The organism is Arthrobacter sp. TE12232, assembly GCF_054062615.1.
This window is the reverse complement of record NZ_JBSSFK010000001.1, coordinates 4,166,500-4,224,170: the sequence shown is the minus strand read 5'-3', so window position 1 is coordinate 4,224,170 and position 57,671 is coordinate 4,166,500. Positions and strand designations below refer to the sequence as shown.

Below are 57,671 nucleotides of genomic sequence, written 5' to 3'. Positions count from 1 at the left end.
AGGTGGTGTAGTGGAGTCCCGCAGTGGGCGCGGCGTCCTGGATGTCGGCGGGCGAAACATAGCCGACCCGCCCGGACTTGGGGGTCAGGACCCACACGACACCGCCCTCAGTGAGGGTGGTCAGCGAATCGACCAGGGTGTCAACGAGGTCGCCGTCACCGGCCCGCCACCACAGGATGGCGGCATCGACCACTTCGTGATCGTCCTCGTCGAGGAGTTCCGAGCCCGTGAGATCTTCGATGTCGTCACGCAAGTCGAAGTCGACGTCGTCGTCATAACCGAATTCCTGAATCAGGTCCCCGTCTTTGAAACCCAGTTTCTCCGCCACATTTACCGAAGTGGCGGCGTCGGCCTCGCTCACGTGTTGCTCCTATGCTTTGTGAATTGCTTCATGTCTTCAATGGCACTAGTGATTTCCATTACTCCAAGCCAACACCCTTTGAGGCTTAGCTTCAAGCTGTTGGCCCCGCGATCCGCCATATTCTGCGTCACACAGGGCGATCCGAAGGCTGACGGGCAGCCCGCGGTCACACAACCAGTATGCCCGTGAAATACGTCGGGGGGTCCATGCGGCGGCTACGCATCCGTCAACGCGCACGGCTAGAGTGGCTGATGACGACTACGCCTGTGCGGGCAACCGCCCCACTGATGACACAGGCAGGCGTACCGTGATTGGACCTTGCCCGGCGCATACGACCGGGCTGTTGTAACCGATATGTCGCACACGTCGCGTTCACGCCAGGCAGTCACCCTGCCCGGAGCTGAGGGTGCCGATGGATGCGCTCAAAGAGAGGTTGGACGTGGCTGCAGGAGAAGATACCTCCCATATCCTCAGCGGGTTGACAAACCAGCTGCCTGATCGTGATCCGGAAGAGACCGCCGAGTGGCTGGAGTCCCTGGATACGCTGATTCAGGAACAGGGCACCGAGCGTGCCCAGTACATCATGCGGAGCCTGCTTCAGCGGGCCGGGGCGCAGAGTGTGGGTGTTCCGATGGTGACCACCACGGACTACGTCAACACGATCCCGGTGGACCAGGAAGCGCCGTTCCCCGGGGACGAGGAGATCGAGCGGAAGTACCGGGCGTGGCTGCGCTGGAATGCCGCGGTCATGGTGCACCGGGCGCAGCGGGCGGACATCGGGGTCGGCGGGCACATCTCGACCTATGCCGGGGCCGCGACCCTGTACGAGGTCGGGTTCAACCACTTCTTCCGCGGCAAGGACCACCCCGGCGGCGGGGACCAGGTCTTCTTCCAGGGCCACGCCTCCCCCGGCATGTACGCCCGGGCCTTCATGGAGGGCCGTTTGTCCGAGGAGGACCTGGACGGGTTCCGGCAGGAGAAGTCCAAGGAGGGCCACGCCCTGTCCTCCTACCCGCACCCGCGGCTGATGCCCGCGTTCTGGGAGTTCCCCACGGTCTCGATGGGCATCGGGCCGATGAACGCGATCTACCAGGCCCAGTCCAACCGGTACCTGCACAACCGCGGCATCAAGGACACCAGTGACCAGCAGGTCTGGGCGTTCCTGGGTGACGGGGAAATGGACGAGCCCGAGTCCCGCGGCCTGCTCCAGCTCGCCGCGAACGACAAGCTGGACAACCTGAACTTCGTGATCAACTGCAACCTCCAGCGCCTGGACGGCCCGGTCCGGGGCAACGGGAAGATCATGCAGGAACTCGAGGCGTTCTTCCGCGGCGCGGGCTGGAACGTGATCAAGGTCGTCTGGGGCCGGGAGTGGGATGACCTGCTGGCCAAGGACGAGGACGGCTCGCTCGTGAAGATCATGAACGAGACCGTCGACGGGGACTACCAGACCTACAAGGCCGAATCCGGCGCGTTCGTCCGCGAACACTTCTTCGGCCAGACCCCGCAGACCAAGGAAATGGTCCAGGACCTCACCGACGACCAGATCTGGAACCTCAAGCGCGGCGGCCACGACTACAACAAGGTCTACGCCGCGTACAAGGCCGCGACCGAGTTCAAGGGCAAGCCCACCGTCATCCTGGCCCACACGGTCAAGGGCTACGGCCTGGGCACCCACTTCGAGGGCCGCAACGCCACGCACCAGATGAAGAAGCTCACCCTCGCGGACCTGAAGGCCTTCCGCGACCACCTGCGCATCCCCATCACCGACGACCAGCTCGAAGCCGACCCCTACCGGCCCCCGTACTACCACCCCGGCCCGGACGCCCCCGAAATCCAGTACCTCATGGAACGCCGCCAAGCCCTCGGCGGCTTCGTCCCCGAACGCCGGTCCAAGCACAGCGAGATCACGCTGCCGGATGAGAAGACGTACGAGGTCGCGAACCGCGGCTCCGGCAAGCAGCTGGCCGCCACCACCATGGCGTTCGTCCGTCTGCTCAAGGACCTCATGCGGGACAAGAACTTCGGCCAGCGGATCGTGCCGATCATCCCGGACGAGGCCCGCACCTTCGGCATGGACGCGTTCTTCCCGACCGCGAAGATCTACAACCCGAACGGCCAGAACTACCTCTCCGTGGACCGGGACCTCGTCCTGGCCTACAAGGAGTCGATTTCCGGCCAGATCGTGCACGCCGGCATCAACGAGGCCGGTTCCGTGGCCGCGTTCACCGCCGCGGGCACCTCGTACGCCACGCACGGCGAACCGCTCGTGCCGATCTACGTGTTCTACTCGATGTTCGGTTTCCAGCGCACCGGCGACTCCTTCTGGGCCGCTGCGGACCAGATGACCCGCGGGTTCATCATCGGCGCCACCGCCGGCCGCACGACCCTGACCGGTGAAGGCCTGCAGCACGCCGACGGCCACTCCCCGATCCTCGCCGCCACCAACCCGGCAGTCGTCACCTACGACCCCGCGTACGGCTACGAGATCGGCGTGATCATGCGCGACGGCCTGGAGCGGATGTACGGACCCGACTCCGAAGACCGGAACCTGATGTACTACATCACGGTCTACAACGAGCCGATCGCCCAGCCGGCGGCGCCGGCCGAGCTCGACGTCGAAGGCATCACCAAGGGCATCTACCTGCTGGCACCGGCCAAGATCGACGGCCCGCGCACGCAGATCCTTGCCTCCGGCGTCTCCGTCCCCTGGGCCCTCGAAGCCCAGCGGATCCTCGCCGAGGACTGGGGCGTCTCCGCCGATGTCTGGTCCGTGACGTCCTGGAGCGAACTGCGCCGCGACGCCATGGCCGCCGAGGAAGAGGCCTTCCTCAACCCCGGCCAGCCGGCCCGCGTCCCGTTCGTCACGCAGCAGCTCGCCGGTGCCACGGGTCCGATCGTTGCGGTCACCGACTACATGAAGGCCGTGCCGGACCAGATCCGGCAGTTCCTCCCGAACGAGTTCGCCTCGCTCGGCGCGGACGGCTTTGGCTTCTCCGACACCCGGGCCGCTGCGCGCCGCTTCTTCAAGAACGACATCCACTCGGTAGTGGTCCGTTCCCTGCAGATGCTGGCCCGCCGCGGCGAAGTCGATGCCCAGGCACCGGCCCAGGCCATCGAGAAGTACCGGCTGCTCAACGTGAACGCCGGCACCACCGGCAACGCGGGCGGCGACTCCTAACCGGACGCCCCGCCGGCCGCAAGGCCAGGCACGGCGCCCGACGGCGGCCCCTCACCAATTGGTGGGGGCCGCCGTCGGCGTTTAACCGGGGTGGTCCCCCCGTCTCTCCGGGGGCGGGCCTCACCGCGATCCCGGCGCGGTCCGGTGTGATGCAGGACAACGGCAGTTGTAGCCTTCTCACAAATGGAGCTTGGGCGGCGCGCCCCGTATGCTCGATGCATGGCAGAGCCGATCACCACTCCCGAAAAACGCAAGCCGACCTCGCGGGCGATGACTCCGGAGAAGGCTGAGACCCTCAAGAAGCTTCGGGCGAGCGTGGGCCAGTTGTCGACGACGACACTGCGCCAGCTGGAAAAGTCCCTGCCGTGGTACAGCCGGCTGAACTCAGACGAACGCTCCGCCTTGGGCATGGTGGCCCAGAACGGCATCGCGGCGTTCGTGACCTGGTACGAACGGCCAAGTTCGCCGTCGTGGATCCTGTCCGACGTCTTCGGCACCGCCCCCACCGAACTGACCCGCTCCATCAGCCTGCAAAAGGCGCTCCAGCTCATCCGGATCGTCGTGGAAGTCGTCGAGGACCAGGTCCCGGTCATCGCCCCGGAAGCGGACCAGGGCGCGCTGCGCGAGGCCGTGCTGCGGTACTCGCGGGAGGTCGCCTTCGCCGCCGCCGACGTCTACGCCCGCGCCGCGGAATCCCGCGGATCCTGGGATACCCGGTTGGAAGCCCTGATTGTCGATGCCATCCTGCGCGGCGAAAACACGGACGCGCTGCGGTCCCGGATCGCGGCCCTGGGCTGGAAGGCGCAGGAACGGTTCACGGTCATGGTGGGGAATTCGCCGTCGGAGCCGAGCGCCAGCTACGTCAGCGAACTGCGCCGCACCGCGGGGCGCTTCGCCGAGGACGCACTCGTGGGGATCCAGGGCGACCGCCTCATCCTCATCCTGGGCGGACTCCAGGACCGGGAGACCGCTTACCTGAAGCTCAGCGAACTCTTCGCCCCCGGCCCGGTGGTGTACGGCCCCGAGGCGGGCTCCCTCCTCGAGGCCAGCGGTTCGGCCCAGTCAGCCTTCGCCGGCCTCACCGCGGCCCGGGCGTGGCCCTCCGCGCCGCGTCCGGTGGCAGCCGACGACCTGCTCCCCGAGCGCGTGATCTCCGGCGACGACGCCGCCCGCCGCTCGCTGGTCAAGAACATCTACCGGCCCTTGCTGGCCGCCTCCAACGGGCTTGTGGAGACCCTGGGAACGTACCTCGAGCTCGGCCATTCGCTGGAGGCCACGGCCCGGGAACTCTTCGTCCATGCCAACACGGTGCGTTACCGGCTCAAGCGCGTGTGTGACGTCACGGGCTGGGACCCCCTCCTGCCGCGCGAGGCGTTCGTGCTCCAGACGGCCCTCGTGGTCGGCCGGCTTTCGACGCCGCCGAAGGCCCCCGCGGAGCGGCAGCCTCCCCGCAACGGGTCCTGAATCGTTGTAGACTTCCTACAAACTGACCCAGTGAGCTTGGTGCATGAAAACACGAATGTTCACGCGGTAATTTGGAAAGCTGGTTACGTGCTTGCAATCGTCTGCCCTGGACAGGGCTCCCAGACCCCTGGTTTTCTGGCCCCCTGGCTGGAACTACCACCCGTCGCAGGCCTCCTGGCCTCCCTCAGCGAAATAGCAGGCATCGACCTCACCGCTCACGGCACCACCTCCGATGAGGAAACCATCAAGGACACTGCCGTCGCGCAGCCCCTGATCGTCGCCGCGGGCCTCGTGGCCGCAAAGTCACTGTTCGACGTCGAACTCAGCACGCTTCCGGTCATCCTGGCCGGCCACTCCGTCGGCGAAATCACCGCGGCCTCGCTGGCCGGTGTCCTGACGGAAACCGAAGCCATGACGTTTGTCCGCGAACGGGCCAACAGCATGGCCGCCGCCGCTGCCGCCACCCCGACCGGCATGAGCGCCGTCGTAGGCGGCGACCCGGCCGACGTCCTGGCGGCCATTGAGGCCTCCGGCGCCACCGCGGCCAACGTCAACGGCGCAGGCCAGACCGTGGCCGCCGGCACGCTGGAGCAGCTCAAGGCCCTGGCCGGGAACCCGCCGGCCAAGGCGCGGGTCATTCCGCTGAAGGTTGCGGGCGCGTTCCACACCTCGCACATGGCCCCGGCCGGCGCCGCCCTGCAGGCGCTGCGCCCGTCGCTGCACCCGCGGAACCCCCAGGTGCCGCTGCTGTCCAACTTCGACGGCGCGGAAGTCACCGACGGCGGCGCCGCCGTCGACAGCCTGATTGCCCAGGTCTCCCGCCCGGTCCGCTGGGACCTCTGCATGGAGACGATGGTGCAGCGCGGCGTGACCGGCCTGATTGAACTGGCTCCCGCCGGAACACTCGCCGGCCTCGCCAAGCGCGGCATGCCGGGCGTCAAGACCCTTACCGTCAAGACCCCGGACGATCTTTCCGCGGCCCTGGCCCTATTTGCAGAACTGGAGGGAGGGGCATGAGCGTTCCCACTCTGAAGCAGGCGCCCGTGCAGGAAAACACCCGCATCATGGGTATCGGCGCCTACCGGCCCAGCGTCATCGTGACCAACGAGGACGTGTGCCAGTGGATCGATTCCTCGGATGAATGGATCCGCCAGCGCACCGGCATCATCACCCGGCACCGCGCGCCCGCCGATGTCAGCGTGATCGACATGGCTGAAGGCGCCGCCCGTGAGGCCTTGCAGAAGGCCGGCATCGAGGCTTCCCAGCTCGGCGCCGTGATCGTCTCCACGGTCACGCACCCCTACGCGACCCCGTCCGCGGCCGCGAGCCTGGCCGACCGCCTCGGCGCGACGCCGGCCCCGGCCTTCGACATCTCCGCGGCCTGCGCCGGCTACTGCTACGGCATCGCCCAGGGCGACGCCCTGGTGCGCTCCGGAGCGGCCACCTACGTCCTGGTGGTCGGTGCCGAGAAGCTTTCCGACGTCATCGACAACACGGAACGGACCATCTCCTTCCTGCTCGGCGACGGCGCGGGCGCCGTCGTGATCGGCCCGTCCGACACGCCGGGCATCGGCCCGTCGGTCTGGGGTTCGGACGGCAGCAAGTGGGACGCCATCGGCATGACCCACTCCATGCTGGATATCCGCGAGCTAGCCCTGACCGGCAAGCGCGGCGCCGCTGTCAGCGCCGAGGAAGCCGCCGTGACGGACGCCTCCCTCTGGCCCACCCTGCGCCAGGACGGCCAGACCGTCTTCCGCTGGGCCGTGTGGGAGATGGCCAAGGTGGCCCAGCAGGCCCTGGACGCTGCCGGCGTCACGGCTGAGGACCTCGCCGCCTTCATCCCGCACCAGGCCAACATGCGGATCATCGACGAGATGGCCAAGAAGCTGAAGCTGCCCGAGACCGTCAAGATCGCCCGCGACATCGCCGACGCCGGCAACACTTCCGCGGCGTCCATCCCCCTTGCCACCCACCGCCTGCTTGAGGAAAACCCCGAGCTCAGCGGCGGGCTGGCGCTGCAGATCGGCTTCGGAGCCGGACTGGTCTTCGGCGCCCAGGTGATCGTGCTTCCGTAGGTAGCCGCCGCCTTCCCGAACTGAATACGTTTCACCTGTTTCACCATTGCAGAGCATGAGGTTCACTATCTGCCCCCAAGCTCTGCACAGCACGCATTTCCCGCACCAAGCCGAATCCCTCGGTTTGAATCATTTCCGCCCCCGACGGCCGGCATTTCACCGGCAGCCTGGGGCAACAACTAGAAAAGGAGCCATCAATGGCTAACAACGAAGAGATCCTGGCCGGCCTGGCTGAAATCGTCAACGAAGAGACCGGCCTGGCCCCGGAGGCTGTCGAACTGGACAAGTCCTTCACCGAAGACCTGGACATCGACTCCATCTCCATGATGACCATCGTGGTCAACGCCGAGGAGAAGTTCGGCGTCCGCATCCCCGACGAAGAGGTCAAGAACCTCAAGACCGTCGGCGACGCCGTGAGCTTCATCGCCAACGCCCAGGCCTAAGTCTGGCTTTCCGCCGGCAACGGCGGACCCGGTGGCCGGTCCGGGCGTTCCAGCAGCGCCCGGACCGGCCACCAGCACCACCATCAAGTGCACGACCCCAGTGATTTCCCCACGCAGGCCCCGGCCATCCCCTTCACGGTTCCGGACACGGCAGGCGCACCGACAGAGAGTGATCCCATGGCACGCAAAGTAGTCATTACCGGGCTGGGTGCCACCACACCCATCGGCGGCGATGTCCCCACGATGTGGAAGAACGCGCTCAAGGGCGTCTCCGGCGCGCACACGCTTGAGGACGACTGGGTGGCAAAGTACGAACTGCCCGTTCACTTCGCCGCACGCGCCTCCACCCCGGCCCTCGAGGTCCTGAGCCGTGTCGAAGCCAAGCGCATGGACCCCTCGACGCAGTTCGCCGTGGTTGCCTCCCGCGAGGCCTGGGCCGACTCCGGGATCACCGAGATCGACCACGACCGCCTCGCCGTGGCCTTCGCCACCGGCATCGGCGGCGTCTGGACCCTCCTCGATGCCTGGGACACCCTGCGCGAAAAGGGCCCCCGTCGCGTCCTGCCCATGACCGTTCCGATGCTCATGCCCAACGGCCCTGCCGCCGCGGTCAGCCTCGACCTGGGCGCCCGTGCCGGCGCCCACACCCCCGTCTCCGCCTGCGCATCCGGCACCGAGGCCGTCCACATGGGCCTGGACCTGATCCGCTCCGGCAAGGCCGACGTCGTCGTCTGTGGCGGCGCCGAGGCCGCGATCCACCCGATGCCGATCGCGGCGTTCGCCTCCATGCAGGCCCTCTCGCGCCGCAACGACGATCCCGAGCACGCCTCGCGCCCCTACGACCGCGACCGTGACGGGTTCGTCATGGGCGAAGGCGCCGGTGCCCTCGTGCTCGAAGCCGAGGAACACGCCCTGGCCCGCGGCGCCCGGATCTACGCCGAACTCGCCGGTACCTCGGTCACCGCCGACGCCTACCACATCACCGCCCCGGACCCCGAGGGCCTCGGCGCGACCCGCGCGCTGAAGGCTGCCATGTTCGACGGCCGCATCCAGCCCGAAGACGTGGTGCACGTCAACGCGCACGCCACCTCCACCCCGGTCGGCGACAAGCCCGAGTACACGGCGCTCAAGGCCGCCCTGGGCAAGCACGTGGACAGCGTGGCGGTCTCGGCCACCAAGTCGCAGATGGGGCACCTGCTAGGCGCCTCCGGTGCGGTGGAGGCCGTGCTGACCGTCATGGCCGTGTACGACCGCAAGGCGCCGGTGACCATCAACCTCGAGAACCAGGATCCGGAAATCCCGCTCGACGTCGTCACGACGGCCCGCGACCTGCCCGCCGGCAGCATTGCGGCGCTGAGCAACTCGTTCGGCTTCGGCGGACACAACGCCGTGATCGCGGTACGCAGCGTGTAGTTGCTGCACGGCCCCGGCTGAATGACGGCTGGCCCGAATGACAGATGGCGGCAATGTTCCTCGTGGACATTGCCGCCATCTGTGTTTGGCGCCTAGCTATGGAAGTGCTGCGGTGGTGCGCCTGGTGTTGTGCTGGGCGGGCCCTAACCGACCTGGTGGAGCCAGCGCACGGGGGCGCCTTCGGCGGCGTGGCGGAACGGCTCGAGTTCCTCGTCCCAGGCCTCACCCAGGGCGAGCGAGAGCTCGTGGTAGACGGCCGAAGGGTCGCCGGCACCGGATTCGTAGGCGTACCGGATGCGGTCCTCGGAGACCATGATGTTGCCGTGGACGTCGGTGGTGGCGTGGAAGATCCCCAGTTCCGGGGTGTGTGACCAGCGTCCGCCGTCGACGCCCTGGCTCGGCTCTTCGGTCACTTCATAGCGCAGGTGGGCCCAGCCGCGAAGAGCGGACGCCAATTGAGCCCCCGTGCCCGGCGTACCGGTCCACGACAGCTCGGCCCGGAACATTCCGGGCGCGGCAGGCTGCGGGGTCCACTCCAGATCCGTCCGCTTGTCCACGACAGACCCTATGGCCCACTCGACGTGGGGGCACAAGGCAGTCGGGGCCGAGTGAACGAACAACACACCGCGGGTCAGTGCAACAGACATTCCATCCTCCATAGCTGTAGGTACGTCTTCCCCAACGACCTCTGCCTGGATGTCTGTCTGTTGCGCGGATCCGAAATTGTGCCAGCGGTCCCTGCCAGACTACTAATATACAACCGGGTTCGAAGCTGGGACGTGGTGCATTCCAGCTTCAAGTTCAACTTGAAACTTCCCGGGCGTGAGTTTTATTCTGCCCTACCCCTCCTAATTACGCCAGTGCGATTCGGCGCGTCCTTTTCGGCGCGCCGAATTCGTCTCCGGAGACCGCGAGGGGAGCGCCCGGCGGGGCGGATCACGGGCTGACGGGGCGGCCGACGGGGCTGACGGCGAAGGGCTGCGGGGCGGATGACGGGACCCGTGAGGAGGCTGGCGCCGTGGCTGCTGTCGCTCCACGCGGCGGCCCCTGTACCGGAGGGCACGGACGTCGCGCTGGAAGCCGGGGATCAGGCCCGGGGGTGCGCCTGCTGGTAGCTTTGCCGGAGCCTCTCCACGGACACGTGGGTGTAGATCTGCGTGGTGGCAAGGCTGCTGTGGCCGAGGATTTCCTGCACGGCCCGCAGGTCCGCCCCGCCGTCGAGCAGGTGCGTCGCAGCGGAGTGCCGCAGCGCGTGCGGGCCGGTGGCTGCGGTGTCCCCCAGCCTCTCCAGCATGTCCTTGACCACGCTGCGGACCTGGCGCTGATCCACCCGGCCGCCGCGCGCGCCCAGGAAGAGCGCCGGGCCGCTGGACCCGGTGGCGAGGGCCGGCCGGCCCCGACGGAGCCAGTCGTCGACGGCGAGCGCCGCCGGAAGCCCGTAGGGCACCGTGCGTTCCTTGTTGCCTTTGCCGAGTACCCGCAGGGTCCTGCGGTCCGGGTCGAGGTCATCCACATCCATCCCGGCCAGCTCCCCGACCCGGACGCCCGTGGCGTAGAGCAGTTCGAGCATGGCGCGGTTGCGCAGGGCCAGCGGTTCCCCCTCCGCGGAGGCGGCTTCGGCATCGTCCACGAGCCGCTGGACCTGTTGCTGGTGCAGGACGCCGGGCAGGGACTTCTCCCGTTTCGGGGCCTTGAGCCGCAGCGCGGGATCGGCGTCGATCAGCTCCTCGCGGACGGCCCATGCGGTGAACGCCCGGGCGGTGGCGGCGCGGCGAGCCAGCGTGGCGCGGGATTTGCCGGACTCACTCTGGGCACCAAGCCAGCGCCGCAGGGCTCCGAGTTCCAGCCCGGCCAGGTCCTGGATCCCTTCAGTCGCGGCATGGGTCAGCAGGCTTTCGACGTCGGAGAGATACGCCCGCACCGTATGGGCCGACCTCCCCCGCTCAGCTTCCAGGTAGCGGCCGAAGCGTGCGGCGGCGCCGTCGAGTGCGGCGGGGAGATCCTGTGTAGACACCTTCCTACTGTGGCAGTATTCCGGGGGCATTCTCAGGAGCCGGGCGGCGAGCCGCGGCATACCGGCCGCTGCATGCGGGCGTCGGCGGCCATGTCAGGTCGCTTTCCCGGAGCGTTTCCAGCCGCCGTGCCGGGATTCGGCCAGCCCCAGCAGCCCGAGCCGGCCAAGTCCGGCACGGACCGATTCCACGCTCAAGCCACCCACCACGGCCAGCTTCTCGACCGAGCTCGTGGTCCGCAGCGGCAACGCATCGAGCAGGATCAGGTCCTCGAGGGTGAGGCCGTCATGGACTTCTGTCCGGCCGGCCTTGTCCGGGGGCAGGGCCTCACCACTCGGGGAGGCGAGCTCGGCGATTTCCCCCGCGTCCGTGACGCACACGGCCCCGCCTTCCCGAAGCAGCCGGTGGCAGCCGGCGGAGTTGGCGCTGTGGATGGATCCGGGCACGGCGCCCACGGCTCTGCCCAGGCTTTCGGCGTGGTGGGCCGTGTTGAGGGCGCCGGAGCGCCACCTGGCCTCGACCACTACCGTGACGGAGGCCAAGGCCGCAATGAGCCGGTTCCGCTGGAGGAACCGGTAGCGGGTGGGTGCGGATCCGGGCGGGACTTCGGCCAGGACTGCGCCATGGTCCGCCACGGCCCGGAGCAGGTCCTCGTTCCCGGCGGGATAGAAGCGGTCAACTCCCCCGGCCATGACCGCGATGGTGGGCAGGGCGCCCGTGCCTCCGGCCAGCGCGGCCCTGTGGGCGTGGGCATCAATCCCATAGGCGCCGCCGGAGACGACGGTGAAGCCGCGCTGGGCCAGGGAGTACGCGAGGTCACCCGTCACCGAGGCGCCGTAGCTGGTGCTGTCCCGGGAGCCCACCAGGGCGATGGCTTTGGCCGCGGGCGGCAGCTCCTGCTCGACGCCGCGCCACCACAGGCACACGGGCTCCTGGAGTCCGAGGTCGGCCAGCTGCCGGGGCCACAGCTCATCTGAGGGGATGATGATCCGTCCGCCGAGCCGGCGCATGGTGGCCAGGTCCCGTTCCGGCGCGAGGTCGGGGATGCGCGGCGCCCAGCGCTGCAGCGCCCCGGCCAACCCTGACCAGCTGATGCCGGAGCCGCTCTCTGCCAGGATCGCGGTGATCTCCCGTTCCAGCTCCGGACCGGCGGCGAGCCGGCCGCACGCGATCCTCAGGGCGTCCTGCGCTCCTGCGGCCTGCACCAGGGCCAGGGCCGCCGCGTCCTGAGGCTCGAAGAGGCGGGACAGTGCGGCCCGGGCGGTTCGTTCGTCGTCGCTCATGGTGCTTCCTTTCGCGTGGCGTTTGGGGGGTGCGGGGTCGTGCCCGGGCTCAGGGAGCCGCCGTCGCGGCCTGGCGGAGGCCCAGCGCCTGGCCGACGTCGTCCGTGTCCGGGACGTCGTGCCGGGACAGGTCCGCCAGCGTCCACGCGAGGCGCAGCACGCGGTCGTAGCCGCGAGCTGTCAGGACGCCGCGTTCCAGGGCGTAGTCCAGGACACGCGTGGTGGATGCACTAAGCCGCAGGGTTCCGCGGAGTAGCCGTCCCGGCACCTGCGCGTTCGTTTCCAGTCCGAAGGGCAGCAGCCGCTCCAGCTGACGGGCCCGGGCCGCGCGGACGCGCTCTGCGATGCTCGCAGTGCCTTCCTCGGCCGCGGGCTGGCCGAAGCCGGCGAGCGAGACGCGCTCCACTTCGAGCTGGATGTCGACCCTGTCCAGCAACGGGCCGGAGAGCCGGGCCTGGTAGCGGCGGCGCATGGTGGGTGTGCAGACGCAGTCCACTCCCTTCCCGGTGGCCTTGCCGCAGGGACAGGGGTTGGCCGCGAGGACCAGCTGGAACCGGGCGGGATAGGCCGCGGCCCCGGCCGAGCGGTGGATGACCAGCTCGCCGCTTTCCAGCGGCTGCCGCAGGGCGTCCAGGACGCCGCGGTCGTACTCGGGGGCCTCGTCGAGGAAGAGCACTCCGCGGTGCGCGCGGGACGCTGCCCCGGGGCGCGGCAGCCCTGACCCGCCGCCGATGATGGCCACCGCCGTCGCGGTGTGGTGTGGGTTCTCGTAGGGCGGCCGGCGCAGCAGCTGCACGGAGCCCGAGGGCAGCGAGCACAAGGAGTGGATGGCGGTCACCTCCATGGCCTCGGTGTCGCCCAGGTCCGGCAGGAGGCCGGGCAACCGCTCGGCCAGCATGGTCTTCCCGGCACCGGGCGGCCCCGTCAGCAGAAGGTGGTGGGCACCCGCGGCGGCCACTTCCAGGGCACGGCGCGCCGCGGCCTGCCCGGAGACATCGCACATGTCCGGCGCCAGTGCGGGACCGGTGCCGGGATCGGGGCTGTCGGCGTCCTCGGGCTCGGGCTCGAAGTCCAGGGCGAGGTCCTGCGGATCCGCGCCGCAGTCGAACGCGAGTCTGGCCAGCGTGGCGTAGCCGCGGACCCGTGCGCCCGGGACGAGTTCGGCCTCGGCCACGTTGGCCCTGGCCACCACGACCTCCGGGTAGCCGGCCCGCACCGCGGCCATCACCGCCGGAAGGATGCCCCGCACGGGCCGCAGACGGCCGTCCAGGCCGAGCTCGGCGATGAAGACGGTGCGGCCGGTGGACCGGATGTCATTCGCCGCCAGCAGGACGGCCATGGCAATGGCGAGGTCGAAGCCCGAGCCGCGCTTGGGCAGGGACGCCGGGATCAGGTTGGCCGTAATTTTCCGGCGGCTCAGCGGGATTCCCGAGTTCTGGGCGGCGGAGCGGATCCGTTCCTTGGCCTCGTTGAGCGAGGCGTCCGGCAGTCCCAGGATCACGAACGCCGGCAGGGTCTGGCCGATGTCGGCCTCGACCTCCACGATGTAGCCGTTGAGGCCCACCAGGGCGACCGAATAGCTCCGGCCCAGCCCCACCTACCCCACCCCCTCGAGGTGCTCGACGGCGGGCTCGCCGGTGCCGTCGTCGATCACGGCGATCACGTCCACGCGGCAGGGCGGCGCGCCCAGCCCCTGGACACGGCACCACGCAGACGCCAGGCGGCGGAGCCGGGCCAGCTTGTCCGCGCCGACTGCCTCGAAGGGATGGCCGTACGCGAGGGATTTACGGGTTTTCACCTCGGCGATGACCAGGGCGTCGCCGTCGAGCGCGACAATGTCGATCTCGCCCTCAGGGCAGCGCCAGTTCCGCTCCAGCACTCGCATACCAAGCGATTCAAGGTACCCGGCGGCGAGGTCCTCCCCGCGCCGGCCCAGCACATCCTTAGCTCTCATGCCTCCAGCGTGCAGCGCCGCCGGGAACGGCCATAGAGCACACTTGGGCTATGTGGAAACCCTCATGGAAAGTCCCTACGCGGGCCCTGTGGAGGAAGAGTCGCGCAAATACAGCGGCAGCCGGCTGCCGCGAAAGTTCCCGCGGGGATCAGTTGCCGAGGTCCTCGACCTTGGGCAGGGCCAGTTCCTCACTGCGGGGCAGTTCCTCGACGTTGACGTCCTTGAACGTGATGACGCGGACGCTCTTGACGAACCGGGCGGAGCGGTAAACGTCCCACACCCAGGCGTCCTGCAGTGTGAGGTCGAAGTAGACCTCGCCGTCGGCGCTGCGGGCCTGCAGGTCTACGTGGTTGGCAAGGTAGAAACGCCGCTCGGTCTCGACCACATAGCTGAACAGCCCGACGACGTCGCGGTATTCGCGGTAGAGCTGTAGCTCCATGTCGGTTTCATAGTTTTCAAGGTCCTCGGCACTCATGGTTCCATCTTGCACCATCCGGCGCCGGCCGCGCGCCACAAGTCCGGTCCGCGCCGGCCATCGCGATGGGGACGGGAGTGCGGCCGCGCCACGCTAGAGCAGCTGCCAGCTGACCCTGTGGTACGGCGTGGGACCGGCGGCACGGAGCGCTTCTTTGTGCGCGGCGGTACCGTAGCCCTTGTTCTCGTCCCAGCCGTAGCCCGGGTATTCGATGTGCAGCTCGCTCATCATCCGGTCCCGTTCCACCTTGGCAAGGATGCTGGCCGCGGCGACGCTGAGGCACTGCATGTCGGCTTTCACGAGCGTGTGCACCGGGGCGTCGCAGCCGGGGTCGGCGGGAGCCTCGTCAAACAGTGAGGGCTGGAGATCGGGCGAGAGCCAGTTGTGGCTGCCGTCGAGCAGGACGACCTCGGGCCGGACGCCGGCGGCGAGGACGGCGCACCAGGCGCGGTTGCCGGCCAGCCGCAGGGCGCCGATGATACCGAGCTCGTCGATCTCGTTCGCGGACGCGTGCCCGACGGCGGACGCGACGCTCCAGTCCCGGACCACCGGCACCAGCCGCTCACGGTCGGCGACCTTGAGCAGCTTGCTGTCCCGGACATCGGCCAGGAGCTTCTGCCGTTGCAGGTCGACGACGGCGATCCCCACACTGACGGGGCCGGCGAGGGCACCGCGGCCGACCTCATCGATGCCCGCGAGCAGCCGCGCGCCGGAGCGGCGGAAGCGGCGTTCGTAGTCGAGGGTGGGGGCGTCGGACATGGCGGGCGGCTTACTTTCCGGCCGGGGCGGGCACACTGCGGAACACGCCCGGATAGTTGTCCAGTGCCGAGATCCTGTTCAGCGGCCAGGCGATGACGGCGGCCTGGCCTTCGATGTCCGACTCGTTGACGAATCCGCCGTTGGTGTCCATGTGGGCGCGTGAGTCCGCGGAGTGGTTGCGATTGTCGCCCATGACCCAGACCTTGCCGGCCGGCACGACGACGTCGAAGTCACGGACCTGGGGAATCTCGGCGGGATTGATGTACTTCTCGTCCAGCGGCGCGCCGTTGATGGTGAGCTGTCCGCCGGCGTCGCAGCAGACCACGTGGTCGCCGGGGAGCCCGATGACGCGCTTGACCAGGTGCTGTTCGGAGTTGTCCGGGAGCAGGCCGACGAACGTCAGCCCGTCCTGCACCCAGGTGAAGGGGCCTTTCGTCTTCTGGGCTGCGGGGGCGAGCCAGCCCTGGCTGTCCCGGAACACCACGACGTCGCCGCGCTGGAGGGCGATGGGCTGCGGCACGAGGAGGTTGACGAAGATGCGGTCGTTCACGTCGAGGGTGTTGACCATGGATTCGGAGGGAATGTAGAAAGCCCGGAACAGGAAGGTCTTGATCAGGAAGGACAGCACGACCGCCACGACGACCACGGTGGCCACCTCCTTCAGCCACAGGAAGAGCGGGCTGCGCCCTTCACGGGCCTTGGCCCGCTTGGCCCGCCGGGAGGACTTCCCGGCGTGGGCAGGTCCGGCAGGCCGCTCCTCGTGGGCAGCCACGGCAGCCCCGCCAGCGACGGCACTGTCAGAACCAGGCCGGTCAGAACCAGGCCGGTCGGAATCAGGCCGGTCCGCGCGCGGCGCTCCGCCGCTGGTGTCCTGCTCGTCGGGGATCGCCGAGGAGGTCACCCGGGGTAGGTCCTGGCCCTGCGGATCAGGAGTGCGCGGTTCGGTCTCGGGCATCTACTGTCCGTTCGTCGTCGTCGTTGTCGCAGCCGGTTGGGGCCGCGCTACTGCTGCAAATCTATCAAGCGGCCAGATGATCTGTACCGGCCGGCCGATGACGCGTTCCAACGGCACCATGCCGCCGCCGGGGGCGCCGAGGAGGCTCCGGGAATCGGCCGAGAGGGAGCGGTGGTCCCCCATGAGCCACAGCCGCCCGGCCGGCACCTCAACACTGAACTTCATTTCACTCGGGGTGTCCCCCGGGTACACATAGGGTTCCGCAACTTGCTGGCCGTTGACTGTGAGCCGGCCGCTGGCGTCGCAGCACACCACGCGGTCTCCGGGCAGGCCGATCACACGCTTGACGTACGTGGTGTCGCTGCCGGCGAGGCCCAGCCAGCGTCCGGCTTCGGCGAGGGCGTCCACCACGGGTCCGTTGCCGCTGTTCAGCGGGGCGAAGGAGCCTCGCCCGTCGAAGACCACGACGTCGCCCCGGTTCAGGGACTCAGGGCCGGTCCGCTCCACAAGGATCCGGTCCCCGGTGAGCAGGAGCGGTTCCATGGACGCGGACGGGATGTAGTAGACATCCACCCACAGCGAGCGGACCACGGCGCTGATGGCCACCGCGAGCACCAGGGCCAGCAACGCAAAACGCCAGCCCGGTTTCCTGGGCTGGCGTTTTGGCTGTTCCATGTTCCGTATCCCTTGGCGCTGTCGTGAACTAAAGTGCGCTGTTGCGGATAGCTCCGGCGGCACGCCGGGCACGGTCCGTGGAACCGCGGCGGAAGACTGCGTGGAAGTCCGGGAGGACTTACTTGGCGGTCTGGAAGTCGCGCTTTTCCTTGATCTTCGCGGCCTTACCACGCAGGTTACGCATGTAGTAAAGCTTGGCGCGGCGCACGTCACCCTTGGAGACGAGCTCGATCTTGTCGATGATCGGGGAGTGCACCGGGAAGGTACGCTCCACGCCGACGCCGAAGGAGACCTTGCGGACGGTGAAGGTTTCGCGGACGCCGTCGCCCTGGCGGCCCAGGACGAAGCCCTGGAAGACCTGGACGCGGGAGTTCTTGCCTTCGATGATGTTCACGTGAACCTTGATGGTGTCACCCGCGCGGAACTCGGGAACATCGGTGCGCAGCGAGGCTGCGTCTACGGAATCGAGGATATGCATTGATCCACTCCTGGTGAACGCCACAGGTCACTCACGTTGGGTTACGGCGGCCAAGCCAGGGGGCATTGCCGCCCGGAATTGTCCGCCGAAAGTTTGTCAATCCGGCCCTGTCAGGAATAGACGGGACCGGGGTGCCGGGCTGTTGGTAGCGCTCCCCCTGTGGCAGGTTCGCAACCCAGCAGGCACAAGGACTAATTTTGCCACATTTGGTGCGGGTTAGCCCAATCCCGACAGTTCAGGCGCCGGGGCGCGGCACGAGGCGCCCGTCGACGACGTCGTACCCCAGGTCGGCGAATGCGGTGCGGTCCGCGCGGGGCAGCGTACCGGCGTCGAACCCGGCCAGGAGATCCGGGCGCCGTTCGGCAGTGCGCCGGTACTGTTCGTGCCGCCGCCACTGGGCGATCTTGCCGTGGTTGCCGCTCAGCAGCACCGCCGGGACGTCACGGTCCCGCCAGCTGGAGGGCTTCGTGTAGACGGGGTATTCGAGCAGCCCGTCCGAGTGGGATTCTTCGACGAGCGATTCGGGGTTGCCGACGACGCCGGGCAGCAGCCGCCCGATGGCTTCAACCATGGCCAGGACGGCGACCTCGCCGCCGTTGAGGACGTAGTCCCCCAGGCTCATGGGACGCACCGTGAAGTGGTCGGCCGCCCATTCCAGGACGCGTTCGTCGATGCCCTCGTACCGGCCGCAGGCGAAGACCAGCTGGTCCTCCTCGGCGAGCTGATGCGCGGTGGCCTGCGTGAACCTCTCGCCCGCCGGCGAGGGGACGATCAGCACCGGCTTGCAGGCATCCCCGGAATCCCCTGCACCCGCAGCGTCCCCGGACCCCTCGGCCGCGACGGCGGTGAGGGCCTGCGCCCAAGGCTCGGGCTTCATGACCATCCCGGCGCCGCCGCCATAGGGCGTGTCGTCGACCGTGCGGTGCCGGTCGGTCGTGAAGTCCCGCAGGTCATGGACCCGCAGGTCCAGCAGGCCGTCCTGACGGGCCTTGCCGATCAGGGAAAGCTCCAGCGGGGCCAGATACTCCGGGAAGATGCTGACGACGTCGATTCTCATCTAGGCGTTGCTCCCGGCCTCGGTGCCGCGTTCTCCAGCCGACTGGCTCCCGGCGGCCGGCTCGTCAGCGGACTCGTCCGCGTTGACCTCGAAGAGTCCGGGCGGCGGGGTGACCACCAGGTACTTGTCCCCCACGTTGACCTCCGGCACGATCTGCTCGACAAACGGGACCAGGACTTCCTGACCCTCGGCCGTGGTGACCACCAGCAGGTCCTGGACGGGCATCGTGTGCAGTCCGGAGACCTTGCCCACCACGCTGCCGCCCACCCGGACGTCCAGGCCCACGAGCTCGTGCTCGTACCAGCCTTCATCGTCGTCGTCGGCGCCGATGTCCTCGGTTTCGATGAACAGCTTGGCCCCGCGCAGGGTCTCGGCCTGGTTGCGGGTCTCGATCTCGTCGAAGGCCAGCAGCAGGATGTCTTTGTTCCAGCGGGCGCTGAACACCGTCAGCGGCCCGGAGGACGCGGGTTCCACGATGAACTGCGTACCGGGGACAAAGCGGTCGCCGGGCGCATCGGTGAGCACCTGGACGGTCACTTCGCCGCGGATGCCGTGGGGTTTGCCGATTCGTGCGACCTGGAGCTGCATCTGTTCCTCTGTTCGGGGTGGGTCGGGGTTGGTTGGCGCGGAAAACAGTCCGGCCCCTCCACCATTATCTGGTGAAGGGGCCGGGCTAAAGACAAGTAATGCTGAACGCGTTAGCGGCGGCGGTCCGTGTCGACGACGTCGACCCTGACCGGCTCGCCGTCCGCCAGCGCCGCAACCACAGTGCGCAGTGCGCGTGCGGTCCGGCCCTGCCGGCCGATCACCCGTCCGAGGTCGTCCTGATGAACGCGCACCTCGAGGGTTTCCCCGCGGCGGTTGTTCTTCGCACTGACCTTGACGTCCTCGGGGCTGTCAACAATCCCGCGGACCAGGTGTTCGAGCGCTTCTGCCAGCAATTTACTCAGCCTCGGTGGTCTCTGCTTCGGCGGCGTCGGCGGGAGCCTCGGCAGCTTCGTCCTTCTTGGCCTTCTTGGTGATGGCTTCCGGGATGATCACGGAACCCTTTTCCGGCGTAACGAAGGCAGCCTTGGGAGCCTTCGTCTTCAAGGTTCCCTCCTGGCCCGGGAGACCCTTGAACTTCTGCCAATCACCGGTGATCTTGAGGATCGCGGCAACCTGCTCGGACGGCTGTGCGCCGACGCCGAGCCAGTACTGGGCACGGTCCGTGTCGACCTCGATGTACGAGGGCTCTTCGGTCGGGTGGTACTTGCCGATCTCTTCGATGGCACGGCCATCACGCTTGGAGCGTGCGTCCATGACGACGATGCGGTAGTACGGTGCGCGCATCTTACCGAAGCGCTTAAGGCGAATCTTTACGGCCACTTTTGTGGTCACTCCTGTTTCTGAAACGGGGTCGAGCCCGGCGTTCTGCACCCGTGGGGCGGGCCGTACTAGGGGGTTCTAAAGGACAAGATCCGGACGCGGAGAGAGGGGCCACGCAGATCGAGTACCTGTTCATTGTGCCAGATGACCGGCAGGATTTCGACTTGACACGGCCTGGCCGTCCGGTCAGGACGTCCAGACATAGAGTCCGGACTTGGTGGCGGGGTCGATTCCGGCGGCCAGTTCGGCGATCCGGCGCACATATGCCCGGGCCTGGTCCGCGCCGAAGGGCATGTCCTCCTCGGCGGCCCAGGTGGCCGCAACGTCCTCGAGGATGTCGCCCTCCCCCTCGGTTTCGTAGCTGAGCAGTTCCGCGAGCGTCCGGACCATGGCGGAGGGGACGCCGAGCAGGGAGTCGCTGGCCACGTCCACCATCGCCAGTTCGTAGTCCGCGCCCGGGGCGTGCACGGCCACTCCGGCGAGGTCGCCGAGCCGTTCGACCTCGAAGTCGCTGATGTCCGGGATGCGCACGGCGTCCGGGGCGGCCGCGCCGCCCGCTTCGAGCGCGCCGGCGCGTTTGAGGGCGGCGTCGTGGGTGGACACAAAGATTTCAGTAAATCCCATGCAGCTGGTCCTTAGATGTCTGGCGGCGCTTGGCCGCTGTTTTTGGCGTCGCTTCAGCCTAATCGCTTCAGCGCAGCCGCGCCCCGGCCGCTGGACATGCCCTCGGTGACCGTGCCCTCGTTGACCGTGCCGGACCGTGCGTCATCTGGCCTCGCCCGCGGACATGCCCTCCCCTGACCGCGGGCAATGGACATATGGCCGCTATGTCCATTCCCGGCCGCGACCGATGGACATGTCCAGCGGTCCTGTCAGTGAACAGCGTGCATGTCCGGCGGGGAGCTGTGAACGCTGGACATGTTCACCGAAAAGCACTCCCTTAGCGCACGGCGACGCGGATGCGGTTGCGCCATGGGTCCTCGAAGCGCAGTTCGGCGCCGGTGTGGTGCGAGTCGACGCCGGCCACCTTGAGGCGGTCAGCCAGGGAACCGACGTCGTCACCGGAGGGCACTTCGATGAGCACCTCGCCCAGGCCCAGGGTGTCGCGTCGGGGGCCGGCGCCGCGGCTGTTCCAGACGTTCATGGCCATGTGGTGGTGGTAGTCTCCGGCCGAGACGAACAGGGCCTGGCCATGCCAGCCCGCGGTCTTTTCGAAGCCCAGGGTGCCGACATAGAACTCATGCGCAGTGTGGACGTCGCCCACCTGCAGGTGCACGTGCCCGACGCCGGCGGCCGCCTCGCGCTGGCCGCTCAGGGACTCTTCGGTCAGGTGCTGCTGCAAGTAGCGCTGCGGCGGCAGGGCCAGGCTGTCCATGACGACGTTCTTGCCTTCCCAGGACCAGTCCTGCCGCGGCCGGTCCCAGTACAGCTCGATGCCGTTGCCTTCGGGGTCGTTGAAGTAGAAGGCCTCGCTGACGAGGTGGTCCGCGCTGCCGGTGAAGGACTGGGGCTCGTACTGGGCCGCGCTGGCAACGGTGGCCGCCAGGGAGTGTTGGTCCTCGAAGAGGAGGGCGGTGTGGAAGAGCCCGGCTTCGCCGCGGGAGGGCAGATTCAAGCCCGGGGCGGGCGCCAGGTGGACCAGGGGCTTCTGCCGGCGGCCAAGGTAGAGTCCGCCGTCCTGTTCGGCCACGATGTCCAGGCCGAGGGCGCGCTGGTAGTAGTCGGTCATGAGCTTCATGTCGCCAACCTTGAGCATCACGGTGCCCATGGTGAGTGCGGCAGGAAGGAGATCCTGGGTGCTGGCTTCTGCGGTCATTGAAACTCTCCGGGGGTCAGTGGCCACCGGGCTTTCGGTGACCTTGCATAGTATTAAATTACTTGAAGCTTCAATTTATTCCTAACGGGTTGGCCGGCCCCGCAGGACAATGTGCTGCAGTCCGGCCAGGGTCCCGAGGTCCTGCCGGGGGTCCTTCGCGCACACCAGTACGTCGGCGCTGGCCCCTTCGGTGATGCCGTCCGCGCCGAGCCAGGTCCGCGCGGACCAGCTGGCAGCGTCGAGGGCAGCCGCGGCGGGCAGCCCGGCGGCGTGCAGGGCCCGGATCTCGTCCACGATCCGGCCGTGCCTGATCACGCTGCCGGCATCGGTGCCGGCATAGATGGCCACCCCGGCCTCGTGGGCTTCCAGGATCCGCTCCGCCCGCCGCTCCCACAGCGAGCGCATGTGCGCGGCGTAGCGGGGGAACTTGGCCTCCGCCTGGGCGGCGATGTCCGGGAAGGTGGCGATGTTGATCAGGGTGGGGACGATCGGCACGCCCTGCTCCACGAAGCGCGGCAGGTGCCGCGGCAGCAGCCCGGTGCCGTGCTCGATGCAGTCGATCCCGGCGTCGAGCATGTCATCCAGGGTGTCCTCGGCGAAGCAGTGGGCGGTGACGCGGGCCCCTTCATCGTGCGCGGCCTGGACGGCGTCCTTGAGGCTTCCGGCGGGAAAACTGGCGGCGAGGTCGCCGGCGTCGCGGTCGATCCAGTCCCCCACGAGCTTGACCCAGCCGTCGCCGGCACGGGCCTGCTTCCGCACGGCCTCGACCAGGCCGTCCGGTTCCACCTCGACGGCGAAGCCGCGCAGGTAGCGCCGGGTGCGGGCGATGTGCCGGCCGGCGCGGATGATCCGCGGAAGGTCCGTGCGCTGCTGGAGCCAACGGGTGTCGTGGACGGCGCCGGCATCGCGGACCAGGAGCGTCCCGGCGTCGCGGTCCGTGAAGGCCTGGGTCTCCGCGGTGTCCTCGGCAACGTCTCCGCCCGGGCCGAGGCCGATGTGGCAGTGTGCGTCCACCAGCCCGGGAATGACCCACCCATCCAGCACGCGCTCCGGCGCGGCGGCGGGCCGGTGGAACGTGAGCCGGCCGTCGACGGACCAGAGGCCGTGGCGTACCGTGTCCGGCCCGGTGAGGACGGGGCCGCTGAATTCGATGATGCCGGTCATGGGATCAAGGGTAGTCCCCATGTCGCCGCGCCGGCCGCGTCACACTGGACAGCCGTCCGGCGGCGCGTGGTAGCTTCATCTACGACCACACGGGTGCCCCTGCAGGGGCTGAGATCGGGCTGACGCGGCCTGCGACCGTTGAACCTGTCCGGGTAATGCCGGCGAAGGAAGTGAGTATTTTCCGTGAATACGCAAATTGCACAGCACAGCCCTATCCAAAACCAGTCCGGCCAAAACCTGCCTGCCGACTCTGAGGCTGCCGCGACGCAGTCATTGAAGTCCCACTCGCTGGCCTTCACGACGGACCCGGAGCACGGCATCCGCGTCCCGGTGACCGAGATCGCGCTGGAACCCTCGCCGGGCGGCGTCGAGAACCCTCCATTCCGGGTCTACCGCACGGCCGGGCCGGGCAGCGATCCGGTGGTGGGGCTGGCCCCGTTCCGCAGCGGCTGGATCGTCGGGCGGGGTGACACGGAGCCGTACCGCGGCCGGGAACGCAACCTGCTCGACGACGGCAGGTCCGCGGTGCGCCGCGGTGCCGCCTCCGCGGAATGGCGGGGCGCCCCGCCAGAGCCCCGCCGCGCCGTCGAGGGCCGGACGGTCACCCAGATGCATTACGCGCGGCAGGGCATCGTGACACCGGAGATGCGGTTCGTTGCGCTGCGCGAGAACTGCGATGTGGAGCTGGTCCGCAGCGAGGTGGCAGCGGGCCGGGCCATTATTCCCAGCAACATCAACCACCCGGAGTCCGAGCCGATGATCATCGGCAAGGCGTTCCTGGTGAAAATCAACGCCAACATCGGCAATTCCGCGGTGACCAGCTCCATCGCCGAGGAGGTGGACAAACTTCAGTGGGCCACCCAGTGGGGTGCGGATACGGTGATGGACCTCTCCACCGGAGACGATATCCATACCACGCGCGAATGGATCATCCGCAACTCCCCCGTCCCGATCGGAACGGTCCCGATCTACCAGGCGCTGGAGAAGGTCAACGGCGAGGCCAACGCCCTGACCTGGGAGATCTTCCGGGACACCGTGATCGAACAGTGCGAGCAGGGTGTGGACTACATGACCATCCATGCCGGGGTGCTGCTGCGCTACGTCCCCCTGACGGCCAACCGGGTCACCGGGATCGTGTCCCGCGGCGGTTCCATCATGGCCGGCTGGTGCCTGGCGCACCATCAGGAGAACTTCCTCTACACCCACTTCGACGAGCTCTGCGAAATCTTCGCCAAGTACGACGTCGCGTTCTCCCTCGGCGACGGGTTGCGGCCCGGCGCGACGGCGGACGCCAACGACGCCGCGCAGTTCGCCGAACTCGACACGCTGGCCGAACTCACCCAGCGGGCCTGGGAGTTCGATGTGCAGGTCATGGTGGAGGGCCCGGGACACGTGCCGTTCCACCTCGTCCGGGAAAATGTGGAGCGCCAGCAGGAGCTCTGCAAGGGTGCCCCGTTCTACACGCTGGGACCCCTGGTTACGGACATCGCACCGGGCTATGACCACATCACCTCGGCGATCGGCGCCACGGAGATTGCCCGTTATGGCACCGCGATGCTCTGCTACGTGACGCCCAAGGAACACCTGGGGCTGCCGAACAAGGACGATGTGAAGACCGGAGTGATCACGTACAAGATCGCCGCCCACGCCGCCGACCTCGCCAAGGGCCACCCCGGAGCGCACGAACGCGACGATGCCCTGTCCAAGGCGCGGTTTGAGTTCCGCTGGCGGGACCAGTTCGCGCTGTCCCTGGATCCGGTGACCGCCGAGGCCTTCCACGATGAGACGCTCCCCGCGGAGCCGGCCAAGACGGCGCACTTCTGCTCGATGTGCGGGCCCAAGTTCTGCTCCATGCGGATCAGCCAGGACATCCGGGACGAATATGGTTCCGCCGATTCGCAGGCGGCACTGGCGCAGATGGCCGCCGGGATGCGGGAGAAGAGCAACGAATTCCTGGCAGCGGGCGGCAAGGTCTACCTGCCCAAGCCGACCGTGGGAGCACAGGCCTCGGCCTAGCCAGCGGTCCAGGACGCCTGCCCTGCTGGGCGGGCGCCCCGGACAGCCATGGGGATTGCCCCCTGATGAGGCACTAGCGGGATGCGACAGTAGGCGTTCCGACCGCGCGACGCGTCGCTCTCAGGACGTCGCCGTCGGTGCCGGCGTCCGTGCCGGATTCGGCGTCGGCTCCCGTGCCGGATTGGCGGCGATGTTCCTGTAGAGCTCGGAGTTGAGCGTCGTGTGGCCGTGGTCGTCGGTGACGTAGACCTCGAAGGTGAAGATGCTTGCGTCGTGGTCGAGCGCGAACTCGATCGTGGGGTTCGTTACGGAAATCGTCCCTTCCGAGATGATTCGGCCATACTTCTGCTCCGGGGGACTGAGGTCTGTGCCGCGCTGCGCGGGGTCGCGGATGAAGTATCGGACCGTGTACGGCGCGGACGGCAGTGACCGCAGGGTCGGGAAGAAGCTGAAGTCTCTTGTGCCGGGCTTGAACTGCTCCGCACGCCACTGGTAGGCGGTTACGGCGGGCGTGAGGGCGTCGTCGAGGTCGCGGATGCCGGTGCGGTTCGTTTGGGCGTCGAAGCTGCGGTCATGCCCGCCGAAGGCTTTGGCGACCGGTCCGAGCCCGAAGCCGAGGGCCAGGCCGAGCCCAATCGAGACCATCGGGATGAGGATTGCCGCCACGCGTGCCCGGCGCAGCAGACCCGTCCTCACCGACTGTCGGTGCATCGAGAGCGTGTGCGGCACAGCGCCTGTGATCACAGTTCTCGAGTACGGGCTGCCGGCCGCGCGAGCCCATGCCTCGATGTGCGCGGCACGCGGCGGCAAGGGGGCTTCCGCGCCCCCAACGTTGTTCCAGTAGGCCAGAAACGGCAGCGGCAAGTCCCGGAGCCGGCCATACGGGTCCCTAAAGGTGAAGGTTGGGACCATCCGGTACTGGACGCCCCCGCGGCCGGCGTACCGGTGGGGATAGGGGTGGAAGTCTTCAAGCTGCGTGCGATCGACCCTGGCCCGGGCGAGGAACGCCTTCGTCACGATCGCCGCGTCCGGCGTGAGCGTGACCCACTCGCCGGCGGACCACAGCAGGACGGCGCCGAAGACCGCGGAAATGATTGCCCCCGCCATGATGAGCGCCTCCGCCCAGGCCGCGATGATCGTGCTGTCGCGCTCGTTGACCAGGATCGAGCCGGCGACCGCCGCGACTGCGACCGCCAGCAGGCCCGTACCGAGGGCCGCGCCAGCCCAGCCCGGCATCCGCAGCGCACGAATGCGGGTCGGCAAATCATCCTCCCGGAAGTGATCCCCTGAACTTGGAACGAACATCGCTACCCCCATCCCGGCTCCCCCGTCGCCGAGTGTAGTGCCCCGACACCGTTGGCGACAATGAATGCGCAGGTCAGGGTGGGGATGAGGGCGTACCCGTTCACGGCTTGGTGTTGCTCAACCGGGCTTTGAGTCGTCTTGCCTCACCCGCGTTCCGAGGCACAGGTCAGGACGCTGCAGGCCACGCAGCCACGCCCGGAGGAGGGCCGATGCTTGCCAGGGATGTTTAGGGCAGACTGGTGGCGTGAGCGGAATCCGGTGGGTGCTACACGTCGATCTCGACCAGTTCATCGCGGCGGTCGAAGTGCTTCGGCGGCCGGAGCTTGCGGGCAAGCCGATCATTGTCGGCGGTCGGGGCGACCCCACGGAACGAGCTGTGGTATCGACCGCATCCTACGAAGCCAGGGCGTTCGGCGTGGGTTCCGGAATGCCCTTACGCATTGCGGCCCGGAAAGTGCCCGACGCTGTGATCCTGCCCGTCGATCAGGAGGCTTACCTCGCGGCGTCTGAAACGGTGATGGCTACCCTGCGCGCGCAGCCCGGCGCCACCGTGCAGGTGCTGGGTTGGGATGAAGCCTTTATAGGCACGGAGACAGAGAATCCGGAGGCCTACGCCCGGCAGGTGCAGGCCGCTGTCCTGGAGCAAACGCGGCTGCATTGCAGCGTGGGCATCGGCGACACGCTGGTCCGGGCAAAGGTCGCTACCGGGTTCGGCAAGCCGGCCGGCGTCTTCCGCCTCACTGCCGGGAACTGGCTCGATGTCATGGGCAGTCGGCCCACCAAGGACCTGTGGGGCGTCGGAACCAAAGTGTCGGGCCGCCTGGCCAAACTCGGCATCAACACAGTGGCCGAGCTCGCCGCGTCCGACCCCCAGGTCCTGGTCCCGGAGTTCGGCCCCAGGATGGGTCCTTGGTACGCGGAGCTCGGACGCGGGGAGGGCACCAGCGTTGTGGACGACACCCCGTGGGTTGCCCGCGGGCATAGCCGGGAGACCACCTTCCAGCGCGACCTGACCGAGCCCGCCCAGGTGGACGACGCCGTGAGGGAGCTGACGGCGCGTGTCCTTGAGGATGTTGTGGCCGAAGGACGGCCCGTGATTGGGCTGACCCTCAAGGTTCGGTACGCGCCGTTCCTCACCACGACCCACGCGAGGAAGATTCCCGAGACATTCGACCGGAACGAAATCCTCGCGCGGGCCTTGGACCTCGCAGCCGGAATCGAAGCCGGCCGTCCGATCCGGCTCCTCGGCCTGCGGGCCGAAATGGCAATGCCCGACGATGCCCGAAAGGGACATACGCCAACACGCGGCGGTTGGTGACGGCGTCGCTGCAGGCAATTCGCGAAAGGCGGCTCCCATGAACACAACACCTTCTTCGAGTCTGCAACTCACCTCGGCGACGGCCTCCGACCGGCCGAGGTCGGACCAGGATCTGCCGCAGGTCGACGCCATACGGCGGGTGCGTGCCGCGGGTGAGCGAGCATTGGTCCTCGGCGGTGGCGGATCGGCAGTCAATGCGTGGTTGATCGGTATCATCGCCGGCCTGTCTGAAGCCGGTCTGAATGTGACCGAGGCTGATCTGATCATCGGGACGTCGGCCGGATCAACGGCCGCGGCCCAAATAACTGGCGCGGCGCCGACCCAACTGCTTGCCCAAATCCTTGCTTCTGCGCCCCAACAACGGACTGGTCCGGTCGGATCCGACGGCGGACGCGTTCCAGTTGGGCCGGCCGACCATCTGGAGAGAACGAGCCGAATCATCGGGGCCGCTGAGGATGCGGCCGATATACGCCGCAGAATGGGCGCGGCGGCGCTCGACATGGATGCGGCGTCGGATGGCTCCGGGCAAACGCGGTGGCGCGCTACCGTTGCCGCGCGGCTCCCCGGTCAGCTCTGGCCGCAACGAACGGTGCTCATCACGGCGGTCGATGCACATACCGGTGAACCGGTCTTATTCGACCGCGACAGCGGAGTCGACCTGGCGGACGCCGTCGCCGCCAGCTGCGCCAGTGGCTTCGCCTACACCATCGGCGACAACCGATACATCGACGGCGGCTACCGACGCAACGAGAATGCCGATCTGGCGGCCGGATACGGGCGGGTGCTGGTGCTGTCACCACTTGGCGGCAGAACACGGACACCGTTGGACTGGGCGCCCACGAAATCAATCGGCTCGGTGGGCATGACGTCATCTGCTCATGCCTCGGATGCCTGCCCCGACGACGTTCACGCGCCTGGACGGCCCCGGATGTGACGCCATCGGGCAACGACTCAGTGACCTCCAGGCGGCCCGTTCCCGCGAATCATTGTGGGCCGGCGCCGGGCAAGCTACTATTTCACCCGTGCTGAGGCAGGTTGCGGATGGTGTGCTGGTCCACGAGAGCGAGTTCTGCCAGAGCAACGCCGTGGTCGTGCAGGGGCGGGCTGGCGTGTTGCTCATCGACGCCGGTGTGCACGACGCCGAGATGGCCTGCCTCGCGAAGGATCTGTCCGATTCGGGTCAGGCCGTTGCGGTGGGATTCTCGACGCATCCGCATTGGGATCACTTGCTCTGGCACTCCGGTCTTGGAGCTCCTGTCCGTTGGGGCACCGCGCTCTGCGCGGATACGGCCCGCGAGCGGCTGTCGCACGGCATCGATTCACGTCGGCTCGGCATCCCCGCTCAGGTGCCGATGGACCTGCTCGGCCTCATCACCGGCCTGCCAGTCGGGGCTGTGCAGATTCCCTGGGATGGCCCTCCTGTGCGGATCCTCGAGCATCAGGCGCACGCCCCTGGCCATGCGGCGCTGTTGATTGAGGAACGAGGGGTTCTTGTCGCCGGGGACATGCTTTCCGATGTCCTGATTCCAATGCTCGACCTGAGCGACACCGCTGACCCGATCGAGGATTACCTCGCCGCGCTGCATCTGCTGGCGAGCGTGGCCGGTGACGTCGATGTCGTCATCCCCGGGCACGGGTCCGTCGGAGGAACCGACCAGGTCCACGCACGGATCGATCAGGATTTGGCATATGTGCACGCCTTGCGTGACGCACGTGATCCGAGCGACCCGCGCGTCGGCCCCTCGGCTCAAGAGGGCTGGGACTGGGTGAGCGACGTTCACGCACGGCAACTCGAGCGTCTCGCCGAAAGAAGCGCCCGCGGCGGGATCCCCGGCTAGCGGTTGCTCAAACCAGTATCGCGGCCAGCATGGCCGGCCTTTTGGGGGAGGTCTCATGAGGATGAAGCGTCCGCTGGGCACGGCACTGGGGGTCATGGGAGTTGCGGCCCTTCTCGTCAAACTTGTCCTCAAGTTCCACGAAGCCATCAGCTATCCGGACGGTCTCAAGGTCTTTGGGGTGGCCCTGCTCATCATGGCGGTTGCCATACCGCCCTGGTTGGCGTGGCTGTTCCACAGTGCGAGAACATTCAAGACGCGGCTGCAGAAAGACCATCCTGGAGCCCTTGTTGTCGACACCTTTTGGACCGGGCAAGAACTCGGGAGATTCCTCAAGAAAGGGCCGTTGATATCAAAGACGAAAGGGAGGGGATTCATCTTGGACCTGGTCGCAGACGCCCGCGGTCTCCAGCTGGTCAGACAACGACGGCGACCAGTCTATTTCGGAATCGTGCCTTGGGAGCGGGTTGTCTCAGTGAGAATGGATACCCTGCGGAGGCCACTTAGTCGCCGTGCCCTGTTGGTCATTGAGATTGAATCGCGGGACACCCAGTATGTCGCAATCATCCGTTTGGTGCCTTCCGGAAGGCAGAACAGGGAAACTGGAATGACGCTTGCCGACCTGATCCTAGCGAGGCGGCCTCGCATTCCCTTCCTGGAGGATCGTGCATAGCCTGGGCTGCCCGTCCGAGGCGAAACGACAACCCGCTTGGGGGACACTAGTTCTCAGGAAGCCCGGGCATGCTGGAGCCGGCTGACCTCGCCGATGAACGAGCGGATGACCCGGTCCCCTTCGGTGGAATCCTGGGGCCGGTGTCCCCCCGGGGCGGTGCGGTGCAGGGCGCCGGTCTCGCGCAAGTAGCCCGCGATTTCCTCGTAGAGGGGTTCCCAGCCGCCGGTCAGGACCAGCGTCGGCACGCCGGGCACGATCTGCAGCGGCGCGTCCCACGGCGGAGCCTGCAGGCGGAGCCGGCGCGCGGCCCGGAGGGCCTCCGGCGTCGTGGCCCCCGGGGCGTCGGCGGCGAAGACGCGGCGGATAAATTCGCGCTGGAAGTCGTCGTCGCTGAGGTTGTGCCGGACGTCGAAAAGCGGCTGCATGAGCGCCCGGTGCGCGGCGGTGGCCGGGAGCTCCGCAGTCAAGGACAAGCAGGCCGGTTCCACCAGGGTCAGGGACTGGACGAGGTCGGGGCGCTCGACGGCGGCCATCATGGCGGCGATGGCGCCCTGCGAGTGGGCCACCACGTGGCCGCCGGCCTCGCCGCGGCCGTCGTCCGCCAGTGATGCGAGCACGATGGCGGCGTCGGCGGCGAAGTCGGATTCAAGCGGTTCCGCAACGGGGTCAAACCCGTGCCGGCGCAGGAACAGGGCGTCGTAGTCCAGCGCCATCCCGTGTTGCTTTGGCCACGCGGCGGCCCCAAAGCTGCCAGCCCCGTGGACGAAGACTACGCGCTGCTTGAACATGGTCTAACCCTATGGCACTTCAGTGCTGATGCCGCCGGCGACACAGCCCCGGCGGCATCAGCGTGCGGTGGCTATTTGCTGCCGCCGAGGAACTTGTCGAAGCCCTTGGGCAGGTTCAGCTGGGACGGATCGAAGTCGCCGCCCTGCTGCCCGAACGATGCTCCGGTGGGCAGGGCCTTGGCGCCGGCCGCACGCCGGGCCTCGGCGTCGCGCAGTTCCTGCGCGGCCTTGGCCGGGTTGCCGGAGCGGGCCTTCTTCTTGGGCGCGGACTTGGCACCCTTGCGGGCGCCTCCCCCGCCGCCCATGCCGGGCATCCCCGGCATTCCGGGCATGCCGCCGCCGGCGGCCATCTTCTTCATCATCTTCTGGGCCTGGGCGAAGCGCTCCAGCAGGCCGTTGACCTCGGAGACGTGCACACCGGAGCCGCGGGCGATGCGGGCCCGGCGGGAGCCGTTGATGATCTTGGGTGCCACGCGCTCGTGCGGGGTCATCGAGCGGACAATGGCCTCGACCCGGTCGATCTCGCGCTCGTCGAACTGCTCCAGCTGCTGCCGGATGTTCTGTGCACCCGGCATCATCATGAGCATCTTTTTCATGGAGCCCATGTTGCGGATCTGCTGCATCTGGGCGAGGAAGTCGTCCAGCGTGAAGTCTTCCTGGTCGGCGAACTTCTTCGCCATCCGGGCGGCCTCGTCCTTGTCCCAGGATTTCTCGGCCTGCTCGATCAGGGTGAGGACGTCACCCATGTCGAGGATGCGCGAGGCCATGCGGTCCGGGTGGAAGAGTTCGAAGTCATCCAGGCCTTCGCCGGTGGACGCGAACATGACCGGCTTGCCGGTGACCGACGCGACGGAGAGCGCGGCACCGCCGCGGGCGTCGCCGTCGAGCTTGGACAGCACGATGCCGGTGAAGTTGACGCCCTCGTCGAAGGCCATTGCCGTGTTGACGGCGTCCTGGCCGATCATGGAGTCGATGACGAACAGGACTTCGTTGGGGACGATGGCGCGGCGGATCTGCCGCGCCTGTTCCATCATGTCGGCGTCGACGCCGAGACGGCCGGCGGTGTCCACGATCACGACGTCGTGGAGGGTGCGCTTGGCTTCCTCGACGCCGGCGCGGGCGACGGCGACCGGGTCACCGGCGGGGTGGTCAAGTTCGGTGGACGTGGCGCCCGGGTGCGGGGCGAAGACGGGCACCCCGGCACGCTGGCCGACCACCTGCAGCTGGGTGACGGCGTTGGGGCGCTGAAGGTCGCAGGCAACGAGCATCGGGCTATGGCCCTGGGCTTTGAGCCACTTGGACAGCTTGCCGGCCAGGGTGGTCTTACCGGCGCCCTGGAGACCGGCCAGCATGATGATGGTGGGCCCGGTCTTGGCCAGGCGGATCCGGCGGGTCTCGCCGCCGAGGATCTCCACGAGTTCCTCGTTGACGATCTTCACGATCTGCTGGCTCGGGTTCAGCGCGCCGGATACCTCGGCGCCGAGGGCACGCTCACGCACGCGGCCGGTGAACTCGCGGACCACGGGCACGGCGACGTCGGCGTCCAGGAGGGCACGCCGGATCTCCCGGACGGTGGCGTCAACGTCCGCCTCGGTCAGGCGGCCCTTGCCACGCAGATTCTTGAAGGTTGCTGTCAACCGGTCAGAGAGTGAATTGAACACGCGCCGTGCACTTCTTTCAGTGGATCTACAGGTGGCGGCCGGTCCGGCACGCCAGCGTCGTGACTGGTGTTCGCCTGAACGAACCGCCTCGACAACGGGACTCGACTATCTAGGGTACCAAGATGAGCCTTCAGGATGGCATGCTGGCTTAGGTGACCAGCCAATTAACTGTAAAGACCCTCCTCATCCTGGGCGCCTCGGGCGATCTCACCGGCAGGCTCCTGCTCCCCGGACTCGCCCGCCTGGTGGCCCGGGGCCGCGCCGACGGCCTCACGTTAGTCGGTGCCGGATCCGACCCGTGGACGGCCGAGCAGTGGCTGGAGCGGATCGAGGAATCTTTCGCGGACGAGAACTCTCAGGCCGATACCGAGGGCAAGCATGAGCTGAAGCGGATCCGCCAAGAGAGCACGTACCACCAGCTCGACGTCACGGCCGGCGGGCAGCTCGCCGGGCTGCTGAAGGAGCTGGAGGGCCCCGTGGCCGTCTACTTCGCCCTGCCGCCGCACGTCAGCCAGCTCGCGTGCGAGGCGCTGGCCCCGGAAGACGTGCCCGCCGGGACCCGGCTGGTGATGGAGAAGCCGTTCGGCTCGGATGAGCAGTCCGCCCGGCACCTGAACAAGACGCTGGTCGCGCTGGTCCCGGAGGACCACATCCACCGGGTGGACCATTTCCTGGGCAAGGCAACCGTCCTGAACATCCTGGGCCTGCGCTTCGCGAACACGTTCCTGGAGCCGGTGTGGAACCGTCGGTACATCGAAAAGGTCGAGATCGTTTTCGACGAAGACCTCGCCCTGGAGGGCCGGGCCCGCTACTACGACGGCGCCGGCGCCCTGCGGGACATGATCCAAAGCCATCTGCTGGAGATCATGGCGCTCATGGCGATCGAGCCGCCGGCGTCCGTGGACGAACGCGACCTGCGCGATGCCATTGCCACGGTGCTGCGCGCCAGCAGCATCAAGGCCCCGTACCGCCAAAGTACCCGCCGGGCACGCTACACGGCCGGTTCCATCGACGGCCGGAAGGTCCCGGACTACGCCAAGGAAACCGGGGTGGACCCGGCCAGGGACACCGAAACCCTCGCCGAGGTGCAGCTCGGGATCGACAACTGGCGCTGGCAGGGCGTGCCGTTCATCCTGCGTTCGGGCAAAGCGCTGGGCACCAAGCGCAAAGAAGCCGTGGTGACGTTCCGGCCGGTGCCGCATCTGCCGAAGGGTTTCAGCGGCGTGGACGCCCCCAACCAGCTGCGGATCGGTTTTGGCCCGGACACGCTGAAGTTCGACGTCGATGTGAACGGCCCCGGCGATGTCCTGAGCCTGGACCGGGCCACCCTGCAGGCCGAGCTGAGCGCTTCCGAGCTCCTGCCGTACGGTGAAGTGCTGGAGGGCGTCCTCACCGGCGATCCGCTGCTCTCAGTGCGGGCGGACACCGCCGAGGACTGCTGGCGCATCCTGGACCCGGTACTGAAGTCCTGGGCGGCCGGACATGTGCCGTTGGAGGACTATCCCGCCGGGACCTCCGGCCCGGAGGACTGGCCGGCCTAGACGGACGCAACACGGCCGCTTAGTAGCGCGCAACCCGCTGTAGGCGACCGCAGAAACGACGAAGCGGGCCGGATGCCTTTTCAGGCATCCGGCCCGCTGTGTCAGGACCGCTGTGGCAGTGCCGCTGTGTCAGTGCCGCGTTCCGCGGCGGAGCGGGTGCAGCTAGATAGCTGCCGCGCCGCGCTCTCCGGTGCGGACCCTGACGGCCTCGAACACATCCATCGTCCAGACCTTGCCGTCGCCGGCCCGGCCGGTGTTCGAACTGGCGATGATGACGTCGAGGATGTCGTCCGCCTGTTCGTCGGTGGCCAGGACTTCTACCCGGATCTTGGGCAGGAGGTCCACGTTGTACTCAGCCCCGCGGTACACCTCGGTGTAGCCGCGCTGCCGGCCGTAGCCGCTGGCTGCACTGACCGTCAGGCCCTGCACACCGTAGGCTTCGAGACCTTCGCGAATAGCCTCCAGCTTTTCCGGACGGACGATTGCCGTGATCAGTTTCATGCCCCCACACTTTCCTTACCCGTTGCGTTCTTCTTGCCGTTGGACGTGACGTCCATCGGGGCTGCGGAGACTGCGTCTTCGCCCGGCTTGCCGGTGATGAGTTCGTGCAGCGGCTGGAAGCTGCCGCCGTGGCCGCCGACGCCGAACTCGTAAGCGGTCTCTGCGTGCAAGCTCAGGTCCACACCGACGACTTCCTGTTCCTGGGAGACCCGGAAGCCCATGAGTTTGTGGATCGGGAAGGCGATGATGAACGTCATCACGGCGGTGAAGACGATCGAGAACACTGCGGCGAGGGTCTGGGCGACCAACTGCGTGGTGCCGCCGCCGTAGAACAGGCCCGCGGTGCCCTGGGTCGGGGTGGCCAGGAAGCCGATCGCCACGGTGCCGACAACACCGGAGACGAGGTGGACACCGACGACGTCGAGCGAGTCGTCGTAGCCGAACTTGAACTTCAGGCCGACGGCGAGCGCGGAGGCCACACCGGCGACGACGCCGAGGGCGATCGCACCGAGCGGGGAGACGTTGGCACAAGCCGGGGTGATGGCGACCAGGCCGGCGACCACACCGGAGGCGGCACCGAGGGACGTCGGGTGGCCGTCGCGGAAGCGTTCCACGGCGAGCCAGCCGAGCATGGCGGCGGCCGGGGCGGCCAGGGTGTTGATCCAGATCAGGCCGGCCTGCTCAACGGTCGCGGCGGCACCGGCGTTGAAGCCGAACCAGCCGAACCACAGGATGGCGGCACCGAGCATGACGAACGGAATATTGTGCGGGCGGTGGTTCGGGTCCTTGCCGAAGCCCTTGCGGTTGCCGATGATCAGGACCAGGATGAGGCCCGCGACGCCGGCGTTGATGTGGACCACGGTGCCACCGGCGAAGTCGATGACCGGCGCGAACGTCTGACCGAACCAGCCGCTGGCAGAGAAGAGACCGCCGCCCCAGACCATGAAGGCCATCGGGGCGTAAACGAGCGTTGCCCAGATCGGGGTGAAGACCACCCAGGCGGAGAACTTGGCACGGTCGGCGACCGCACCGGAGATCAGGGCCACAGTGATGATGGCGAACGTGGCCGCGTAGCCGACCTTAAGCAGGTCAGCCGGTTCGGTGAAACCGTGGAGGCCGAAGTGGCTGAACGGATTGGCGAAGATCTGGAAGAAGTTGTCCTCGTTGGCCGTGGCCATCGAAGCGCCCCACAGGACCCACATGATCCCGACGGTTCCAATGGCGACGAAGCTCATCATCATCATGTTCAAAGCCGACTTGGCACGAGTCATGCCGCCGTAGAAGAATGCTAGACCCGGGGTCATGAACAGCACGAGTGCCGCGGCGACCAGGAGCCAAACGAGACCTGCGGTGAGTTCCATGGTCTACGTCCTCTCTTGCTATTAGGTGCGGAGTAGTCCGCCGGTCCCAACGCATTATTTGCGTTCTACATCGAGTTTCGCGGGGCCGTGTTTCGCTGGCGGAGGATTTAGATTGCCAGGTTGTTACAAGAACCTCCCGGACGTAAATGGTGCATCTCACACTTGTTACGGTTATGTTTCATCCGCATAATTCAGCGCTTTAGGACCAGCAGCCCGCCGGCCCCTCTTCTCCCCAAGGACTAACGCACTATGAGCAAGACCTCCCGCCCCGCCGGCGAAGCCGCCCCCAAGCTGCCCGCCGTGGCGCACGGGCGTTCCCGGCTTCCCCGGGACATCAAGGTGATGCTGGTGGCGGCCTTCCTGATCGCGATCGGCTTTGGCCTTGTCGCGCCGGTACTCCCCCAGTTCGCGACCACTTTCAACGTCGGCGCGACGGCGGCGGCGGTGATCGTGAGCATCTTCGCCTTCATGCGGCTGGTCTTCGCCCCGGCCGGCGGCGCGCTGATCGTAAAGTTCGGCGAACGGCCCGTCTACGTTGCCGGTCTGCTGATTGTGGCGGCGTCGACGGCGGCCTGCGCCTTCGCCCAGGACTACTGGCAGCTCCTGATCTTCCGCGGGCTCGGTGGGGCGGGGTCGGTGATGTTTACCGTGGCATCCATGGCGCTCGTGGTCCGGCTCGCGCCGCCGAAAAGCCGCGGCCGCGTCTCCGGGGCCTACGCCTCGGCATTCCTGATCGGCAACGTCTGCGGACCTATCGTCGGCGGCCTGCTCGCCAACTTCGGCCTGCGCGTGCCGTTCCTTGCTTACGCGGCCGCCCTCGTGCTGGCGGCCATCGTGGTGCAGACCCAGCTCAGCCACGTCCCGGCCGCCTCGCGGGAGCCCGGCGCCACGGCCCCGGCGATGGAACTGAAAGACGCGCTGCGGGACAGCGCGTACCGGGCCGGCCTGTTTTCGAGCTTCGCCAATGGCTGGGCCACCTTCGGGGTGCGGATGGCGACGGTGCCGCTGTTCGCCGTCGTGGCCCTCGGCGCCGGTCCGGAATCGGCTGGCTGGGCACTGGCCGTGTTTGCGGGCGGCAACGCGGTGGCGCTGACGTTCTCCGGCCGGCTCGCGGACAGCCTCGGCCGCAAGCCGCTCCTGCTCGCCGGACTGGTGGTCACCGGCACGGCCACGGCGGCTATCGGGTTCACTCACCAGCTGCCTTGGTTCCTGCTCGCGTCCGCCTGTGCGGGGATCGGCTCCGGGCTGTTGGGACCGGCCCAGCAGGCTGCCATCGCCGACGTGATCGGCAACGAGCGTTCCGGCGGCCGCGTCCTGGCCGTCTTCCAGATGGCCTCGGACAGCGGCGCGATCGTCGGACCCGTCGTGGCCGGGCTGCTGGCGGACCGTCTGGGCTACGGCTGGGCCTTCGGCGTCACGGGCGGCATGCTGCTGGCCGCCGCCGCTGTGTGGCTCCCGGCCCGGGAAACGTTTGTCCGGCACACCGCGAACCGCGCCTAGCCCGGCGCGCCGGGGAACGCCGCAAACTGTATCCGGCCCGGGCCCCCGGGGCCAATGACCGCAGACGGTGCCCTGACACGAACCCGCTGGTCAGCGACTGCCTCCGCCCTTGGCTAAGCTGGGGTCACTTGCCACAACCCTCCGGAGGTAATCCCCCATGGCCAGATTCGACTCTTCCCCCGGGAAAGCCGATAGCCCTGACCCAACCAACCCCGTGAATGCGGCTAATCCGGCGAACGCAGTGAATGCCGGAAAGAAGAAGAAGCGCGCACGGATTATCGCCGGCACCGGAATCGTCGCCGTTCTCGCGGCCACGGCGGTGCTGGTTCCCCTGGCTCTCGGCGGACCCACCCAGGCACCGCCGGCACCACAGGCCACGTCCGAATCCGCCCCCGCGTCCGGCCCTGCCGAGGTGGGGCCGTCGGTGACGTACTACCAGCAGGCGGGTCCGCCGGCCGGGTCGCCGCTGGAAAAGGTTGAGCCTCTTAAGGTGGACGTCTCCAGCGACCTCGTGGGCACATCCCTGAACAAGGGCCTGACGGGAATCTCCCTGGAGGCAACGGACTTGGCAGACCCTGACCTCAGCGCCGACAACGCGTCGATGGTCAAGCTCCTGAAGGAGATCGACCAGCCTGTCCTGCGCTTTGGCGGCAACGCCGTGGACCGGCGCTTCTTCTGGACCTCCACCGGCGAGGCCGTCCCCGCCGGCTACAAGGGAGACAAGACCCACCCGGTCAAGGCCGTGGGCCCGGCTGACCTGGCACGGGTAAAGACTCTTCTTGAGGCCGGGAATGCCACGATCAGCCTGACGGTGGACCTGGGCCATTACGACCCGGCCCGGGCGGCAGATATGGTCAAGAACGCCTCGGAGATCTTCGGCGACCGTTTGCTCAGCGTCACGGTGGGCAACGAACCCAACGGCTTCGTCTTCAACGATGTGAAGACCGGCACCGGCTACAGCCTGGACCAGTACCTCCGGGAACTGAAGGACTACGCCAACGCCATCTACGCGGTGGCCCCCAAGGTGCCCATCTCCGGCCCGGGTGCCTATGACCAGAAGTGGTGGCAGCCGTTCGTCGATGCTGACCTCCCGCAGAAGAAGATCCTCACGTTCCATAACTACCCGCTGTACAGCTGTGACGGCAGCGACCCCAAGGGCTCGCCCACCATGGCCAACCTGATGAGCCAGCTGATGCACGACCGCGCCGCCGATTACCAGAAATCGGCCCTCAAGGTCGGCCAGGACGCAGGCCTGGAGACATGGCTCCCGGAGACCGGGATCGCCGCCTGCCCCGGCTCGAACGAGACCTCCCGCACCCACGCCTCGGCCCTGTGGGCGGCGGACTATGCCCTCAACGCCGCCCAGCTGGGCATCACCCGGATCGGTTTCCACAGCTCCCTGCAGACCTGCAAGGGCGGGCCGCCCCTGTCCGCGATCTGCAGCGCCGGTGCCTACCCGTTCGGCAACGGCCAGATGTCCGGCCGGGCCAACTTCTTCGGCATCTCCATGGTGGCCGAGCTTGAGGCCGGCAAGTTCATGAAGCTGAACAGCTCTGGCGGCGGGCTGGCGTTCAGCTACGCGCTGCAGAACGCGGACGGCAGCACCAGCGTGGTGATCGTCAATGAAAACGACCCCGAGAAGGCCGCGCAGACCGACGTCACCCTGAACCTGCCGGGCAAGCCGGTAACCGGGACCATGACCCAGCTCAGCGGCCCCAGCTACAAAGCCGAGGACCAGACCGTGATCGACGGCGCCAAGTCCGAGCCGAAGCCCCTTGCCGAGCGTGCCACGGTGCCCGGCTTCGCCTATAAGTCAGGGACGCAGCAGTTCAAGCTGACGGCCGGAACCGTGACGGTGCTGCACTTCACGTACTAGCCACACCCCGCTGACTTCGCGCAGCACAGCCAGCAGCAAAAAGTGCCCCGGTCCTCTGCGGACCGGGGCACTTTTTTGCCGTGCGTGGTTAGTTCAGCAACGCGTCGACGAACGCTTCGGCGTCGAACGGCGCGAGGTCATCGGCGCCTTCTCCCAGGCCGATCAGCTTGACCGGTACTCCCAGGGACTTCTGGATGGCGACGACGATCCCGCCCTTGGCGGTGCCGTCCAGCTTGGTCAGGACGATTCCGGTGATGTTGACCACCTCGGAGAACACCCGGGCCTGGTTGAGCCCGTTCTGGCCGGTGGTGGCATCCAGGACCAGCAGGACCTCGTCCACCTCGGCAAGCTTTTCGATGACCCGCTTGACCTTGCTGAGCTCGTCCATGAGCCCCACCTTGTTCTGCAGCCGCCCTGCGGTGTCGATCATGACGACGTCGACTTCCTGGTCGATGCCGGCCTTGACGGCCTCGTAGGCCACCGAGGCGGGGTCAGCGCCGTCGATGTCCGACTTCACGGTGGGGACGCCCACGCGCTGGCCCCACGTGGCCAGCTGCTCGGCGGCGGCCGCACGGAAGGTGTCGGCCGCGCCCAGCAGCACGTCCTTGTCCTCGGCGACGAGCACGCGGGCCAGCTTGCCCACGGTGGTGGTCTTGCCGACGCCGTTGACGCCGACCACCATCATGACGGCAGGTTTGTCGGCGTGGCGCTCAACGTGCAGGGTGCGGTCCATGGTGGGGTCCACGAGTTTGATGAGTTCCTCGCGGAGCAGGGCCTTGACGTGCTCGGGGTCCCGCGTGCCGATCACCTTGACGCGTTCGCGGAGCGCATCCACGAGCTGCATGGTCGGTTCGGTGCCGAGGTCGGCCAGCAGGAGGGTCTCCTCGACCTCGTCCCAGACGTTTTCATCGATCTTGTCCGCCGAGAGCAGGGCCAGGAGCCCCTTGCCCAGGATGTTGTTGGATTTGACCAGCCGCTCGCGCAGCCGGATAAGGCGCCCGGCCACCGGCAGCGGCGTTTCCACCGGTACGGTTTCCAGGCCGGCCGCGTTGTCCGGCACCTCGACCGTTTCGAGTCCTTCGACCTCGACGCCGCCCGGCGCCTTCCGTTCAGGCGCCGGCGCTGGCGCCGGACGGTCCTCCACAAGGGTCCCGGCTCCCGGGGCCTGCACGGGGTCGTTTGCGTCGCGCGTGCCGGGATAGTTCTTGACGTTCTTCCGGGTCTTCATGAGCACCGGGATCAGCGCGCCGAGGACCACCAGCACAGCGAGAATGGGCAGAATAATGGGGAGGATGTCGTTCACTCCCCTAGCTTCTCACAAACCCCAAATGGGCCGTGGCCAGCGATTTCGTTCTGCTTGGACCTCTGAGCTGCTCAGAAGTTGACGCCGCCCAGAGACATGAGGTTGCCGATCATAGAAATGGAAGCACGAGGTCTTCCGGGATGAGGTCGCCGAACGGTGCCGGCCAGCCGGGGTCGTCGGTGTCTGCGGCGGGGAATGGGTGCCCGGCCGTGAAGTGATGCCAGTCGGGGAAGGGGTCCGGGGGCAGTTCCGGCTCGGGATCCTGGATGGGGTCCTGGCCGGGGTGCCCGGTGGGGCCCGGGCCCGGAGGATGGTCCGGATCCGCGGGCACGCCTCGCTCCGGCCAAGGGTCTGTGGCTGTAGCCGTGATCGGGAGGTGGGCCGGCCAGCGGGGCGGTTCCCAGTCCTGATGCTCACTCGGATAATAGCGTTTTGAGGGTGAAATCCAGCCCGGCGGGCTCGTTGCGCTGGCCCCGCTCGGTGTCCAGGCCGAGGCGTGTTTGAGGCGGTGGTGTTTCGGGCAGGGCTGGCCCAGGTTGGAGATACCGGTGGTGCCGCCGTCGGCCCAGGCCAGGAGGTGGTCCGCCTCGTTGTCCAGGGAATGGTTGTTACAGCCGGGAAACGGGCACCTGCCGTCGCGGAGCCGGAGCCAGTGCCGCTGCGCCGCCGTCAGACGGTAGCTGCTCCGCCCGATCTCCAGCGGCGCCCCGTCCCGGGGATCGGTCAGGACCCGGTAGAAGGAACCCGCGCCGCCACTGACGAGGCGGCGGGCCATCGACGGCGGGATCGGACCGTACCCGTCCAGGACGGCCGGTTCGTCCGTGAGGCCCAGCAGCGACAGGACCGGCACGGTGACCAGGACCTGCGCCCGCGGCACCGGAACACCCCCAACCCCATCGGGTCCGCAGTGAACCATTCCGCCGTCGGGCGTCCCGCCGGCGGCAAGTCCGTTGGTGGTGCCGTCGCCGGCTGTTCCGGCTGTGGTGCCTGGGGTGGGGCCGGTGCCGTGGGTGAGGAGCCAGGTCGCGGCGATGTCGGCGCGGAGCTGGGCCAGGGTCCGGGTCTCGGTCGGGCCCTGCAGGGCCCGGGCGGCGGCGGTGGTCCGTTCCCAGATCCCGGCCGCGGTCTCGGCCGGGAGCCGGGCCGAAAGCCAGGCCATGCCGTCCCGGTCCGGGACGAACTCCACCCGCCGGTCCGCGACGCTCACGGTGTGGCGTGCCTCGATGCTCTCCGGATGGTGGCGTTCGCGCCAACCACGGGCCTTGGCCCGGAACCGGGACGGCACGAGCTCCCCGGCCGCACAGCCCCGGCCCGCCCCGGGCGCGGCCGGGTCCAGGAAATGCCCCTCCAGCGAGGCCGCCCCGGCAGAATCCAGGCCGCTGGTTTCCTCGACAAGGATCCGGGCGTGCTGCCAGGAAATCGTCCCGGCCCGCAACGCCGCCCAGGTCAGCGGCAGCCCGGTCGTCAAGGTCCGGGCCTCGGACAACAGCGCCCCGGCGGTGCGTTCGCTCACGGTCAGGACACACGCGACCTCGGCGACCAGGGCCATCTCCTGCACGGCGCGGTCCCGCACGGATCCCGCCGGCGGGGCCAGGAACCTCGCCGCCCGGGCGTAGTCGGCGGCCAGCTGAACCTTCAGCGCCGCCGTCCGGGCCTCCAACCGGGCCACCTCAGCCAACCCGTCCAACAACCCATCCGCCAAATCCCGCAACGGATCAGCACCGGCGCCGGGACCAGTACCCCGCACGGCATCAGAGCCCCGGAGGGCATCAGCATCCCCCAGGTCATTGGCGGCGGCGGCCGGATCAGGGCGGTCCGGGCCGTCGGCGCCGGACCCGAGCAAAGCAGCCAGCACAGCCACAGACGCGGCAACGGCCTCCACCGCCACCCCGCTGTCCCCGCTCCAAGCCACCCTGCTTTTCATACCCCAAGTCTATGAAGAGGCACCGACAATCTTGATGCTGCTGCGACGGGACGCCGGCACTGACGCCCGGTCTGCGAGGGGTTACCGCCAAGAGAGGGATGACCGGGTCGCTGAACTCATCGGGCGATCGAGCCGGTGGTGCCAAGCCAAGGCGGCAAGCGGCGCTTGTGGGATTGGAAGTCGGGTAGGCGGTGAATGACTTCATGTAGCGCGGCTTCTGCGGCAACGGTCCGGCGTCACGGGGAACGCCTTGCGGACACCGCGAACGTCCAGTGACCTCACCCGGACCGTGGATGCGTCCTCGACGGCCGCAGTAGCACCGGTTCTCCCGGCGAGGTCGCTGAGCTGTTTGCCCTGCTGCGCCCGCGGCGCCGGCCCGCAACAAGAGCGGTGACTACCGGATCCGGACTTGTGCCGGGAAACGGTCGCACCAGCCGGCCAAAGGCGTCACATCCAGCTGGGAGGCACGTCCTAGATCTTGGCCCTGGCTATACCTCCGCTGTTAGCCGCTGGCTGATGACCGTGGAGACACCGTCGCCGCGCATCGTGACGCCGTACAGGGCATCGGCCACCTCCATGGTGCGTTTCTGGTGCGTGATGACGATCAGCTGGCTGGATTCGCGCAACTCTTCGAAGATGGTGATGAGCCGGCCCAAGTTGGTGTCATCGAGCGCTGCTTCCACCTCGTCCATGACGTAGAAGGGCGAGGGCCGGGCCTTGAAGATGGCCACAAGCAGCGCCACCGCCGTCAGGGAACGCTCCCCGCCGGACAGCAGCGAGAGCCGCTTGATTTTCTTTCCCGCCGGGCGCGCTTCCACCTCGATGCCGGTGGTGAGCATGTCCGAGGGGTCCGTCAGGACCAGCCGGCCCTCGCCGCCTGGGAACAGCCGGGCGAAGACCCGCACGAACTGCCGCGAGGTGTCCTCGAACGCTTCGGCAAAGACCTTCTGGACGCGGTCGTCGACTTCCTTGATGATGTCCAGGAGGTCCTTGCGGCTGGATTTCAGGTCTTCGAGCTGGGTGCTGAGGAACTGGTGGCGTTCCTCAAGTGCGGCGAATTCCTCAAGCGCCAGCGGATTGACCTTGCCCAGGGCCGAGAGGTCGCGTTCGGCGCGTTTGAGCCGCTTTTCCTGTTCCTCGCGGACGAAGGGCTTGCCTTCGCTAATTTCCCGGCCGTCTTCGTCCACCGGGGCGCGCAGCGCGGCCCACTTGTCGCCCGATTCGGCGGCCGGCACCGGGACGGGCTGGTCCGGGCCGTAGTCGGCCACGAGTTGGTCGGCCGTCAGCCCGAGCTCTTCGATGCTCCTGAGTTCCAGCGCCTCGATGCGCAGCCGCTGCTGGGCTCGGGCGAGCTCGTCGCGATGCACGGAGTCGGTGAGTTCGGCCAGTTCGCGGGCCAGGGCGTCGTTGCCGGTGCGGACCGCGGCGAGTTCGCGCTCCATTTCGTCCCGGCGTTCCTCGGCGCTGTCCCGCTCCCGGCGCGCCAGCTCCACGGAGACGTCGATGAACCCGATTACCTGCTCCACGGCGTCAGCGACGGCGGCGGCGCGCCGGGCCTGGAGCCGCCGGCGGCGGGCCCGTTCCGCAGCCTCTTCACGGGCGCGGCGTTCAGTGGCGGCGGCGCGTTCCAGCGAGGTGGCCCGGTTGCGGGTGGCCGTGAGTTGTTCCTCGGCGCTGCGCAGGGCGAGCCGGGCCTCCATCTCGGCCGTACGCGCCAGCGAGGCGGCCAGGGCCAGGGCGTCGCGGTTTTCCGGAGAGGGTTCCTGCTCCGCGGGGGCTTCCTGGGCCGCGGCGAGCCGCGCCGCCACCGCCTCGAGTGCCTCCTGCTCGCCGGCGATGTTGGCCTCTGCCCTGGCCAGGGACGCCGTGAGCCGCTCACTTTCGCCGACGGCGCTACGCAGCACCGAGTTGAGGTGGCCCAGGCGTTCGGCGACGGCGGCGAGCTTCGCGTCGGAGTCGTGGAGCTTCGCGAGGGCCCCGTCCGCGCGGTCCTGGGCTTCGGCTCGTCGGGACCGGGCGGTAGAGAGGGCGAAGCGGTTGCGTTCGAGACCGGCGGTAACGGTGGCCAGCTTGGCGGCGGCGTCGTCGACGGCGGCCTGGACTTCCAGCAGCGACGGCGCCGTCGCGGAGCCACCGGTGACGGTCAATGCCGTGACGACGTCCCCGGCCCGGGTCACGGCGGTGAGCCCGGGATATGCGGCAATCAGGTCCGCCGCAACGTCGAGGTCGTCCACGACGGCGACGCCCGCCAGCAGGGCGGCCAGCGGCAGCCCGGCGGTATCGGGTGCCGTCACGGACACCAGTTCCGCGGCCCAGCGCGCTCCGGCTGGAAGCGATGTGTCGGCGGGAAGCGTGGTCTCGGCACCCAGGGTCGTGCCGATGCGGTGTGCGGCAGCAGTCGTAGCCGGACCGGCGGAAGGATCGGCGAGCAGCAGCGCGGCGCGGCCGGCGTCGTCCTCGCGCAGAAGCCGCACGGCGGCGGCGGCCGTCTCCCGGTCCCGGACCACCACGGCGTCAGAGGCGGTGCCGAGGGCCGCGGCGACGGCGGGCTCGAAGCCAGGCTCGACCGTGATCATGGACGCCAGAGAACCGAGCACGCCGGCGGCCAAAACTCCCGAGTCGCCTGCACCGAGCACGTGCTCGGAGCCGTCCTTCCGGTTCAGGCCCAGCTGGAGGGCATCGCGTCGGGCCGCGAGGGCGCCGCGTTCCCGTTCGCCCTCGCGCTCGGCCGCTTCCAGTTCCTCGATGCCGGCGAGGATGTCGTCCAGCTCCGCACTGGCGGCCTCGTACTCGGCGTCGAGCGATTCCTCGCCGTCCTCAACGCCTGCCACCTGTGATTCCAGTGCCGTGAATTCGCTGTGTGCCTGCCGGCGGCGCTCCTCGCCCGCTTTTTGCGAGTCGCGGAGGCGTCCAAGCTCGGCCTGGGCCGATTCCACGCGGGACCGTGCCGCGCCGACCTGCCCGGCGAGCCGGGCCAGGCCTTCGCGCCGGTCCGCGGCAGCGCGAAGCAGGGCCGCCAGCCGCTTGTCCTCGGCCGCGGCGGCCTGTTCGGCGGCCTGCTTCGCGGCCGTCGCGGCATCCAGCGCCCCGGTGCAGTCCAGGATCTGGCGTTCCAGCCCGGCCTGCTCTTCGCGGACGCGGGCGGCCTGTTTCTCCAGCTGGTCCGGATCCCGGCCGGTGTCCGGAACCACGTCCGCGGCGCCCAGCAGGCGGCGGCGTTCCTCGGCGAGCGAGCCCAGGGACCGGAGCCGTTCTCGTCCCGTGGAAAGGGTGTACCAGTTGTCCCGGGCGGCGTTCAGCGCGGGCGTGGCCTCGGCGGCAAGCTGCTCAAGGACCGCCTGGCGCTGCCGGCCGGCCTCGAGGTCGCGTTCGACGACGCCGCGGCGCGCCTTGAGCGCCGACTCATCCGCCACGTCCCGGGCCAGCGCGGACTGCAGCTGCACGAGGTCGTCGGCCAGCAGGCGTGAGCGGGCGTCGCGGACCTCGAACTGGACGGTCTGGGCACGCCGGGCCACTTCGGCCTGCTTGCCCAGCGGTGTGAGCTGCCGCCGGATTTCGCCGGTGAGGTCGCTGAGCCGGGACAGGTTGGCCTGCATGGCTTCGAGTTTGCGGACCGTCTTTTCCTTGCGGCGTCGGTGTTTGAGGATGCCGGCGGCCTCCTCGATGAACCCGCGCCGGTCCTCGGGGGTGGCGTGCAGGACCTTGTCCAGCTGCCCCTGGCCGACAATGACGTGCATTTCGCGGCCGAGGCCCGAATCGGAGAGCAGCTCCTGGATGTCCAGCAGCCGGCAGGCCGCGCCGTTGATGGCATACTCCGAGCCCCCGGTCCGGAACAGGGTGCGCGAGATCGTCACTTCGCTGTACTCGATCGGGAGGGCGCCGTCGCTGTTGTCGATGGTCAGGGAGACGTGGGCCCGGCCCAGGGGCGGACGGCCGGAGGTGCCCGCGAAGATCACATCCTCCATCTTGCCGCCGCGCAGGGTTTTGGCGCCCTGTTCGCCCATGACCCAAGCCAGGGCGTCCACCACATTGGACTTGCCCGATCCGTTGGGGCCCACCACGGCGGTGACGCCGGGTTCGAATTCAAACGTTGTCGCTGAGGCAAACGATTTGAATCCCCGGACGGTCAGACTCTTCAGGTGCAAGGTACTTCGGATCTCCTGGCTGGCGGACTGGGCACGCAGTTGGGCGAAAGCATGATTCGGACGGACATGGATGGTCGGGGACGGCCCCGGGTACCTACAATCTACTGCGGAGCTGCGGCAATTCCGCGCACAACCCATGCGAGGCCGCCGCAGATGCCGCAGGCGGCATGTGCAGAAACCTGCCGGCACCGGGCATAGTTAAGCTCTTGAGCTTGTGTTTGAAGGGGCAGTCAACCGCTGGAGCGCAGGACGGACATGAACAGGGGCTTGAATTGGTAGGGAATGCGACATTCCGGCACTACAACACCGCGTTGCTTTCGGTGAGCAGCGTCGAAGCTCCGACGATCGTCAGTTCCAAGGATTTCGACCACAGGCTGGCTTTGACCCTGCGGCGGCTGAAGTTCCCGCCGAAGCTGCTCGAACGGGTCGCCGGCATCACACACCGGCGCTGGTGGGCCCCCGGGACATCGTTCGACGACGCGGCCATCGAGGCCGGCGCCAAGGCCCTGGCCGAGTCCGGCATCGAAGCGGCCGACGTTGGCCTGCTGATCAACACCTCGGTCACGCGGCGCAACCTCGAGCCCTCTGTCGCGGTGAAGATCCACCATGCACTCGGCCTGCCGTCGTCGGCCATAAACTTCGACCTCGCCAACGCCTGCCTCGGATTCGTCAACGGTATGACCCTGGCGGCCAGCATGATCGACTCCGGCCAGATCAAGTACGCGGTGATCGTCAACGGTGAGGATGCCCAGGCCACGCAGGAGGCCACCCTGACGCGGCTGCAGCGGCCCGAGACGACCCGCGAGGACTTCAACCGCGAATTCGCCACACTCACCCTGGGCTCCGGAGCCGCTGCTGCCGTCCTGGGCCCGGCAGACCAGCACCCCGGGGCGCACCGGATCGTCGGGGGCGTGATGCGCGCCGGCACCGAGCACCATGAACTGTGCGTGGGGGGCATCGACGGCATGGCCACCGACACCAAGGGCCTGCTCGATGGCGGCCTGCAGCTCGTGGTCGATGCCTGGAAAGAGGCCCAGCCGGAGTGGGACTGGGCCTCGATGGACCGCTACGTGACGCACCAAGTCAGCAATGCATACACCCAGGCCATCATCGACGCCATCGACCTGGACCCGGACAAGGTGCCGATCACGTTCCCGCACTGGGGCAATGTGGGCCCGGCCTCCCTACCCATGACCCTCGCGGCGGAGGCGCAGACCCTCGTGACCGGGGACCGCGTGCTGTGCATGGGCGTCGGCTCCGGCCTGAACACCGCCATGGTGGAAATCGTTTGGTAACCGCCGACTGGACCGGCGTCGACCCCGAATGGTCGCGCGACATCGATGTGGCGTCCACCTCCGCCGCGGATGAGCCTGGAACCCTGCGCCGCTGGCACCTGCTCGACAACGGCGCCCAGCTCGCCCGCCGCGGCCTGACTCCCGCCGGCACGCTGCTGTGCGTGCACGGCAACCCGACGTGGTCATACCTGTGGCGGACCCTGCTGGCGGCCGGTTCCGACCCCGCGCATCCGTGGCGTGTGGTGGCCGTGGACCAACTGGATATGGGCTTCTCCGAGCGCACCGGCACGTTCCGGCGCCTGGCGGACCGGATCAACGACCTCGGCGACCTCACCGCCGCCCTCGGGCTGGACGGGCCGGTTGTCACCGTCGGCCACGACTGGGGCGGCGTGATCAGCCTCGGCTGGGCCCTGGCGCATCCGCAGCAGCTCGCCGGTGTCGTGCTGACCAACACTGCCGTCCACCAGCCCCCCGGCTCACCCATCCCACCGGCCCTGCGGCTGGCCCTGCACCCTGCCGTGCACCGCTGGGGAACGACGACGTCGGACACCTTCCTGCGGGTGACGCATTCCCTGGCCCGCCCGCCGCTCGCAGAGGACGTCCGCAGCGCCTTCATGGCCCCCTACCGGGGCGCCGGCCGCCGCGCCGGCGTGGGAAACTTTGTCGCGGACATTCCCGCGGACGCGTCCCATCCGAGTTTCCCGGCGCTCACCCGCGTCGCCGAAGGCCTGCGCAGGCTGAGCGTACCGGCCTTGATGCTCTGGGGACCGCGGGACCCGATCTTCTCCGACCGGTACCTCAAGGACCTCATCAGCCGGCTCCCGCACGCGAAAGTCCACCGCTTCGAGGGCGCCGGCCACCTGGTCGCGGAGGACCGGGATATTGCCGCCCCCGTCTTCGATTGGCTTGCCGAGCGCGGCCGGGACAGCAACCCCGCGGACGCTCCGGCACCGGTAAACCCGGCGCCCGAACCACCAATGCCTGAACCCTCGACGCCGGCCCCCGGCACCGGGCTCGCGCCCCTGTGGGCGCCACTTACCGGGCTGGCGGCAGGACCCCATGCCGGGGACACCGCCGTCGCCGAGATGGCCGCGGACGGCAGCGTCGCCCGCTCGCTCAGCTGGCAGGAGCTGGAACGGAATATCACCGCCCTCGCAGCCGGCCTGCAGGAATCCGGTGTCCGGCAGGGCAGCCGGGTGAGCCTGATGGTCCCGCCGGGCGTGGACCTGACCGTGGTCCTCTACGCTTGCCTGCGGCTCGGCGCCGTGGTGGTGGTGGCCGACGCCGGCCTCGGCACCCGCGGCCTGAACCGCGCCGTGAAGGGTGCGACCCCGGATTACCTCATCGGGATCGATAAGGCCCTCGCCGCCGCGTCGGTGCTTGGCTGGCCCGGCCGGCGCATCAGTGTGCGGGACCTGCCCGCCGCCCGCCGCCGCGTCCTCGCCGTCGAGACTTCCCTCGCCGCCCTCGGCCGCCGCGGAGCCACACTCAGCCCGGACCCGGGCGAGGCTCCGGGCCCGGGCCCGGACTCCCCCGCCGCCGTGCTCTTCACCTCCGGCTCCACCGGTCCGGCCAAGGGCGTGGTGTATACGCACCGGCAACTGGCCGCAATGCGGGACACCGTGGCTGCGACGCTGGCGATCCGCCCCGGCGCACGCCTCGTGGCAGGCTTCGCACCGTTTGCCCTGCTGGGACCTGCGCTGGGGGCAGTGTCGGTGACGCCCGCCATGGACGTGACAGCGCCCCGCACCCTCACGGCCCGCGCGCTGGCGGACGCCGCCGCGGCGATCGACGCCACGGTGGTCTTCGCCTCGCCCGCTGCCCTGCGCAACGTCCTTGCGACCCAGGGCCGCTTGGACGGTGCCGGCCACGAGGCCCTGGGTCGTGTGGAGCTGCTGCTCTCCGCCGGCGCGCCCGTCCCCGTCTCCCTCCTCGCAGAGGTCCAGCGGCTGCTGCCCCGTGCCTCGCTGCACACCCCGTACGGGATGACCGAGGCGCTGCCCGTCACGGACATCAGCCTCGAACAGATCTGCGCCGCCGAGGCCGATGCCGCCGCCGGCACCGTCGCAGGGGCCGGCAACGGCGTGTGCGTGGGCCGGCCGGTGCACGGCGCCCGCGTGGCCGTCATCCCGCTCGACGCGGACGGCTCAGCCCCCGGGAACCGACCCGTCACCGAGGCGGGATTAACCGGCGAGATCCTCGTCAGCGCCCCGCATGTGAAGGAAAGCTACGACAGGCTCTGGCTGACCCAGCGCGAGAGCGTCCGCACGGCCGGATGGCACCGCACCGGCGACGTCGGGCACTTCGACGCCGCCGGGCGGCTCTGGGTGGAAGGCCGCCTCGCGCACGTCGTGACCGCGCCCGGTGCTGTGGTGACGCCTGTCGGCGCCGAGCAGGCCATCGAGCGCCTGGACGCCGTCGGGCTGGCCGCCGTCGTCGGGGTCGGCCCCGCCGGGACGCAGGCCGTCGTCGCCGTCGTCGAAACCGTTCCGCCGGTGCGCCGGGCCGGCCCCGCGGCGCCGTACCTCGCCGGGCGCGTGCGCGACGCGGCCCGTCAGGCAGGCGTCAGCGTCTCCGCCGTGCTCACCGTCCCCTCCCAGCCGACCGACATCCGCCACAACGCCAAGATCGACAGGGTCCGCCTGTCCCGGTGGGCTTCCGCGGTGCTGGCCGGCGGCCGGCCGGGCACGCCGTGAGGGTCCTCGTCACCGGCGCGAGCGGCCTGCTCGGGCGGGAAGTCACCGGGCTTCTGGTGCGTCAAGGCCACGCCGTCACCACCTTCCAGCGCCGTCCTGCAGGCGTCGATGGCGCCGCGGACCTCTCCGGATCCGTCACGGACGACACCGCTGTCCGCCGCGCCGTCGCCGGGGCCGAGGCTGTCATCCATCTGGCGGCGAAGGTCTCCTTCACGGGCCGTGCCGCCGATTTCGACGAGGTGAATGTCGACGGCACGCGCCGCCTGCTCCGTGCGGCCCGCGACGCCGGCGTGCGGGATCTGGTGTTCGTGTCCTCCCCGTCCGTGGCCAATTCCGGGGCTGCTATCGCCGGACTGGGCGCCGAGCCGGCGGACCCTGCCCGCGCGCACGGCGACTACTCGCGCACCAAGGCCGAGGCCGAGCTGCTGGCGCTGGCCGCGGACTCGCCGGACTTCCGGGTCGCGGCCGTGCGCCCCCACATCGTCTGGGGTCCGGGCGATACGCAGCTGGTGGAACGGGTGCTGGAACGTGCCGGCCGCGGACGCCTGCCGCTGCTCGACGCCGGGGCGGCCCTGATCGACACCACTTACGTGGACAACGCCGCCTCGGCCATCGTCGCCGCCCTGCACCGCATAGAGCACATTCACGGCCGGGCGCTGGTCATCACCAACGGCGAGCCCCGCCCGGTCGGGGAGCTGCTGACGGGCATCTGTGCCGCGGGGGGCGTCCCCGCGCCGTCGTGGCGGGTGCCGGGCAGGCTCGCGCGGGCGGCCGGATCAGTGGTTGAGAAGCTCTGGGCCCGATCCGGCCGGTCCGACGAGCCGCCGATGACCCGGTTCCTCGCCGAACAGCTCTCCACCGCCCACTGGTTCGACCAGCGCGAGACCCGCGAACTCCTCGACTGGACCCCCGCCGTGTCCCTTGATGACGGCCTGGCGAGGCTGGCCGAGCACTACGGTTCACTTCGCGGCGGCGCTTGAGGGTGCCGGACGGATCCTAAGGACCTGGGCGACGTCCGCCGCGCTACCGGACCACCGAGGGGGAAAACCCGTGCTCGATGAAGAGGACGGGCTGCGCGGCCGGGTCCGTTGTGATGGACCAGATGTCGCTGTCCACTTCGGAGCCGTCCCGGGGAAGGGCGTACAACAGGGTTGAGTTGTCCAGCCACTCAATCTGATCGTCAATGCTCTGTTTCTCCGCCAGGACGGTTTCCGTGCCGCTGGCGAGGTCCACGACGGCGACACTGCGGTGGCCGGTCAGGGTGCCGTTGTCGCTCTTCTTGTAGGCGATGCGGGTGCCGTCCGGGGAAACGGACGGGCATTCTATGCCGCTGCGGACCACGGTGAGCGTCCGGCCGGCAATGCTGCCCTGGATCAGCCAGATGTGCCCCTGCGAGGACGCCGTGGCGTAAAAGACGTCGGGCTTTCCGGGAGCAAAGGTGACGCCCCAGATGTTCCGGTCCGTGGCCTTGATCCGGGTGCCGTCCAGTATCAGGGCGAAGCCCTCGAGGCTTCCGCTGCTCTGGCCTGTCCTATCCCGGATGACTGTTTCGGTGGAGAACCCGGCGGCGGAGTAGGAATGGCCTGACACGAAGACGGTGGTGGCCATCAGGGATCCGTCGGCGCTGGTCCTGGCCCTGTTGGGGATGCCGGGCAGCGGCCAGCTGCGCGTCTCCTGCCAGGTGCTGTTGTACACGGTGGCCTGGAAGGTGGTGGCCAGTCCCTGCTTGGTCTGCAGGCACAAGGTCTGATCGTGCTTGCCGTAGACGCGGTCGCAGCTTGCTCCGCTCAAGGCGCGCTGACCGCCGGGCCCGGACAGCGGCACGGTGGCGGCCGAGCCGAACCCCTGGCCCGGCGCGGTGTTGCGGAACAGGACGAAGGGTGCCGCCGGCAGGGCCGTGGACGTGGTGACGTCGACCGGCGGCGGTGCACTCTGGCTGGCCTGGGCGTCCCGGAAGGCCAGCCCGGCGTAGAGTCCCGCCGCCGCAATGGCTCCCACGGTGATGAGCACCAGGGCCAGGAGTCGCTTCCTGCTGATCGCGACCCGCTGGGTTGAGGTTTCGGTTCCGGTCGTGGCTTCTTTCCCGGGCTCGGATGCCTTTCCTGTCGAGGGACCCTTTCCGGGCGGCCGCCCGGTGCGGGTGGCCGTCATGCGCCGGCCTCCTGTGCACGGGACGTGCGCATCAGCACGGCCGCGGCCACCAGTGCCGCGGCCAGGCCGACGGCGGCCGTCGTCATTGCGGCGGGGGCCCCGACGGTGAACCAGAGGATGCCGAAGCCGGCCGACGCCGCCATCCGGCACAGCGCCACCACGGTCTGGGCGGCCCCGATGCCGGTGGCCACTTTGTCCGGGCTGACCAGCCGGCTCGCCAGCGCGGCCAGCACGCCGTCGGTTGCGGCGTAGAAGACTCCCAGGAGCACCAGGCACGCCACCGTGACGCCCAGGCCGCCGAACGGCACTGCGGCCAGCAGGTAACACGCCAGCAGCGCTCCGTGTCCGCCCAGAAACACCCGGATCCTGCCCCAGCGGTCCGCGAACCGGCCCAGGGGAACGGCCAGCGCGAGGTACACGACGTTGGTTCCGACATAGAGCAGCGGGAACCACTGCACGGCGAAGGAGTCCCGATCCTGGAGCACGAGGTAGATGAAGCCGTCCCCGACGGTTAGCAAAGCGAGGATCCCCGCGGTCACGAGCAGGCGGGTCAGTCCGGCGTCCTTCAACTGGCTCCACGTGAAGGGCGGCCGTGCCCGGTCCGGCTTCTGCGCCGTCCGCGGAGTCCTGCGGTCCGGCACCACCAGCACCAGGAGGGCGACGCCGATTACGGCGAAGGCGAGCGAAACCACAAAGACGGTGCTGAACCCGTTGGGGATGAACAGGAGGATCAGGAACGCCAGCAGCGGCCCTGTTGCGGCGCCGACGGTGTCGAGCATGCGGTGCACCCCGAAGGATCTCGCCAGATGTTCCGGTTGGGCAGCCGATGAGATCAAGGCGTCCCGCGGCGCGGTGCGGATGCCTTTGCCGATGCGGTCGCCGGTCACGATCCCGGTGATCGCCCAGAACCCGCCCGCAAACAGGAAGCCGACCCGGGCCACCATGGAGAGCCCGTAGCCGGCCACCGCCACCCGTTTCGGGTGGCCTGTGCGGTCTGAGGCCCACCCGGCGGCAATACGCACCACCGCGCTGACGCCCTGGTTGATCCCGTCAATGAACCCGAAGGCAATGGTCGAGAGGCCCAGAAATCCGGTGACGTACAGCGGCAGGATGGCGGACACGGATTCCGAGGAGATGTCCGTGGCCATGCTGACGATGCCCAGCCAGAGAATGACAGGCGAAAGACGGAAGGCCACGCCCGGTCCGGGCAGAGTCTGCGTCCCGGTGGCTCCGGAATTTTTCCTGCCGCCGGTGCGGTCGGCCATTGAGATGTACACGCCGGCCTACCCGTGCGCGTCCGGCGTCGTGTCGGCCCTATTGACTCCGCCTTTAACGCCGGAGCGATAACGATTCCTATAGTCCCCAGCTCCCATGGCGACAGTTTGTCACCGGCCAAGAGGGGTGCGTAAGCGTAGGACTACTTGTTTTTGGCAGGACTACCAGCGGCCGTTACGCGGCCTGGGCTGGCAGACGGGGCAGGTATAGGACGAGCGGTTCATGAACTGCTCCCGCCGCATGATGCTCACGAGGCCGGCCGCGGCGCAGCGCTTGCACTCCTGGCCTTCACGGCCGTAGGCGTTGAGGGAGCGGTCGAAGTATCCCGAGGCGCCATTGACGTTGACATAGAGCGAATCGAAGCTCGTGCCGCCGGCGGCCAGGGCATCCGTCATGACCTCGCGGGCGGCGTCGAGCACGCGCAGCGCGTCGGCCCGGCGCAGGGTGTCCGTGGGCCGGGCATAGTGCAGCCGCGCCTTCCAGAGGGCCTCGTCGGCGTAGATGTTGCCGATCCCGGAGACCAGGCCCTGGTCCAGGAGCGCCCGCTTGAGTCCGGTCTTGCGGGCACGCAGGCGCCGGTAGAAGGTGTCGAAGGAAAAGTAGGGATCCAGCGGGTCCCGGGCAATGTGCGAGGCTTCCTCGGCGATGAGCGGGAGCGGGGTTTCGGCGAGGCCGCCGGGGCCGCCGTCGTCCGTGGGAATCAGCGAGGTCAGGAACAGGCCGCCGAAGATGCGTTGGTCCACGAACCGGAGCTGCTCCGGCATGCCCAGGGCCGGGCTGAGCCGCAACCGGACTTTCAGGTGCTTCTCGTCCGGCACGCCGGGGTCCTGCATGAGCAGCTGGCCCGACATCCCCAGGTGGGCCATGAGGGCAACGGCGGGGGCCGGTTCTCCCGGGGCAGCATCTGCGGAGGGGGCCGGGGTGTCCGCCAAGGGCATCCAGAGGAATTTGCCGCGGCGGACCACATCCAGCACGCGCGCGCCTTCAAGGTTGCCGGCGAAGTCCTCCGGTCCCAGGGCGTGCCGGCGCAGGGAGCGCGGATCCAGGACGTCGACGGCGGTGATGGTCCGGCCCCGCACCCAGCTCACGAGCCCGCGCCGGACCACCTCGACTTCGGGCAGTTCAGGCAATGCCGCTGCCTAGCTGCCGGTTTGGGTGTCGGAAGCCTGGGTGTCGGCAGCAGGGGTGGTCAGCCGGCGCCAGGCGTCGGCCGCAGCTTCCTGCTCGGCTTCCTTCTTGGAGTTGCCGGTGCCGGTGCCGTAGTCTGTGCCGCCGATCCTGAGGACGGCCTCGAACGTCCTGGCGTGGTCCGGTCCGGAGCCGTCAACCGCATAGTTGATGGTCCCGAGCTGCCGGCTGGCCGCCAGTTCCTGGATGCTCGTCTTCCAGTCGGTTCCCGCGCCAAGGGCCGCGGCGTCCTTCAGCAGCGGGCCGATCAGCCGCATGACCAGCTGCCGTGCCGTCTCGATGTCGTTGGAGAGGTAGGTGGCGCCAATCAGCGCCTCCATGGTGTCCGCCAGGATCGAGGCCTTGTTCTTGCCCTCGGTGAGCTTCTCGCCCTGTCCGAGGTAGATGTACTCGCCCAGGCCGATGCTGCGGCCAATGCCAGCCAGCGCCCGTGTGCTGACGACGGCGGAACGGCGCTTGGCCAGGTCGCCTTCGGGCAGCGTGGGGTTGTCACGGTACAGCGCGTCAGTGACGGAGAACCCCAGGATGGAGTCGCCGAGGAATTCGAGCCGTTCGTTGGTGGGAATGCCGCCGTTTTCGTAGGCATAGGAACGGTGTGTGAGCGCAAGACGAAGCGTCCCGGCGTCAATAGTGACACCGAGACGCTTCAGAAGCTCTTCAGTTGAAGACATCTTTTTCAGCCTGTTGGCGGATTAGACGTCTGCGACCTTGCGGCCCTTGTACTCAAGGAACAGCGCGGTGCCAGCCGAGTCGGTAACGACCTTTGCCTGGTGCGGCAGGCTGTAAACAACCTGGCCGTTCTCTACGGTCTTCACCAGGTGGGGGGCAGTTGCCTTCCACTGGGAGCGGCGGGCGCGGGTATTCGAGCGAGACATTTTCCGCTTCGGGACAGCCACGGCTAACTCATTTCTCTCTAGTCCAACACTTACAAATCAGTTTTGCCGGTCAGGCTTAGCCAAGTCAGCCAGGGCGGCCCAGCGAGGATCTACGACCTCGTGGTGATGCCCCGGCTCGTCTTCCAGGCGAACTCCGCATTCGGAGCAAAGGCCCTGGCAGTCTTCCCGGCACACCGGCTGGAACGGCAGTATGGTGACAACTGCGTCCCGCAACACCGGCTCAAGATCGATTAGATCGTGCTCGACTCGACGTTGCTCTTCTTCGTCTTCTTCGTCCGAGAACACAGCGTCCTCATAGAAGAAAAGTTCTTGCACATCGACCTCTTGGTCATACGCAAGGGGATCCAGGCATCGGCCGCATTCGCCAGTTACTTCAACGAGCGCGGTTCCTGATACCAGAATTCCTTCGTGTACGGCCTCGAGCCGCAGATCCAGCTCGACATCCGAGCCTTCCTGCACGCCAATGAGTGCCACACCAAGATCACTTGGCGCGGGTAAATGTTCCTTCAGCGTCCGCATGCTTCCCGGACTGCGTCCGAGGTCCTTGACGTCGAACGCCAGGGGCGAACTAGCATCTCGTTTAATGAGAACTCCTGTTGAACATATGACCGACGTACCATCTTAGCCTGAACTTCCGGACGGACTCAAACCGGGTAGCAGGTCAGCAGCATGTTGCCGCAAACCGGCCCCGGGCCGGGCCGCGCAACCGGCAGCAGGCCGCCGAGTACCGGTCAAGCTTACACTTTGCGGGCACGGTTCTGGACCGGCTCCCCCGGAGCCAGCCGCTTCAGCACGGACCGGGGCACAAAGTCCGAGACATCCCCGCCCAGGGTGAAGACCTCTTTGATGAGGGTGGAGGACAAGTGCAGGTAGTGGCTCTCCGCCGGCAGGAACACCGTCTCGACGCCGGTCAGCTGCCGGTTCATCGTGGCCATCGGCAGCTCGTAGTCGAAGTCCGAGGACGAGCGCAGGCCCTTGACGATTGCGGAGACGCCGCGCTGCCGGCAGTACTCGGCCAGGAGCCCCTCCCCCACGGGCTCCACCACGATGCCGCGCAACGATGCGAAGGTTTCCCGGGCCATGTCGATCCGCTCTTCAAGGCTGAAGCGGTACTTCTTGGCGTAATTCGTGGACACGGCCACGATCACCTCGTCGAAGAGGCCCGCGGCACGGGCAATGACTTCCAGGTGGCCATTGTGAATGGGATCAAAGGAGCCAGGGCATACGGCGCGTCTCATGATCCGAACCTACCGTATTCGCGCCGCGGGCCGGGATAGCATGGCTGAATGTCAGCATCGAAGAACCGCTTCGCCCTGCCTTTCACCATGCAGCCTGCTGCCGCGCAGCCGTTCACCATGGATGGCGGCGTGGCCCTGGTCACCGGCGCCGCCATGGGCATGGGCCGGCTGTACGCCCTCCGCGCCGCCCGGGAAGGCGCCGCGGTGGTGATCCTCTGGGACATCGACGCCGACGCCCTGGCCAGCACCGCT

At 68.3% G+C, this 57,671-nt stretch carries 51 protein-coding genes and 1 riboswitch (2 of these 52 only partly in view); of the genes, 18 read left to right on the top strand and 33 right to left on the bottom strand.

All coding sequences use genetic code 11. From position 1 onward, the window contains the following. Positions 1-361: the 5' portion of a DUF3052 domain-containing protein gene (locus tag ACVWZ7_RS18875; RefSeq protein WP_091256835.1), read on the bottom strand. The gene continues 59 nt to the left of window position 1, outside the view; the window shows 361 of its 420 coding nt (coding positions 1-361); it begins with the start codon at positions 359-361; its stop codon lies off the left edge, out of view. Positions 362-773: 412 nt separating this feature from the next. Here ACVWZ7_RS18875 and aceE point away from each other — a divergent pair, with 412 nt between their 5' ends. The 6 genes from aceE to fabF all read left to right on the top strand — a co-directional run bounded on the left by aceE (position 774) and on the right by fabF (position 8,937). Beyond that, positions 774-3,542 carry a pyruvate dehydrogenase (acetyl-transferring), homodimeric type gene (gene aceE / locus ACVWZ7_RS18870; RefSeq protein ID WP_456508737.1) on the top strand — a complete coding sequence of 923 codons (2,769 nt, stop codon included), beginning with the start codon at positions 774-776 and terminating at the stop codon, positions 3,540-3,542. Between the two features lie 219 nt (positions 3,543-3,761). Next, positions 3,762-5,006 carry a PucR family transcriptional regulator gene (locus tag ACVWZ7_RS18865; RefSeq protein WP_116766620.1) on the top strand — a complete coding sequence of 415 codons (1,245 nt, stop codon included), beginning with the start codon at positions 3,762-3,764 and terminating at the stop codon, positions 5,004-5,006. Between the two features lie 87 nt (positions 5,007-5,093). After that, positions 5,094-6,023, top strand: a complete 930-nt coding sequence (locus tag ACVWZ7_RS18860; RefSeq protein WP_456508736.1) for an ACP S-malonyltransferase — start codon at positions 5,094-5,096, stop codon at positions 6,021-6,023. Next, positions 6,020-7,081, top strand: coding sequence for a beta-ketoacyl-ACP synthase III (locus ACVWZ7_RS18855; protein WP_116766618.1), 1,062 nt, complete (start codon positions 6,020-6,022; stop codon positions 7,079-7,081). Before ACVWZ7_RS18860 ends, ACVWZ7_RS18855 begins: the two co-directional genes overlap by 4 nt. Before the next feature lie 197 nt (positions 7,082-7,278). Further along, positions 7,279-7,524, top strand: coding sequence for an acyl carrier protein (locus tag ACVWZ7_RS18850; RefSeq protein WP_091256299.1), 246 nt, complete (start codon positions 7,279-7,281; stop codon positions 7,522-7,524). A gap of 177 nt (positions 7,525-7,701) precedes the next feature. After that, the gene (gene fabF / locus ACVWZ7_RS18845) at positions 7,702-8,937 is read left to right on the top strand and encodes a beta-ketoacyl-ACP synthase II (RefSeq protein WP_116766638.1); all 1,236 of its coding nucleotides are present in this window, start codon (positions 7,702-7,704) and stop codon (positions 8,935-8,937) included. A 143-nt stretch (positions 8,938-9,080) separates the two neighbouring features. Here fabF and ACVWZ7_RS18840 read toward each other — a convergent pair whose 3' ends face one another. The 17 genes from ACVWZ7_RS18840 to ACVWZ7_RS18760 all read right to left on the bottom strand — a co-directional run bounded on the left by ACVWZ7_RS18840 (position 9,081) and on the right by ACVWZ7_RS18760 (position 22,933). Beyond that, positions 9,081-9,584, bottom strand: a complete 504-nt coding sequence (locus ACVWZ7_RS18840; protein ID WP_091256295.1) for a DUF3145 domain-containing protein — start codon at positions 9,582-9,584, stop codon at positions 9,081-9,083. 440 nt (positions 9,585-10,024) lie between these two features. Beyond that, positions 10,025-10,981, bottom strand: a complete 957-nt coding sequence (locus ACVWZ7_RS18835) for a tyrosine recombinase XerC (protein WP_456509151.1) — start codon at positions 10,979-10,981, stop codon at positions 10,025-10,027. Positions 10,982-11,044: 63 nt separating this feature from the next. Continuing rightward, the gene (gene dprA, locus ACVWZ7_RS18830; RefSeq protein ID WP_456508735.1) at positions 11,045-12,232 is read right to left on the bottom strand and encodes a DNA-processing protein DprA; all 1,188 of its coding nucleotides are present in this window, start codon (positions 12,230-12,232) and stop codon (positions 11,045-11,047) included. 49 nt (positions 12,233-12,281) lie between these two features. Further along, positions 12,282-13,829 (bottom strand): YifB family Mg chelatase-like AAA ATPase, encoded by a 1,548-nt coding sequence (locus ACVWZ7_RS18825; RefSeq protein WP_456508734.1) that lies wholly within the window; start codon positions 13,827-13,829, stop codon positions 12,282-12,284. Continuing rightward, complete coding sequence (locus ACVWZ7_RS18820) at positions 13,830-14,186, bottom strand: YraN family protein (protein WP_456508733.1); 357 nt, start codon at positions 14,184-14,186, stop codon at positions 13,830-13,832. A gap of 148 nt (positions 14,187-14,334) precedes the next feature. Then, entirely contained in the window at positions 14,335-14,661 is a 327-nt protein-coding gene (locus ACVWZ7_RS18815) for a DUF2469 domain-containing protein (RefSeq protein WP_018773443.1), read from the bottom strand. Positions 14,662-14,754: 93 nt separating this feature from the next. Further along, positions 14,755-15,420, bottom strand: coding sequence for a ribonuclease HII (locus tag ACVWZ7_RS18810; protein ID WP_344368122.1), 666 nt, complete (start codon positions 15,418-15,420; stop codon positions 14,755-14,757). A 10-nt stretch (positions 15,421-15,430) separates the two neighbouring features. Further along, positions 15,431-16,375, bottom strand: coding sequence for a signal peptidase I (lepB, locus tag ACVWZ7_RS18805; protein WP_456508732.1), 945 nt, complete (start codon positions 16,373-16,375; stop codon positions 15,431-15,433). Next, positions 16,376-17,050, bottom strand: a complete 675-nt coding sequence (gene lepB, locus ACVWZ7_RS18800; protein WP_456508731.1) for a signal peptidase I — start codon at positions 17,048-17,050, stop codon at positions 16,376-16,378. It lies immediately after the preceding gene. A gap of 118 nt (positions 17,051-17,168) precedes the next feature. Then, on the bottom strand, positions 17,169-17,528 hold the full coding sequence (gene rplS / locus ACVWZ7_RS18795; protein ID WP_091256284.1) for a 50S ribosomal protein L19: 360 nt from the start codon (positions 17,526-17,528) through the stop codon (positions 17,169-17,171). A 235-nt stretch (positions 17,529-17,763) separates the two neighbouring features. Continuing rightward, entirely contained in the window at positions 17,764-18,585 is an 822-nt protein-coding gene (gene trmD / locus ACVWZ7_RS18790) for a tRNA (guanosine(37)-N1)-methyltransferase TrmD (RefSeq protein ID WP_456508730.1), read from the bottom strand. Next, positions 18,586-19,173: a ribosome maturation factor RimM gene (gene rimM, locus ACVWZ7_RS18785; protein ID WP_456508729.1), complete on the bottom strand. Its 588-nt coding sequence runs from the start codon at positions 19,171-19,173 to the stop codon at positions 18,586-18,588. 110 nt (positions 19,174-19,283) lie between these two features. Further along, positions 19,284-19,526 carry an RNA-binding protein gene (locus ACVWZ7_RS18780; RefSeq protein ID WP_018773450.1) on the bottom strand — a complete coding sequence of 81 codons (243 nt, stop codon included), beginning with the start codon at positions 19,524-19,526 and terminating at the stop codon, positions 19,284-19,286. A gap of 1 nt (position 19,527) precedes the next feature. Further along, entirely contained in the window at positions 19,528-19,953 is a 426-nt protein-coding gene (gene rpsP, locus ACVWZ7_RS18775) for a 30S ribosomal protein S16 (protein ID WP_091256308.1), read from the bottom strand. Positions 19,954-20,139: 186 nt separating this feature from the next. Then, complete coding sequence (locus tag ACVWZ7_RS18770) at positions 20,140-20,577, bottom strand: hypothetical protein (protein WP_456508728.1); 438 nt, start codon at positions 20,575-20,577, stop codon at positions 20,140-20,142. Between the two features lie 316 nt (positions 20,578-20,893). After that, entirely contained in the window at positions 20,894-21,769 is an 876-nt protein-coding gene (locus ACVWZ7_RS18765) for a VOC family protein (RefSeq protein WP_456508727.1), read from the bottom strand. A gap of 81 nt (positions 21,770-21,850) precedes the next feature. Continuing rightward, a complete protein-coding gene (locus ACVWZ7_RS18760) occupies positions 21,851-22,933 on the bottom strand; it encodes an amidohydrolase family protein (RefSeq protein ID WP_456508726.1) in 1,083 nt (360 codons plus the stop codon). Positions 22,934-23,012: 79 nt separating this feature from the next. After that, positions 23,013-23,120, top strand: a riboswitch (TPP riboswitch). Here ACVWZ7_RS18760 and thiC point away from each other — a divergent pair. Continuing rightward, positions 23,117-24,949 (top strand): phosphomethylpyrimidine synthase ThiC, encoded by a 1,833-nt coding sequence (gene thiC / locus ACVWZ7_RS18755; RefSeq protein ID WP_456508725.1) that lies wholly within the window; start codon positions 23,117-23,119, stop codon positions 24,947-24,949. Its footprint overlaps the riboswitch before it by 4 nt. A gap of 120 nt (positions 24,950-25,069) precedes the next feature. On the opposite strand, the gene ACVWZ7_RS18750 is transcribed toward thiC, so the two are convergent. Further along, positions 25,070-26,212, bottom strand: a complete 1,143-nt coding sequence (locus tag ACVWZ7_RS18750) for a hypothetical protein (protein WP_456508724.1) — start codon at positions 26,210-26,212, stop codon at positions 25,070-25,072. A 286-nt stretch (positions 26,213-26,498) separates the two neighbouring features. On the opposite strand from ACVWZ7_RS18750, the gene ACVWZ7_RS18745 reads away from it, so the two are divergent. From ACVWZ7_RS18745 to ACVWZ7_RS18730, 4 genes are all read left to right on the top strand, one after another. Further along, positions 26,499-27,572 (top strand): DNA polymerase IV, encoded by a 1,074-nt coding sequence (locus tag ACVWZ7_RS18745; protein ID WP_456508723.1) that lies wholly within the window; start codon positions 26,499-26,501, stop codon positions 27,570-27,572. Between the two features lie 37 nt (positions 27,573-27,609). After that, positions 27,610-28,506, top strand: coding sequence for a patatin-like phospholipase family protein (locus ACVWZ7_RS18740; RefSeq protein WP_456508722.1), 897 nt, complete (start codon positions 27,610-27,612; stop codon positions 28,504-28,506). A gap of 88 nt (positions 28,507-28,594) precedes the next feature. Further along, entirely contained in the window at positions 28,595-29,410 is an 816-nt protein-coding gene (locus ACVWZ7_RS18735) for an MBL fold metallo-hydrolase (protein WP_456508721.1), read from the top strand. Between the two features lie 55 nt (positions 29,411-29,465). Next, positions 29,466-30,080 (top strand): hypothetical protein, encoded by a 615-nt coding sequence (locus ACVWZ7_RS18730; protein WP_456508720.1) that lies wholly within the window; start codon positions 29,466-29,468, stop codon positions 30,078-30,080. A gap of 53 nt (positions 30,081-30,133) precedes the next feature. On the opposite strand, the gene ACVWZ7_RS18725 is transcribed toward ACVWZ7_RS18730, so the two are convergent. Both ACVWZ7_RS18725 and ffh read right to left on the bottom strand, forming a co-directional pair. Further along, entirely contained in the window at positions 30,134-30,868 is a 735-nt protein-coding gene (locus ACVWZ7_RS18725) for an alpha/beta fold hydrolase (RefSeq protein WP_091256273.1), read from the bottom strand. A 71-nt stretch (positions 30,869-30,939) separates the two neighbouring features. Continuing rightward, on the bottom strand, positions 30,940-32,529 hold the full coding sequence (gene ffh / locus ACVWZ7_RS18720) for a signal recognition particle protein (protein ID WP_091256272.1): 1,590 nt from the start codon (positions 32,527-32,529) through the stop codon (positions 30,940-30,942). A gap of 152 nt (positions 32,530-32,681) precedes the next feature. Here ffh and ACVWZ7_RS18715 point away from each other — a divergent pair, with 152 nt between their 5' ends. Further along, entirely contained in the window at positions 32,682-34,070 is a 1,389-nt protein-coding gene (locus tag ACVWZ7_RS18715; protein WP_344368108.1) for a glucose-6-phosphate dehydrogenase, read from the top strand. Positions 34,071-34,232: 162 nt separating this feature from the next. Here ACVWZ7_RS18715 and ACVWZ7_RS18710 read toward each other — a convergent pair whose 3' ends face one another. Together ACVWZ7_RS18710 and ACVWZ7_RS18705 are read right to left on the bottom strand one after the other, a co-directional pair. Continuing rightward, positions 34,233-34,571: a P-II family nitrogen regulator gene (locus tag ACVWZ7_RS18710; protein WP_018773460.1), complete on the bottom strand. Its 339-nt coding sequence runs from the start codon at positions 34,569-34,571 to the stop codon at positions 34,233-34,235. Then, positions 34,568-35,932, bottom strand: a complete 1,365-nt coding sequence (locus tag ACVWZ7_RS18705) for an ammonium transporter (protein ID WP_116766598.1) — start codon at positions 35,930-35,932, stop codon at positions 34,568-34,570. Before ACVWZ7_RS18705 ends, ACVWZ7_RS18710 begins: the two co-directional genes overlap by 4 nt. Before the next feature lie 342 nt (positions 35,933-36,274). Here ACVWZ7_RS18705 and ACVWZ7_RS18700 point away from each other — a divergent pair, with 342 nt between their 5' ends. Together ACVWZ7_RS18700 and ACVWZ7_RS18695 are read left to right on the top strand one after the other, a co-directional pair. Continuing rightward, entirely contained in the window at positions 36,275-37,432 is a 1,158-nt protein-coding gene (locus tag ACVWZ7_RS18700; protein WP_425547261.1) for an MFS transporter, read from the top strand. A gap of 241 nt (positions 37,433-37,673) precedes the next feature. Then, a complete protein-coding gene (locus ACVWZ7_RS18695) occupies positions 37,674-39,308 on the top strand; it encodes a hypothetical protein (RefSeq protein ID WP_456508719.1) in 1,635 nt (544 codons plus the stop codon). An 88-nt stretch (positions 39,309-39,396) separates the two neighbouring features. Here ACVWZ7_RS18695 and ftsY read toward each other — a convergent pair whose 3' ends face one another. The 3 genes from ftsY to smc all read right to left on the bottom strand — a co-directional run bounded on the left by ftsY (position 39,397) and on the right by smc (position 46,680). Beyond that, positions 39,397-40,611 (bottom strand): signal recognition particle-docking protein FtsY, encoded by a 1,215-nt coding sequence (gene ftsY / locus ACVWZ7_RS18690; protein WP_116766596.1) that lies wholly within the window; start codon positions 40,609-40,611, stop codon positions 39,397-39,399. A 109-nt stretch (positions 40,612-40,720) separates the two neighbouring features. Next, positions 40,721-42,535, bottom strand: coding sequence for a DUF222 domain-containing protein (locus ACVWZ7_RS18685; RefSeq protein WP_456508718.1), 1,815 nt, complete (start codon positions 42,533-42,535; stop codon positions 40,721-40,723). Positions 42,536-43,023: 488 nt separating this feature from the next. After that, on the bottom strand, positions 43,024-46,680 hold the full coding sequence (gene smc, locus ACVWZ7_RS18680; RefSeq protein WP_456508717.1) for a chromosome segregation protein SMC: 3,657 nt from the start codon (positions 46,678-46,680) through the stop codon (positions 43,024-43,026). A 272-nt stretch (positions 46,681-46,952) separates the two neighbouring features. Here smc and ACVWZ7_RS18675 point away from each other — a divergent pair, with 272 nt between their 5' ends. From ACVWZ7_RS18675 to ACVWZ7_RS18665, 3 genes are read left to right on the top strand one after another with little or no spacing between them, the layout of a single operon-like run. Next, positions 46,953-47,975: a 3-oxoacyl-ACP synthase III gene (locus ACVWZ7_RS18675; RefSeq protein WP_344365550.1), complete on the top strand. Its 1,023-nt coding sequence runs from the start codon at positions 46,953-46,955 to the stop codon at positions 47,973-47,975. After that, positions 47,969-50,671 carry an alpha/beta fold hydrolase gene (locus ACVWZ7_RS18670; RefSeq protein WP_456508716.1) on the top strand — a complete coding sequence of 901 codons (2,703 nt, stop codon included), beginning with the start codon at positions 47,969-47,971 and terminating at the stop codon, positions 50,669-50,671. The genes ACVWZ7_RS18675 and ACVWZ7_RS18670 overlap by 7 nt, the downstream gene beginning before the upstream one ends. Then, positions 50,668-51,651 carry an NAD-dependent epimerase/dehydratase family protein gene (locus tag ACVWZ7_RS18665; protein WP_456508715.1) on the top strand — a complete coding sequence of 328 codons (984 nt, stop codon included), beginning with the start codon at positions 50,668-50,670 and terminating at the stop codon, positions 51,649-51,651. The genes ACVWZ7_RS18670 and ACVWZ7_RS18665 overlap by 4 nt, the downstream gene beginning before the upstream one ends. A gap of 43 nt (positions 51,652-51,694) precedes the next feature. On the opposite strand, the gene ACVWZ7_RS18660 is transcribed toward ACVWZ7_RS18665, so the two are convergent. The 7 genes from ACVWZ7_RS18660 to coaD form a co-directional block, all read right to left on the bottom strand. Next, positions 51,695-52,822 carry a TolB family protein gene (locus tag ACVWZ7_RS18660; protein ID WP_456508714.1) on the bottom strand — a complete coding sequence of 376 codons (1,128 nt, stop codon included), beginning with the start codon at positions 52,820-52,822 and terminating at the stop codon, positions 51,695-51,697. Continuing rightward, positions 52,819-54,099 carry an MFS transporter gene (locus ACVWZ7_RS18655; protein WP_456508713.1) on the bottom strand — a complete coding sequence of 427 codons (1,281 nt, stop codon included), beginning with the start codon at positions 54,097-54,099 and terminating at the stop codon, positions 52,819-52,821. The genes ACVWZ7_RS18660 and ACVWZ7_RS18655 overlap by 4 nt, the downstream gene beginning before the upstream one ends. A 159-nt stretch (positions 54,100-54,258) precedes the next feature. Then, positions 54,259-55,227, bottom strand: a complete 969-nt coding sequence (gene mutM, locus ACVWZ7_RS18650) for a bifunctional DNA-formamidopyrimidine glycosylase/DNA-(apurinic or apyrimidinic site) lyase (RefSeq protein ID WP_116766592.1) — start codon at positions 55,225-55,227, stop codon at positions 54,259-54,261. Positions 55,228-55,236: 9 nt separating this feature from the next. After that, complete coding sequence (rnc, locus tag ACVWZ7_RS18645) at positions 55,237-55,956, bottom strand: ribonuclease III (RefSeq protein WP_116766591.1); 720 nt, start codon at positions 55,954-55,956, stop codon at positions 55,237-55,239. A gap of 21 nt (positions 55,957-55,977) precedes the next feature. Further along, positions 55,978-56,181 (bottom strand): 50S ribosomal protein L32, encoded by a 204-nt coding sequence (gene rpmF, locus ACVWZ7_RS18640; protein ID WP_056738282.1) that lies wholly within the window; start codon positions 56,179-56,181, stop codon positions 55,978-55,980. 36 nt (positions 56,182-56,217) lie between these two features. Next, positions 56,218-56,742 (bottom strand): YceD family protein, encoded by a 525-nt coding sequence (locus ACVWZ7_RS18635; protein WP_456509150.1) that lies wholly within the window; start codon positions 56,740-56,742, stop codon positions 56,218-56,220. A gap of 176 nt (positions 56,743-56,918) precedes the next feature. Next, positions 56,919-57,419, bottom strand: a complete 501-nt coding sequence (coaD, locus tag ACVWZ7_RS18630; protein WP_091253233.1) for a pantetheine-phosphate adenylyltransferase — start codon at positions 57,417-57,419, stop codon at positions 56,919-56,921. Positions 57,420-57,467: 48 nt separating this feature from the next. Between coaD and ACVWZ7_RS18625 the strand changes: the two genes are divergently transcribed. Further along, positions 57,468-57,671, top strand: the 5' portion of a protein-coding gene (locus ACVWZ7_RS18625) for an SDR family NAD(P)-dependent oxidoreductase (RefSeq protein ID WP_344365535.1). It continues 705 nt past the right edge of the window; only the first 204 of its 909 coding nucleotides appear in the window; the start codon lies at positions 57,468-57,470; its stop codon lies beyond the right edge, outside the window.

What these genes read in the sequence shown, in the direction of transcription:
- aceE (WP_456508737.1), top strand. Translation starts at nt 774, where the DNA reads ATGGATGCGCTCAAAGAGAGGTTGGACGTGGCTGCAGGAGAAGATACC.
- ACVWZ7_RS18865 (WP_116766620.1), top strand. Translation starts at nt 3,762, where the DNA reads ATGGCAGAGCCGATCACCACTCCCGAAAAACGCAAGCCGACCTCGCGG.
- ACVWZ7_RS18855 (WP_116766618.1), top strand. Translation starts at nt 6,020, where the DNA reads ATGAGCGTTCCCACTCTGAAGCAGGCGCCCGTGCAGGAAAACACCCGC.
- ACVWZ7_RS18850 (WP_091256299.1), top strand. Translation starts at nt 7,279, where the DNA reads ATGGCTAACAACGAAGAGATCCTGGCCGGCCTGGCTGAAATCGTCAAC.
- fabF (WP_116766638.1), top strand. Translation starts at nt 7,702, where the DNA reads ATGGCACGCAAAGTAGTCATTACCGGGCTGGGTGCCACCACACCCATC.
- ACVWZ7_RS18840 (WP_091256295.1), bottom strand. Translation starts at nt 9,584, where the DNA reads ATGTCTGTTGCACTGACCCGCGGTGTGTTGTTCGTTCACTCGGCCCCG.
- ACVWZ7_RS18835 (WP_456509151.1), bottom strand. Translation starts at nt 10,981, where the DNA reads ATGCCCCCGGAATACTGCCACAGTAGGAAGGTGTCTACACAGGATCTC.
- dprA (WP_456508735.1), bottom strand. Translation starts at nt 12,232, where the DNA reads ATGAGCGACGACGAACGAACCGCCCGGGCCGCACTGTCCCGCCTCTTC.
- ACVWZ7_RS18820 (WP_456508733.1), bottom strand. Translation starts at nt 14,186, where the DNA reads ATGAGAGCTAAGGATGTGCTGGGCCGGCGCGGGGAGGACCTCGCCGCC.
- ACVWZ7_RS18815 (WP_018773443.1), bottom strand. Translation starts at nt 14,661, where the DNA reads ATGAGTGCCGAGGACCTTGAAAACTATGAAACCGACATGGAGCTACAG.
- ACVWZ7_RS18810 (WP_344368122.1), bottom strand. Translation starts at nt 15,420, where the DNA reads ATGTCCGACGCCCCCACCCTCGACTACGAACGCCGCTTCCGCCGCTCC.
- lepB (WP_456508732.1), bottom strand. Translation starts at nt 16,375, where the DNA reads ATGCCCGAGACCGAACCGCGCACTCCTGATCCGCAGGGCCAGGACCTA.
- lepB (WP_456508731.1), bottom strand. Translation starts at nt 17,050, where the DNA reads ATGGAACAGCCAAAACGCCAGCCCAGGAAACCGGGCTGGCGTTTTGCG.
- rplS (WP_091256284.1), bottom strand. Translation starts at nt 17,528, where the DNA reads ATGCATATCCTCGATTCCGTAGACGCAGCCTCGCTGCGCACCGATGTT.
- trmD (WP_456508730.1), bottom strand. Translation starts at nt 18,585, where the DNA reads ATGAGAATCGACGTCGTCAGCATCTTCCCGGAGTATCTGGCCCCGCTG.
- rimM (WP_456508729.1), bottom strand. Translation starts at nt 19,173, where the DNA reads ATGCAGCTCCAGGTCGCACGAATCGGCAAACCCCACGGCATCCGCGGC.
- ACVWZ7_RS18770 (WP_456508728.1), bottom strand. Translation starts at nt 20,577, where the DNA reads ATGGGATTTACTGAAATCTTTGTGTCCACCCACGACGCCGCCCTCAAA.
- ACVWZ7_RS18765 (WP_456508727.1), bottom strand. Translation starts at nt 21,769, where the DNA reads ATGACCGCAGAAGCCAGCACCCAGGATCTCCTTCCTGCCGCACTCACC.
- ACVWZ7_RS18760 (WP_456508726.1), bottom strand. Translation starts at nt 22,933, where the DNA reads ATGACCGGCATCATCGAATTCAGCGGCCCCGTCCTCACCGGGCCGGAC.
- ACVWZ7_RS18740 (WP_456508722.1), top strand. Translation starts at nt 27,610, where the DNA reads ATGAACACAACACCTTCTTCGAGTCTGCAACTCACCTCGGCGACGGCC.
- ACVWZ7_RS18730 (WP_456508720.1), top strand. Translation starts at nt 29,466, where the DNA reads ATGAGGATGAAGCGTCCGCTGGGCACGGCACTGGGGGTCATGGGAGTT.
- ACVWZ7_RS18725 (WP_091256273.1), bottom strand. Translation starts at nt 30,868, where the DNA reads ATGTTCAAGCAGCGCGTAGTCTTCGTCCACGGGGCTGGCAGCTTTGGG.
- ACVWZ7_RS18710 (WP_018773460.1), bottom strand. Translation starts at nt 34,571, where the DNA reads ATGAAACTGATCACGGCAATCGTCCGTCCGGAAAAGCTGGAGGCTATT.
- ACVWZ7_RS18705 (WP_116766598.1), bottom strand. Translation starts at nt 35,932, where the DNA reads ATGGAACTCACCGCAGGTCTCGTTTGGCTCCTGGTCGCCGCGGCACTC.
- ACVWZ7_RS18700 (WP_425547261.1), top strand. Translation starts at nt 36,275, where the DNA reads ATGCTGGTGGCGGCCTTCCTGATCGCGATCGGCTTTGGCCTTGTCGCG.
- ACVWZ7_RS18685 (WP_456508718.1), bottom strand. Translation starts at nt 42,535, where the DNA reads ATGAAAAGCAGGGTGGCTTGGAGCGGGGACAGCGGGGTGGCGGTGGAG.
- ACVWZ7_RS18660 (WP_456508714.1), bottom strand. Translation starts at nt 52,822, where the DNA reads ATGACGGCCACCCGCACCGGGCGGCCGCCCGGAAAGGGTCCCTCGACA.
- rnc (WP_116766591.1), bottom strand. Translation starts at nt 55,956, where the DNA reads ATGTCTTCAACTGAAGAGCTTCTGAAGCGTCTCGGTGTCACTATTGAC.
- coaD (WP_091253233.1), bottom strand. Translation starts at nt 57,419, where the DNA reads ATGAGACGCGCCGTATGCCCTGGCTCCTTTGATCCCATTCACAATGGC.